The organism is Burkholderia sp. SCN-KJ (assembly GCF_024656005.1).
Lineage (GTDB): Bacteria > Pseudomonadota > Gammaproteobacteria > Burkholderiales > Burkholderiaceae > Burkholderia.
Genome location: NZ_JANKOG010000034.1, coordinates 1 through 50,669 on the forward strand (window position 1 = coordinate 1; position 50,669 = coordinate 50,669).

General features: G+C 69.2%; 52 protein-coding genes. 22 read left to right on the forward strand and 30 right to left on the reverse strand.

Annotated elements, in window-relative coordinates:
• Positions 1-527: 527 nt before the first annotated feature.
• From kynA to kynB, 3 genes are all read right to left on the reverse strand, one after another.
• Positions 528-1,454 (reverse strand): tryptophan 2,3-dioxygenase, encoded by a 927-nt coding sequence (kynA, locus tag NQV17_RS33680; protein WP_257775616.1) that lies wholly within the window; start codon positions 1,452-1,454, stop codon positions 528-530.
• 92 nt (positions 1,455-1,546) lie between these two features.
• Positions 1,547-2,803: a kynureninase gene (gene kynU, locus NQV17_RS33685; protein WP_374692790.1), complete on the reverse strand. Its 1,257-nt coding sequence runs from the start codon at positions 2,801-2,803 to the stop codon at positions 1,547-1,549.
• A gap of 55 nt (positions 2,804-2,858) precedes the next feature.
• Complete coding sequence (gene kynB / locus NQV17_RS33690) at positions 2,859-3,500, reverse strand: arylformamidase (protein WP_257775588.1); 642 nt, start codon at positions 3,498-3,500, stop codon at positions 2,859-2,861.
• 130 nt (positions 3,501-3,630) lie between these two features.
• Here kynB and NQV17_RS33695 point away from each other — a divergent pair, with 130 nt between their 5' ends.
• On the forward strand, positions 3,631-4,131 hold the full coding sequence (locus tag NQV17_RS33695; protein ID WP_044844460.1) for an Lrp/AsnC family transcriptional regulator: 501 nt from the start codon (positions 3,631-3,633) through the stop codon (positions 4,129-4,131).
• Here the strand turns inward: NQV17_RS33695 and NQV17_RS33700 are convergent.
• The 4 genes from NQV17_RS33700 to NQV17_RS33715 all read right to left on the reverse strand — a co-directional run bounded on the left by NQV17_RS33700 (position 4,118) and on the right by NQV17_RS33715 (position 7,572).
• On the reverse strand, positions 4,118-4,627 hold the full coding sequence (locus NQV17_RS33700) for a flavin reductase family protein (RefSeq protein ID WP_044844459.1): 510 nt from the start codon (positions 4,625-4,627) through the stop codon (positions 4,118-4,120). The genes NQV17_RS33695 and NQV17_RS33700 overlap by 14 nt on opposite strands.
• A 328-nt stretch (positions 4,628-4,955) precedes the next feature.
• Positions 4,956-5,621 carry a hypothetical protein gene (locus NQV17_RS33705; protein ID WP_257775589.1) on the reverse strand — a complete coding sequence of 222 codons (666 nt, stop codon included), beginning with the start codon at positions 5,619-5,621 and terminating at the stop codon, positions 4,956-4,958.
• Positions 5,618-7,024 (reverse strand): selenium-binding protein SBP56-related protein, encoded by a 1,407-nt coding sequence (locus tag NQV17_RS33710; protein WP_124486957.1) that lies wholly within the window; start codon positions 7,022-7,024, stop codon positions 5,618-5,620. Before NQV17_RS33710 ends, NQV17_RS33705 begins: the two co-directional genes overlap by 4 nt.
• A 131-nt stretch (positions 7,025-7,155) precedes the next feature.
• Positions 7,156-7,572, reverse strand: coding sequence for a hypothetical protein (locus tag NQV17_RS33715; protein WP_257775590.1), 417 nt, complete (start codon positions 7,570-7,572; stop codon positions 7,156-7,158).
• Positions 7,573-7,587: 15 nt separating this feature from the next.
• Between NQV17_RS33715 and msrA the strand changes: the two genes are divergently transcribed.
• The gene (msrA, locus tag NQV17_RS33720; protein ID WP_044844456.1) at positions 7,588-8,148 is read left to right on the forward strand and encodes a peptide-methionine (S)-S-oxide reductase MsrA; all 561 of its coding nucleotides are present in this window, start codon (positions 7,588-7,590) and stop codon (positions 8,146-8,148) included.
• Positions 8,149-8,193: 45 nt separating this feature from the next.
• Here the strand turns inward: msrA and NQV17_RS33725 are convergent, their stop codons facing one another.
• From NQV17_RS33725 to pdxH, 3 genes are all read right to left on the reverse strand, one after another.
• Positions 8,194-9,519, reverse strand: coding sequence for a DUF72 domain-containing protein (locus tag NQV17_RS33725; RefSeq protein ID WP_257775591.1), 1,326 nt, complete (start codon positions 9,517-9,519; stop codon positions 8,194-8,196).
• 23 nt (positions 9,520-9,542) lie between these two features.
• A complete protein-coding gene (locus NQV17_RS33730; protein WP_257775592.1) occupies positions 9,543-10,763 on the reverse strand; it encodes a cyclopropane-fatty-acyl-phospholipid synthase family protein in 1,221 nt (406 codons plus the stop codon).
• A 130-nt stretch (positions 10,764-10,893) separates the two neighbouring features.
• A complete protein-coding gene (gene pdxH / locus NQV17_RS33735) occupies positions 10,894-11,538 on the reverse strand; it encodes a pyridoxamine 5'-phosphate oxidase (protein ID WP_044848555.1) in 645 nt (214 codons plus the stop codon).
• Between the two features lie 128 nt (positions 11,539-11,666).
• On the opposite strand from pdxH, the gene tcdA reads away from it, so the two are divergent.
• Entirely contained in the window at positions 11,667-12,524 is an 858-nt protein-coding gene (gene tcdA, locus NQV17_RS33740; protein ID WP_257775593.1) for a tRNA cyclic N6-threonylcarbamoyladenosine(37) synthase TcdA, read from the forward strand.
• Between the two features lie 98 nt (positions 12,525-12,622).
• Here the strand turns inward: tcdA and trxA are convergent, their stop codons facing one another.
• Both trxA and NQV17_RS33750 read right to left on the reverse strand, forming a co-directional pair.
• Positions 12,623-13,471: a thioredoxin gene (trxA, locus tag NQV17_RS33745; protein ID WP_257775594.1), complete on the reverse strand. Its 849-nt coding sequence runs from the start codon at positions 13,469-13,471 to the stop codon at positions 12,623-12,625.
• 52 nt (positions 13,472-13,523) lie between these two features.
• Positions 13,524-14,405, reverse strand: a complete 882-nt coding sequence (locus tag NQV17_RS33750) for a pirin family protein (RefSeq protein ID WP_044848558.1) — start codon at positions 14,403-14,405, stop codon at positions 13,524-13,526.
• A gap of 253 nt (positions 14,406-14,658) precedes the next feature.
• Between NQV17_RS33750 and NQV17_RS33755 the strand changes: the two genes are divergently transcribed.
• Positions 14,659-15,537, forward strand: a complete 879-nt coding sequence (locus NQV17_RS33755; RefSeq protein WP_257775618.1) for an EamA family transporter — start codon at positions 14,659-14,661, stop codon at positions 15,535-15,537.
• 45 nt (positions 15,538-15,582) lie between these two features.
• On the opposite strand, the gene NQV17_RS33760 is transcribed toward NQV17_RS33755, so the two are convergent.
• The gene (locus NQV17_RS33760; protein WP_257775595.1) at positions 15,583-17,118 is read right to left on the reverse strand and encodes an N-acetylmuramoyl-L-alanine amidase; all 1,536 of its coding nucleotides are present in this window, start codon (positions 17,116-17,118) and stop codon (positions 15,583-15,585) included.
• Positions 17,100-17,651 carry a tRNA (adenosine(37)-N6)-threonylcarbamoyltransferase complex ATPase subunit type 1 TsaE gene (gene tsaE / locus NQV17_RS33765; protein ID WP_044848561.1) on the reverse strand — a complete coding sequence of 184 codons (552 nt, stop codon included), beginning with the start codon at positions 17,649-17,651 and terminating at the stop codon, positions 17,100-17,102. The genes NQV17_RS33760 and tsaE overlap by 19 nt, the downstream gene beginning before the upstream one ends.
• Before the next feature lie 17 nt (positions 17,652-17,668).
• Here tsaE and queG point away from each other — a divergent pair, with 17 nt between their 5' ends.
• The 3 genes from queG (at position 17,669) to xerD (ending at position 20,409) form a co-directional block, all read left to right on the forward strand.
• Positions 17,669-18,904 (forward strand): tRNA epoxyqueuosine(34) reductase QueG, encoded by a 1,236-nt coding sequence (queG, locus tag NQV17_RS33770; protein ID WP_257775596.1) that lies wholly within the window; start codon positions 17,669-17,671, stop codon positions 18,902-18,904.
• 63 nt (positions 18,905-18,967) lie between these two features.
• The gene (locus NQV17_RS33775; protein ID WP_124486964.1) at positions 18,968-19,435 is read left to right on the forward strand and encodes a methylated-DNA--[protein]-cysteine S-methyltransferase; all 468 of its coding nucleotides are present in this window, start codon (positions 18,968-18,970) and stop codon (positions 19,433-19,435) included.
• Complete coding sequence (xerD, locus tag NQV17_RS33780; protein ID WP_257775597.1) at positions 19,435-20,409, forward strand: site-specific tyrosine recombinase XerD; 975 nt, start codon at positions 19,435-19,437, stop codon at positions 20,407-20,409. The genes NQV17_RS33775 and xerD overlap by 1 nt, the downstream gene beginning before the upstream one ends.
• A gap of 46 nt (positions 20,410-20,455) precedes the next feature.
• Here xerD and NQV17_RS33785 read toward each other — a convergent pair whose 3' ends face one another.
• Positions 20,456-22,012 (reverse strand): class I adenylate-forming enzyme family protein, encoded by a 1,557-nt coding sequence (locus NQV17_RS33785; protein WP_257775598.1) that lies wholly within the window; start codon positions 22,010-22,012, stop codon positions 20,456-20,458.
• Positions 22,013-22,297: 285 nt separating this feature from the next.
• Here NQV17_RS33785 and ybaK point away from each other — a divergent pair, with 285 nt between their 5' ends.
• Together ybaK and plsY are read left to right on the forward strand one after the other, a co-directional pair.
• Positions 22,298-22,789, forward strand: a complete 492-nt coding sequence (gene ybaK / locus NQV17_RS33790) for a Cys-tRNA(Pro) deacylase (RefSeq protein ID WP_044848566.1) — start codon at positions 22,298-22,300, stop codon at positions 22,787-22,789.
• A 182-nt stretch (positions 22,790-22,971) separates the two neighbouring features.
• A complete protein-coding gene (gene plsY / locus NQV17_RS33795) occupies positions 22,972-23,610 on the forward strand; it encodes a glycerol-3-phosphate 1-O-acyltransferase PlsY (RefSeq protein ID WP_044848567.1) in 639 nt (212 codons plus the stop codon).
• A 117-nt stretch (positions 23,611-23,727) separates the two neighbouring features.
• Here the strand turns inward: plsY and NQV17_RS33800 are convergent, their stop codons facing one another.
• Positions 23,728-24,213, reverse strand: a complete 486-nt coding sequence (locus NQV17_RS33800) for a YajQ family cyclic di-GMP-binding protein (RefSeq protein WP_014896235.1) — start codon at positions 24,211-24,213, stop codon at positions 23,728-23,730.
• Positions 24,214-24,349: 136 nt separating this feature from the next.
• Between NQV17_RS33800 and murB the strand changes: the two genes are divergently transcribed.
• Entirely contained in the window at positions 24,350-25,399 is a 1,050-nt protein-coding gene (gene murB / locus NQV17_RS33805) for a UDP-N-acetylmuramate dehydrogenase (RefSeq protein WP_124486967.1), read from the forward strand.
• Between the two features lie 129 nt (positions 25,400-25,528).
• On the opposite strand, the gene argF is transcribed toward murB, so the two are convergent.
• Positions 25,529-26,458, reverse strand: coding sequence for an ornithine carbamoyltransferase (argF, locus tag NQV17_RS33810; protein ID WP_257775599.1), 930 nt, complete (start codon positions 26,456-26,458; stop codon positions 25,529-25,531).
• 416 nt (positions 26,459-26,874) lie between these two features.
• Here argF and NQV17_RS33815 point away from each other — a divergent pair, with 416 nt between their 5' ends.
• Entirely contained in the window at positions 26,875-27,195 is a 321-nt protein-coding gene (locus NQV17_RS33815; protein WP_044848570.1) for a DUF3579 domain-containing protein, read from the forward strand.
• A gap of 148 nt (positions 27,196-27,343) precedes the next feature.
• Here NQV17_RS33815 and rpsT read toward each other — a convergent pair whose 3' ends face one another.
• On the reverse strand, positions 27,344-27,616 hold the full coding sequence (gene rpsT / locus NQV17_RS33820; RefSeq protein WP_006482211.1) for a 30S ribosomal protein S20: 273 nt from the start codon (positions 27,614-27,616) through the stop codon (positions 27,344-27,346).
• Between the two features lie 304 nt (positions 27,617-27,920).
• Between rpsT and murJ the strand changes: the two genes are divergently transcribed.
• Together murJ and NQV17_RS33830 are read left to right on the forward strand one after the other, a co-directional pair.
• On the forward strand, positions 27,921-29,471 hold the full coding sequence (gene murJ, locus NQV17_RS33825) for a murein biosynthesis integral membrane protein MurJ (protein WP_257775600.1): 1,551 nt from the start codon (positions 27,921-27,923) through the stop codon (positions 29,469-29,471).
• A gap of 8 nt (positions 29,472-29,479) precedes the next feature.
• Positions 29,480-30,322 carry a SirB1 family protein gene (locus NQV17_RS33830; protein WP_257775601.1) on the forward strand — a complete coding sequence of 281 codons (843 nt, stop codon included), beginning with the start codon at positions 29,480-29,482 and terminating at the stop codon, positions 30,320-30,322.
• 78 nt (positions 30,323-30,400) lie between these two features.
• On the opposite strand, the gene NQV17_RS33835 is transcribed toward NQV17_RS33830, so the two are convergent.
• Together NQV17_RS33835 and NQV17_RS33840 are read right to left on the reverse strand one after the other, a co-directional pair.
• On the reverse strand, positions 30,401-31,159 hold the full coding sequence (locus NQV17_RS33835; RefSeq protein ID WP_257775602.1) for an SDR family NAD(P)-dependent oxidoreductase: 759 nt from the start codon (positions 31,157-31,159) through the stop codon (positions 30,401-30,403).
• A gap of 236 nt (positions 31,160-31,395) precedes the next feature.
• Positions 31,396-32,052, reverse strand: a complete 657-nt coding sequence (locus NQV17_RS33840; protein ID WP_257775603.1) for an FMN-dependent NADH-azoreductase — start codon at positions 32,050-32,052, stop codon at positions 31,396-31,398.
• Between the two features lie 113 nt (positions 32,053-32,165).
• Here NQV17_RS33840 and NQV17_RS33845 point away from each other — a divergent pair, with 113 nt between their 5' ends.
• Positions 32,166-33,017, forward strand: coding sequence for a LysR substrate-binding domain-containing protein (locus tag NQV17_RS33845; RefSeq protein WP_257775604.1), 852 nt, complete (start codon positions 32,166-32,168; stop codon positions 33,015-33,017).
• Positions 33,018-33,152: 135 nt separating this feature from the next.
• Here NQV17_RS33845 and adk read toward each other — a convergent pair whose 3' ends face one another.
• The 4 genes from adk to lpxK all read right to left on the reverse strand — a co-directional run bounded on the left by adk (position 33,153) and on the right by lpxK (position 36,144).
• Complete coding sequence (gene adk / locus NQV17_RS33850) at positions 33,153-33,815, reverse strand: adenylate kinase (RefSeq protein ID WP_044848575.1); 663 nt, start codon at positions 33,813-33,815, stop codon at positions 33,153-33,155.
• Positions 33,816-34,023: 208 nt separating this feature from the next.
• Entirely contained in the window at positions 34,024-34,815 is a 792-nt protein-coding gene (gene kdsB / locus NQV17_RS33855; RefSeq protein ID WP_044848576.1) for a 3-deoxy-manno-octulosonate cytidylyltransferase, read from the reverse strand.
• A gap of 116 nt (positions 34,816-34,931) precedes the next feature.
• Complete coding sequence (locus tag NQV17_RS33860; RefSeq protein ID WP_006750935.1) at positions 34,932-35,135, reverse strand: Trm112 family protein; 204 nt, start codon at positions 35,133-35,135, stop codon at positions 34,932-34,934.
• Entirely contained in the window at positions 35,116-36,144 is a 1,029-nt protein-coding gene (gene lpxK / locus NQV17_RS33865) for a tetraacyldisaccharide 4'-kinase (RefSeq protein ID WP_257775605.1), read from the reverse strand. The genes NQV17_RS33860 and lpxK overlap by 20 nt, the downstream gene beginning before the upstream one ends.
• A 450-nt stretch (positions 36,145-36,594) precedes the next feature.
• Here lpxK and xseA point away from each other — a divergent pair, with 450 nt between their 5' ends.
• A complete protein-coding gene (xseA, locus tag NQV17_RS33870; protein WP_124522998.1) occupies positions 36,595-37,977 on the forward strand; it encodes an exodeoxyribonuclease VII large subunit in 1,383 nt (460 codons plus the stop codon).
• Positions 37,978-38,219: 242 nt separating this feature from the next.
• Complete coding sequence (sodB, locus tag NQV17_RS33875; protein ID WP_257775606.1) at positions 38,220-38,798, forward strand: superoxide dismutase [Fe]; 579 nt, start codon at positions 38,220-38,222, stop codon at positions 38,796-38,798.
• Positions 38,799-38,908: 110 nt separating this feature from the next.
• Here sodB and chrA read toward each other — a convergent pair whose 3' ends face one another.
• Both chrA and NQV17_RS33885 read right to left on the reverse strand, forming a co-directional pair.
• A complete protein-coding gene (gene chrA, locus NQV17_RS33880; RefSeq protein ID WP_257775607.1) occupies positions 38,909-40,120 on the reverse strand; it encodes a chromate efflux transporter in 1,212 nt (403 codons plus the stop codon).
• A gap of 141 nt (positions 40,121-40,261) precedes the next feature.
• Complete coding sequence (locus tag NQV17_RS33885; protein WP_257775608.1) at positions 40,262-40,969, reverse strand: Crp/Fnr family transcriptional regulator; 708 nt, start codon at positions 40,967-40,969, stop codon at positions 40,262-40,264.
• An 81-nt stretch (positions 40,970-41,050) separates the two neighbouring features.
• On the opposite strand from NQV17_RS33885, the gene NQV17_RS33890 reads away from it, so the two are divergent.
• Positions 41,051-41,575, forward strand: coding sequence for a DUF962 domain-containing protein (locus NQV17_RS33890; RefSeq protein ID WP_257775609.1), 525 nt, complete (start codon positions 41,051-41,053; stop codon positions 41,573-41,575).
• 77 nt (positions 41,576-41,652) lie between these two features.
• On the forward strand, positions 41,653-42,267 hold the full coding sequence (locus tag NQV17_RS33895; protein ID WP_257775610.1) for a bifunctional 2-polyprenyl-6-hydroxyphenol methylase/3-demethylubiquinol 3-O-methyltransferase UbiG: 615 nt from the start codon (positions 41,653-41,655) through the stop codon (positions 42,265-42,267).
• A gap of 15 nt (positions 42,268-42,282) precedes the next feature.
• Here NQV17_RS33895 and NQV17_RS33900 read toward each other — a convergent pair whose 3' ends face one another.
• Both NQV17_RS33900 and mdtD read right to left on the reverse strand, forming a co-directional pair.
• A complete protein-coding gene (locus NQV17_RS33900; RefSeq protein ID WP_044845572.1) occupies positions 42,283-43,557 on the reverse strand; it encodes an EAL domain-containing protein in 1,275 nt (424 codons plus the stop codon).
• A 180-nt stretch (positions 43,558-43,737) separates the two neighbouring features.
• Positions 43,738-45,177 carry a multidrug transporter subunit MdtD gene (mdtD, locus tag NQV17_RS33905; RefSeq protein WP_257775611.1) on the reverse strand — a complete coding sequence of 480 codons (1,440 nt, stop codon included), beginning with the start codon at positions 45,175-45,177 and terminating at the stop codon, positions 43,738-43,740.
• A gap of 191 nt (positions 45,178-45,368) precedes the next feature.
• Here mdtD and NQV17_RS33910 point away from each other — a divergent pair, with 191 nt between their 5' ends.
• Positions 45,369-45,692: a DUF2917 domain-containing protein gene (locus NQV17_RS33910; RefSeq protein ID WP_257775612.1), complete on the forward strand. Its 324-nt coding sequence runs from the start codon at positions 45,369-45,371 to the stop codon at positions 45,690-45,692.
• On the opposite strand, the gene NQV17_RS33915 is transcribed toward NQV17_RS33910, so the two are convergent.
• Entirely contained in the window at positions 45,665-46,897 is a 1,233-nt protein-coding gene (locus NQV17_RS33915; protein WP_257775613.1) for a citrate/2-methylcitrate synthase, read from the reverse strand. The two genes, NQV17_RS33910 and NQV17_RS33915, sit on opposite strands and share 28 nt — an antisense overlap.
• Before the next feature lie 139 nt (positions 46,898-47,036).
• Here NQV17_RS33915 and NQV17_RS33920 point away from each other — a divergent pair, with 139 nt between their 5' ends.
• Positions 47,037-48,428, forward strand: a complete 1,392-nt coding sequence (locus NQV17_RS33920; protein ID WP_257775614.1) for a CoA transferase — start codon at positions 47,037-47,039, stop codon at positions 48,426-48,428.
• Positions 48,429-48,465: 37 nt separating this feature from the next.
• Here the strand turns inward: NQV17_RS33920 and NQV17_RS33925 are convergent, their stop codons facing one another.
• Positions 48,466-49,212 carry a GntR family transcriptional regulator gene (locus tag NQV17_RS33925; protein WP_044845577.1) on the reverse strand — a complete coding sequence of 249 codons (747 nt, stop codon included), beginning with the start codon at positions 49,210-49,212 and terminating at the stop codon, positions 48,466-48,468.
• Positions 49,213-49,380: 168 nt separating this feature from the next.
• Here NQV17_RS33925 and NQV17_RS33930 point away from each other — a divergent pair, with 168 nt between their 5' ends.
• Positions 49,381-50,226, forward strand: coding sequence for an aldo/keto reductase (locus NQV17_RS33930; protein ID WP_124523007.1), 846 nt, complete (start codon positions 49,381-49,383; stop codon positions 50,224-50,226).
• Positions 50,227-50,262: 36 nt separating this feature from the next.
• On the forward strand, positions 50,263-50,669 hold a 407-nt coding region (locus NQV17_RS33935), incomplete at its 3' end, for a hypothetical protein (RefSeq protein ID WP_257775615.1).

Here is a 50,669-nt window from a genome sequence, read left to right on the forward strand (position 1 = left end):
GGGGAGAGGGGGAGGGGGGGGCGGGCGGAGAGGCGGAAAGGCGGAAAGGCGGAAAGGCGGAAAGGCGGAAAGGCGGAAAGGCGGAAAGGCGGAAAGGCGGAAAGGCCGAAGCGTCAGCGTCCGTCGCGCATCGAAGCGACGAGTTCGTCGAGCAGCGAGCTTGCCGGCGGCCCCGGCACAGGATGCCTTGACGCCATCGGAACGCGGTGAGCATGCGCAGCGGATGGTGCGGCGCCGCAACGATATGGCGATATGCCGGCGATCATCCCGTCGGCACGTCGGCACGTCGGCACGTCGGCACGTCGGCACGTCGGCACGTCGGCACGTCGGACACGCGGCGACCGCGTCGGCGTCGGATCCGCGCACGGACGGCGCGAGACCGATCCCGCGCGTGCCCGACCCTTGCACGAGCCGGCCGCGCCAGCCGCGGCGGCACATTCTGCGGCGCGCGCACGAACGCGCGTTGCCGCGCGACGGGGAGGCGCGGGCCCGCACGTCGTCAGGACGCGCGGGCGCAAGGCGTTGCGTTACAACGTGGTGCGCACGTGCCAGAGCTCGGGGAACAGCACGACGTCGAGCATCTTGCGCAGATACGGCGCGCCGCTCGTGCCGCCGGTGCCCTGCTTGAAGCCGATGATGCGCTCGACTGTCGTCACGTGACGGAAGCGCCACTGGCGGAACGCATCCTCGAGATCGACGAGTTCCTCGGCCATCTCGTAGAGCTCCCAGTGCTGCTGCGGGTGACGATAGACCTCGAGCCATGCGGCCTCGACCGTTTCGTCGTGACGCATCGGCTGCGTCCAGTCGCGCTCGAGCCGTTCGGGCGCGATCGGGAAACCGCGCCGCGCGAGCAGGCGCACGACCTCGTCGTAGAACGACGGCGCCTCGAGCGTCGCGCGCACCTGTTCGAGGATGTCGGGCCGGTGCGCATGCGGCTGCAGCATCTGCGCGTTCTTGTTGCCGAGCAGGAATTCGAGCTGCCGGTACTGGTACGACTGGAACCCCGACGACTGGCCGAGATACGGCCGCATCGCCGAATACTCGGACGGCGTCATCGTCGACAGCACGTTCCACGCCTGCACGAGCTGCTCGAGGATCCGCGACACGCGCGCGAGCATCTTGAACGCGGGCGGCAGCGCGTCGCCGCGCACCGCGTCGAGCGCGCCGCGCAGCTCGAACAGCGCGAGCTTCATCCACAGCTCGCTCGTCTGATGCTGGATGATGAACAGCATCTCGTTGTGATCGGGCGACAGCGGATGCTGCGCGTCGAGGATCGCATTCAGCGACAGGTAGTCGCCGTAGCTCATCGACTTCGAGAAATCGAGCTGCGCATCGTGCCAGCCGGCTTGAGCGGTGGCTTCGCCAGGCACGTGCGGCGCTTCATGAGCCGGTTGGGCCGCGCGTGCGCCCGAGAACGGGCAGCCCGCCGGCGCGTCGTCGCCGGGTGGCTGAATATGACCAGAATTCACGACTTTCTCCAGATTTGAATGACGGGGCGCGGCGCGCAATCCGCACGTCGCGGCGGCGCGCGCCGGGCTGGAAGCGCTCAGGTCACCGCGCCGCGCTCGGCGAACTCGGGCGCCTTCCACGCGTCGGTGGCGAGGATGTCGCGCAGCGTCTCGACGGCATCCCACACGTCGACGAAGCGCGTATAGAGCGGCGTGAAGCCGAAGCGCAGCACGTAAGGCTCGCGGTAGTCGCCGATCACGCCGCGCGCGATCAGCGCCTGCATCACCTCGTAGCCGTGCGGATGCTCGAAGCTCGCCTGCGAGCCGCGCTGGTGATGCGCGCGCGGCGTGACGAGCTTCAGCGACAGGCCCGCGCAGCGCGTTTCGACGAGCGCGATGAACGCGTCGGTCAGCGCGAGCGACTTGCGGCGGATCGCGTGCATGTCGGTCTGCAGGAACACGTCGAGCCCGCATTCGACCATCGACATCGACACGATCGGCTGCGTGCCGCACAGGAAGCGCGCGATTCCCGGATCGGGCGCGAAGGCCGGCTGCATCGCGAACGGTGCGCGGTGGCCCCACCAGCCCGACAGCGGCTGCGAGAAGTGAGCGAGATGGCGCTGCGGCACCCACACGAAGGCCGGCGAACCGGGGCCGCCGTTCAGGTACTTGTACGTGCAGCCGACCGCGCCGTCCGCGTGCGCGCCGTTCAGGTCGACCGGCACCGCGCCGGCCGAGTGCGCGAGATCCCACAGCATCAGCGCGCCCGCATCGTGCACGAGCTGCGTGACGGCCGGCATGTCGTGCATGTAGCCGGTGCGGTAGTTCACGTGCGTGATCATCGCGACGGCCGTGTCCGCGCCGAGCGCGTCGGGCAGGTCCGCCGGATCGTCGATCAGGCGCAGCTCGTAGCCGCCGCCGAGCTGTTCGATCAGCCCTTGCGCGATGTACAGGTCGGTCGGGAAGTTCGAGCGCTCCGACACGATCACGCGGCGCTCCGGCGCGCGCTCGGCCTGGTGGCGCAGCATCGCCGACAGCAGCTTGAACAGGTTGATCGAGATGGTGTCGGTCACGACGGTTTCGCCGGGCGCGCCGCCGATCAGCGTCGCGAGCTTGTCGCCGAGGCGGCGCGGCAGCGCGAACCAGCCGGCGGTGTTCCAGCTGCGGATCAGGCCTTCGCCCCATTCGGCGCCGATCACCTGTTGCGCGCGGGCGGCCGATGCGCGCGGCTGCGCGCCGAGCGAGTTGCCGTCGAGATAGATCACGCCGTCGGGCAGCGCGAACTGGTCGCGCAGCGCGGCGAGCGGGTCGTCGCGGTCGAGGGCGAGCGCGTCTTCACGGGTCTTGATGATCATGATGTCGGGTCAGTAGTTCGCGGACGAGTGGTTCGCGGGTCGATGGTTGGATGAATCAGGAGGAGCGGCCGGGCAGCGCGCGCAGCACCGCACGCACGGGGCTCGCGTCGAGCGTCGCGAACTTCAGCGGCAGCGCGATCAGCTCGTAGTCGCCGGGCGGCACGTCGTCGAGCACGATCCCTTCGAGGATCGCCATCCGGTGCGCACGCACGCGGTGATGCGCATCCATGGTCTTCGATTCCTGCGGGTCGAGCGACGGCGTATCGATGCCGATCAGCTTGACGCCGTGCGCGGCGAGCAGGTCGACGGTCTCGGGCGCGACCGCGCAGAAGCTGCTGTCCCATTGCGCGACGCTGGCACGCGCATAGGTGCGCAGCAGCACGCGCGGCGGCACGCCGTCGAGCGCGGCCGCGACGTCGGCCGGCCGCACGACCGGCGACGCGCCGATGCAATGGATCACGCGGCACGGGCCGAGATAGGTGTCGAGCGGCACCGCGCCGATCGGCGCGCCGTCGGCGTCGTAGTGAAGCGGCGCGTCGCAGTGCGCGCCGGTATGCGGCGACAGCGTCAGGCGCGCGACGTTGACCGGCGAGCCGGCCTCCATCCGCCAGACGCGTTCGACGGAAACCGGCGTGTCGCCCGGCCACACGGGGGTGGCGGGGCTGACGGGCGGCGAGATGTCCCAGAGTGTGTCCATGGCATGACGAGTCGGTGAATCGATGCTTCGAATGATAGGTGGACGCTCGCAGAAAGTGCTTGCGAAATAAACATGGACAATCCGCCCGATTGGCAGATAATTCGACTCAGAGGGAAAACGGGGACCAAAAATGCACGCGATCACGCTCGATGCCACCGACTGCCGGATTCTGGCGGTCCTGCAGGAAGAGGGCAGAATCAGCAATCTCGATCTGGCGGAGCGCATCTCGCTTTCGCCATCCGCCTGTCTGCGCCGGATGCGCCTGCTCGAGGAGCAGGGCGTGATCGAGCACTATCGCGCGTGCCTGAGCCGCGAGAAGCTCGGCTTCGAGCTCGAGGCGTTCGTGCAGGTGTCGATGCGCAACGAAGAGAATCAATGGCACGAGCGCTTCGCGGAGGCGCTGCGTGAATGGCCGGAGGTGGTCGGCGCGTTCGTCGTGACGGGCGAGAGCCACTACCTGCTGCGCGTGCTCGCGCACAACCTCAAGCACTATTCGGATTTCGTGCTGAACCGGCTCTACAAGGCGCCGGGCGTGATGGACATCCGTTCGAACATCGTGCTGCAGACGCTGAAGGACGAAGCGGGCGCGCCGGTCGGGCTGGCGCGCATGGGGGCGATCAAAGCGGTGTGAGGCCGTGGAAGCCGCCACCGTGGAACACGAGCGGCGGAGCGGCATCCGACACGGCACGCACGCCGCAGCGTTCCACTTCGCCGACGAAGATCACATGGTCGCCTTCGTCGTAGCGGCTGCGGTTGTGGCATTCGAACCACGCGAGCGCGCCGTCGAGCACCGGCATGCCCGAGTTGCCGGCCGCGTGCGCGATCCCTTCGAAGCGGTCGCCCTTGTAGGTCGAGAAGCGCTTGCACAGGTCGAGCTGCGACGCCGCGAGCACGTTCACCACGTAATGGCTGTTGCTGCGGAACACCGGCGTCGACGCCGATTTGTGCGCGAGGCTCCACAGCACGAGCGGCGGATCGAGCGACACCGAGTTGAACGAGCTCGCGGTGATGCCGATCAGCTGCCCGGACGGCGCACGCGTCGTGATGACCGTGACGCCGGTCGCGAACTGGCCGAGCGCCTGGCGAAAGGCGGCCGAGTCGAAATCGGGCGGGGTGGCATGCTTCATCGGGCGGCCATCCGGATCGAAACGGACAGGCGCGGCGCGCGGCGGGTGCGGGAGGCGCGGCGGACGAAAGGCAGCAAGGCCAGGGCGGTCGGTCGGGAAGTGGTGCGCATGGCGCGATTTTAGCGGAATCGCGACCGCCGGGCCCGTGCGGACGGTGCATTGCGGGGCCAGCGTGAGGTAGCGAACACAGTCGCGCGGCGCCGCGATCGGGCCGGCGGCGGCGTTTCCGGCGCGTTTTATCGCGCGCGGCCGGCGGCGCGCCCATGCGGCAGGCCGTCCGCCACGCGATGCATCACGCGCGACCGCCGCGGCAGCCGCCGCGCGTGCGCTACCGCGCCGCCGCCAGCCCGAGCGACAGCGCCCCCGTCAGAATCAGGCTCGACGCCCACACCGCATCGAGGTTGAACCAGCTCCGCGCGACGAACTTCAGCCCGAGATAGCGGTACACGAGCCACGCGAGCACGCCGCCCGTGCCGATCATCGCGGCCGCGTGCACGGCCGCGACGATGAGCGCCATCCCGAGATGCGCGTCGACGAGCGTGGCCGCCGCGCGATCGCCGGTGTCCGTGTCGAGCCCGCAAAGCCCCAGATAGATCGGCACCAGCATCAGCCCGGCGCCGTGCGCGAGCGCGACCGCGAACGACCACAGCCCGAGCCGCGCGGGCGGAATCCGCGCGAGCGCACGCGGGTGGCGCCGCCGGATCAGCAGCACCGCGCCGAAGCCGATCACGAGCGCGCTCGCGCCGATCCGGATCGCCGTCTGCCACGCGAGCAGCGCGGCGAGCAGCCCGAACGGCAGCATCACCATGAATACCGCGAGCGCATGGCCGAGCGCGAGATAGCCGAGCGCCGCGACGAGCGCGCCGCCGCGGCGCGTCATCAACGCGTTCGACACCGCGAGCGGCCAGCCCATCGCCGGATTGAGCCCGTGATAGACGCCGCTCGCGAGCACGGCCGCCCACAGCGCGAGCGGCGCGGAGAGGCCGGCGCTCAACGCTTGACCGACGGATAGCAGAACGAGTCGGTCGAGCAGTCGCCGCCTTCCAGCCGGATCTGGTGCGCGCGATAGCCGTCGGGGAACTCGACCCAGTAGTCGTCGGCGAGCGTCAGCCCGCCGTCCGGCCCCGCATGCGCGAGCACCTGCGCGGCCGGCACGCCGTCCGGATAGAACTGGTCGTCCCACGTCGAGTAGAGCGAGTTGGTCCAGTACACGCGCCGGCCGTCGCGGCTGATTTCCACCATCTGCGGGCCGCCGGCGAACGCGCGGCCGTTTGAGTGCGGCGCGCGGCGCACGATCCCGCCGATGCGCACCGACCCGGCGAGCACCGGGTGACGCGGATCCGACACGTCGTACTGACGCATCTCGCCCGTGCCCCAGCACGATACGTACAGGAAACGGTCGTCGAGCGACAGGTCGATGTCGGTCACGAGCGGCGGCACCGCGCCGAATCCCTGGAGCAGCGGCGGCAGTTCGTCGGCGGCGGCCGGCTCGGGCGGGATCGTCGCGGTCTTCTCCACATGGAACTGGCCGTCCTCGCGCCACCAGGTCCAGATCGACCCTTCGAGATTGGTCGTGTCGACCACGACGCCGACGAACCCGTATTCGCGCACCGGATCGTGCGCGGGCCGCACTTCGAGCGCCATCTGGTGCTGCGCGCCGAGATCGATCGTCTGCACGTTGCGCCGCGCGCGCAGGTCCCAGAAATGCAGCCGGTGGCCGTAGCGGTTCGCGAGCAGGTCTTCCGGCACGATGCCGTTCTCGAATTGCGGCGGCAGCGCCCATTCGCTCGACACCATGTAGTCGCGCGGCAGGTTCCACCAGAAGTCGTAATGCTTGTCCTGCGGGCCGCGGTCGATTTCCCAGCGCCCGAGCACGTCGAAGGTCTCGCAGTCCATGATGAAGATGCCGGGCGCGCCGTCGGTGCCGTCCGGGCCCGCGCCGCCGAGCGTGCTCACGTAGATGCCCTCGGGGCCGCAATGAACCGTGTGCGGCCGCGAATAGCCGGTCTTCGCGAACACCTCGCCGGGCTCGATGATCTTGTGGATGCGCGCCTGCGTCGGGTGCGGCTTCGTGTCGATCACGTAGATCCGCGACGAGCGCAGGCCCGGGATGATCAGGAAGCGGCGCTCGAGAAACGCGTGACCGGTCAGCGGCGACAGCGACGACGAGCATGCATTCCAGCCGAAGTGGTGGAATTCGTCGCCGGTGTTCGGCATCGTCACCGTGTGCACGATCTTGCCGTAGGTCGCCGAGCCGGGTTTCACGTCGATCACGGCAAGCGCGTCGGGCCTGGAAAAATCGGGGCTCAGCAACAACGTATAGGCAAATTCCTCCGCCGGCGCCTGCATCGCAAGTTCCGGCGAAGCGTGAAAGGTCGGGTCAGGCCGCATGCTCATCGTGGTGCCTCTCTCGGTTGTATCGGATCACGGGCGCACGGCCGTTCACGGCGGGCGTGCGGGTCGAACAGGTTGCGTGACGGGAATGCAGAGGCGGTGGCGCGCGATTGCAGGACGCGCGGCGCGGTGCATCAGGTCGGGAAAGCGGGGAAACGCGGCGCGCCGGATCGTCGCGCAGGCGGCGCAACGGGCGCACGGTGACGCGAGGGTGCGGTGAAGGCGACGGCGCGCGTGGCACCGGCGGCCGGGCCCGTCATGCGGGCGATTTCTGCTGAGGCGTGCATATCGATGTTCCGGCAGATGTTGTTGGCATCAGGGCGGGCATGCATCGGACGCTGCGTGCGGCCGGACGGTGTGCCGTCGCGGCGAAGCGTGCCTAAGTGTAGTCGAGAAACGCGCAGCCGGTGGCGCGCGGCGCGCATGCGGTCCTGCCGGATTCGCGCGCGAGTGAGATACTTGAACGCTGCCGCTGCGCGCCGGGCAACCGGGCAGCGACGATAAGGACCGGCGGCGCCGGCGCGCGCCTGCGTGCCGGCCGCCGTCTTCAACGAGGTACTGATTTCATGGTGAACGAGATGCTTGAAACCGCGACTGTGGGCGGCGGGTGCTTCTGGTGCACGGAGGCCGTGTTTCTCGACGTCGACGGCGTGACGGCCGTCCAGTCGGGCTATGCGGGCGGCCATACGCGCAATCCCGGCTATCGGGACGTCTGCGACGGCGACACCGGTCACGCGGAGGTCGTGAACGTGACGTTCGATCCGGCGCGCATCGGTTATCGCGAGATCCTCGAGATCTTCTTCGCGACGCACGATCCGACCCAGCTGAACCGGCAGGGCAACGACGTCGGCACGCAATACCGGTCGGTCGTGTTCACGCATTCCGACGCGCAGCGCGACGTCGCGCTCGACGTGATCCGCGAACTGGAGCGCGAGCAGGTGTTCGGGCAGCCGATCGTCACGCAGGTCGTGCCGCTCGACGGCAACTACTGGCCGGCCGAGGACTATCATCAGAACTATTACGCGCGCAATCCGGGGCAGGGCTACTGCTCGGTCGTGATCGGGCCGAAGCTCGCGAAATTCCGCCAGAAGTTCTCGCATCGGCTGAAGTCGCAGCGCGGCGCGTAATCGGCACGTCAGCCGCAAGCGGCGCGGGCACCCGCGCCGCGACCCCTACGCCGCCTCGCTGCGCCAGTGCGCGCACGCGGCGGCGATCTCGCGCGCGAGCGCGAGGCACGACAGCGGCGCGGAGCCTTCCGCCTTGTTGTTGATCGTGATGATCACCGGCTGTCCGGCCAGCGCGTAGCGCGCGGCCAGCTCGGCGAGCGCCGCGCGCGTGGCCGGATCCTCGTCGACGAGCTTGTCGAACGGCTCGTACTTCGCTTTCGCCTGTTCGTACTTGAAGCCGCCGTGCAGGCTCCAGCGCACGATCAGCGGGCCCGGCGCATCGCCGTCGAGCAGCGCGAGCGCGGCCGCCTGGCGCAGCGGGTCGGGCATCCGCGCGTGCAGGCCGACGCAGTAGCGCACGCCGAGCGCCGCGAGCGCGCGGATGAAGCGCGGCGTGAGCAGGCTCGCGTCGCGGATCTCGATCGCGTAGCGCGTGCCGTCGGCGTCCGGCGGCAGCGGCGGCAATGCCGCGAAGAATGCCGACAGCCGGTCGATCAGCGCGGCCGGCTCGGCGAGCAGTTGATCGGGCATCGGCGAGAACTGGAACACCAGCACGCCGGCCTTCCGGCCGAGCCCTTCGAGGCACGGCTGCACGAATTCCCGGGTGGCGAGCTGCGCGTCGAGGAAGGTCGGGTTCGGGCCCGACGGCTCGCCGCGCCTGCCGCGCACGACCGCGTCGGTGACGGACGCCGGCGCCTTCACGACGAAGCGGAAGTCGTCCGGCACCTGTTGCGCGTAGCGCAGGTAATCGGCCACCGACAGCGGCCCGTAGAACGAGCGGTCGAGGCTCACGCTCTTCAGCAGCGGATGCGCACCGTACGCCTCGAGCCCTTCGCGCGACAGCTTCGTCTGCGCGAAATCGCCGTCGTAGACGATGCCGTCCCAGCCGGGGAAATACCACGACGACGTGCCGAGCCGCACGTTGGGCGGCAGCGCGGCCGCGGCGTCGGCGACTTCCGCGGAAACCGGGGCGGGCGGCACGCCGCGCCGGCGCCGGCCTTGCTTCGGCGGCGCGGCTGGCGGGGACGGTTCGTCCCACAGCAGGCCGGAGGCTGGGGGCGGTTCCGCCGGTTCCTGGTCGGCGGAAGGGCGGGGCGATGCACGGCCGGCGCGCGCAGGCGACTTTGCCGGCCGCGCGGTGTCGTGTTCGTCCGGCGTCACGCGTTCGCCGGCAGGGTTGTCGCCATCCGCGGGCGCGGCCGCGCGCGCGTCGTCGGGCGACGCGCCACCGCCGCCGAACAGGTCGAACTGCCCGTCGGCGTGCGATCCGTCCGGTTCGTCGCGCTGCTGTCGTTGCGTCGGCGTGTTGCGCCGCGTCCTGCCGTCACCCATGCATGCCCAGCGTGAAGTGCCGCCTAGCGCGGCAGCGTGTGTTCGTACATGTAGCGCCGCGACCACGGCAGCGTTTTCGCGCTGCGTCCGGCCTTGCGGCACACGATCTGGAAGATCGACACGTCGTCGTGCTCGAACGCATACGCGCAACCGGCGAGGTACACGCGCCAGATGCGGAATTTCTCGTCGTCGACGAGCGCGCGCGCCTGGTCCACCTTCGCCTCGAAGTTCTCGGTCCAGATGTCGAGCGTGCGCGCATAGTGCCGCCGCAGGCTTTCGACGTCAATCGCCTCGAGCCCGCCGCGCTGCGCCGCTTCGAGCGCGAGGCTGATGTGCGGCAGCTCGCCGTCCGGGAACACGTAGCGGTCGATGAATTCGCCGCCGCCGAGCGCCGTTTCGCCGCTTTCCGCGTCGGTCGACGTGATCCCGTGGTTCATCGCGATGCCGTCGTCGGTCAGCAGGTCGTGCACGCGCGAGAAATAGAGCGGCAGGTTCTTGCGGCCGACGTGCTCGAACATCCCGACGCTCGTGATGCGGTCGAACTGCCCGTCGATCTCGCGGTAATCCTGCAGGCGGATCTCGATCTTGTCCTCGAGCCCGGCGGCCTTCACGCGCGCGGTCGCGAGATCGAACTGGTTCTGCGACAGCGTCACGCCCAGGCACGTCGCGCCGAATTTCTGCGCGGCGCGCAGCACGAGCGCGCCCCAGCCGCAGCCGATGTCGAGCAGGCGCTGGCCGGGCTCGAGCTGGATCTTGGTCAGGATGTGGTCGATCTTCTTGATCTGCGCGGTCGCGAGATCCTCGTCGCCGTTCTCGAAGTACGCGCACGAGTACACCATGTTCTCGTCGAGCCACAGCCGGTAGAAATCGTTCGAGACGTCGTAGTGATACTGGATCGCCTTCCGGTCGGTGTTCTTCGTGTGGTTGAAGTAGCGCTTCACGCGCGCGAGCTTGCTCGCGCTGGTGACCGTGCTGCGCGCGAGCGAATAGCTGATGTTGATGATGTCCGACAGCCGGCCTTCGATGTCGATCTTGCCCTTCACGTACGCCTCGCCGAGATTGTCGAGGCTCGGTTCGAGCAGGAGCGGCAGCGCCGACGCGCTGTTGACCTTCAGCGTGACCTGCGGCGCGCTGAAGGTGCCGAAATCGAGTTGATCGCCGTTCCACAGCACGAGGCGCGCCGGTATGTTCGCTTTCGCCCGTACTTCGTCCGCCCACTGTGCCAGCTTCTTTTCCCAGAACATTTGGATTCTCCGTTTGTTCGTTGAATCGAATACAGCCAAGTATCTTGACCGGCGCCCGCCTCCTGCGAGGCGGGCGCCCGGATGCAACACGAGACACGACCGGCAAGCGGCACCGCGGCCGCGGTTCGGCTTACGGCGACAGGCGCGAGATCGTCCAGCCCGACGCCGCAGCGGCGTCGCGCGTATAGAGCAGGCGGTCGTGCAGCCGCGACGGGCGGCCCTGCCAGAACTCGATCGCGTCGGGCACGACGCGATAGCCGCCCCAGTGCGGCGGGCGCGGCGGGTTCTCGCCGTAGCGTTCGGCCACGTCCTTCTCGCGCGCTTCGAGCGTCGCGCGGCTGTCGATCACCGCGCTCTGCTCGGACGCCCACGCACCGATGCGCGAGCCGAGCGGGCGCGACGCGAAATAGCGGTCGCTTTCGTCGGCGCTGGTCTTTTCGATCCGGCCCTCGATGCGCACCTGGCGCTCGAGCTCGATCCAGTAGAACAGCAGTGCCGCGTACGGATGGGCGGCGAGGTCGCGCCCCTTGCGGCTTTCGTAATTGGTAAAGAAGACGAACCCGCGTTCGTCGACAGCCTTGATGAGCACGATGCGTGCCGACGGCCGGCCGTCGTCGCCGACGGTGGCAAGCGTCATCGTGTTGGGCTCGGGGAGCTTGGCGGCGAGCGCCTCCTTGAACCAGCGATCGAACTGGGCGAAGGGGTCGGGGGCGGCATCGGCTTCGTCGAGCGAAGCACGCGAATAGTTGATGCGGAGATCGGCGAGAGTCGTCATGTTATGCAAACGCTTCAATCTGGGGCCAGTATAGCGAACGCGCGAGAATCGTGCGCGCACAGTGGCGCGTGCCGGCGGGGAGTTCAGGCAAAATAGAGGGCTGCTCGACTTACGTTTTCCTTGCTGCCATGTCCGCTGCCGACACCGCCCCGCTCAGTTCCTCTGATCTTACCCCGACCCCGACAATCCAGCTTGACGTGGATCGCGAGCGCCGCTTCGGCGGCATCGCGCGGCTGTACGGCGCCCCGGCGCTCGCCGCGTTCGAGGGCGCGCACGTGGCCGTGATCGGCATCGGCGGCGTCGGGTCGTGGACGGCCGAGGCGCTCGCGCGCAGCGCGATCGGCACGCTGACGCTGATCGATCTCGACAACGTCGCCGAAAGCAATACGAACCGGCAGATCCACGCGCTCGACGGCAATTACGGCAAGCCGAAGGTCGACGCGATGGCCGAGCGGATCGCGCTGATCGATCCCACGTGCCGCGTGAACCGGATCGAGGATTTCGCGGAACCCGACAACTTCGACGCGCTGCTCGGCGGCGGCTTCGACTACGTGATCGACGCGATCGACAGCGTGCGCACGAAGGTCGCGCTGATCGCGTGGTGCGTCGCGAAAGGGCAGCCGCTCGTCACGGTCGGCGGCGCAGGCGGGCAGCTCGACCCGACGCGCATCCGCATCGATGATCTCGCGCTGACGATCCAGGATCCGCTGCTGTCGAAGGTGCGTGCGCAGTTGCGCAAGCAGCACGGCTTTCCGCGCGGGCCGAAGGCACGCTTCAAGGTCAGCGCCGTGTATTCGGACGAGCCGCTGATCTATCCGGAAGCGGCCGCGTGCGACATCGAGGATGGCGCGGAGCCGTCGACCGCCGCGCATGTCGCGGGGCTCAACTGCGCGGGGTTCGGTTCGAGCGTGTGCGTGACCGCGAGCTTCGGTTTCGCGGCCGCCGCGCATGCGTTGCGGGCGATCGCGGCGCGGGCCGCGGGTTGATCGGGGCGTCGATCGACGCGCCAAGGAATGTTGCGGCGCGGCGGACCCGCCGCGCGCGATAAGGCGATTCGGCCAGGCCGCCGCGGCCCGGCCGTTCGTCAGTTGAGCGCCATGCTCAGCTTGCGCCGCCACGCGGCGACGAGTTCCGGGCGATCGCCCGCCAGCTCGAACACCGAGATCATCGTGCGGCGGCCGAGGTCGTCGCCATACGCGCGGTCGCGCAACACGATTTCCAGCAACTGCTCGAGCGCGCCTTCGTACGCGCGGCGCGCGATCAGGCTCTGCGCGAGGTCGAAGCGTGCGTCGAGATCGGCGGGGTTCGCCGCGATGCGCGCCTCGAGCGCGTCGGTCGGCGGCAGGTCGGCCGTCGCGTCGAGCGCATCGAAACGGGTCTTGATCGCCTGGTAGCGCGGATCGCTGCCCTGCACGGTCTGCGGCGACAGGCGCTCGGCCTCGGCGCGTGCGGCGTCCACCTGGTTGTTCGCGAGCAGCAGTTCGATCAGGTCGAGCCGCGCGTCGTCGAAGCCGGGGTTCAGCGCGAGGGCCGCTTCGAGGTGGGTGATCGCATCGTCGTAGCGCGACTCGGCGATCGCGTATTGTGCGGCGCGGCGCTCGGCTTCGTCGGGCGCGGGCAGCAGCCGGTCGAGGAACGCGCGCAACTGGCCTTCCGGCAGCACGCCGATGAACTGGTCGACGGGCCGCCCGTCGGCGAACGCGATCACGTGCGGGATGCTGCGCGTCTGGAAGTGCGCGGCGAGCTCCTGGTTCTCGTCCACGTTCACCTTCACGAGCTTCCAGCGGCCTTCGTAGTCGGCTTCGAGCTTTTCGAGCAGCGGACCGAGCGTCTTGCAGGGGCCGCACCACGGCGCCCAGAAGTCGACCAGCACGGGCGTGTCCAGCGACGCCTCGATGACGTCTTTCTCGAAAGTGGCAAGCGTGGTGTCCATGTCGTTCTCTTCGGTTCGAATGTCGTCAGGATGGGGGCGGCGCGCCCCTTTTTCAACGCGGCTTCGACTCGGGCAGCGGAATCCACTCGGTTTCGCCGGGCACCTTGCCCATTTCCTGGTTCGTCCACGCCCGTTTCGCGCGCTCGATCGCGTCGCGGCTGCTGGCGACGAAGTTCCATTCGATGAAGCGCTCGCCGTCGATCTTGTCGCCGCCCAGCAGCATCGCGCGCGCGCCGTTGCCGCTCGCGAGCGTGACGGTGGCGCCCGGTGCGAGCACGGCCATCTGCTCGGCCGGCACCGGCGTGCCGTCGATCGACAGGTCGCCGTCGACCACGTAGACCGCGCGTTCCTCGTGCGACGCGTCGAGTTCGAGGCGGCCGCCGGCCGCGAATTCGGCGGCGACGTACAGCGTGCGCGAGAACGTCGTGACGGGCGAGCGCAGGCCGAACGCGTCGCCGGCGATCACCGTGAGCGACACGCCGTTCTCATCGCGCTTGGGCAGCGTGTCGGCCGCATGGTGCTCGAACGACGGCTCGGTGGTCTCGTGGGCAACCGGCAGCGCGACCCAGGTCTGGATCCCGTGCACCGTGTGGCCGCTCGCGCGCTGCGCGTCGGGCGTGCGCTCCGAGTGGACGATGCCGCGGCCGGCCGTCATCCAGTTCACGTCGCCCGGCACGATCTCCTGCAGCGAGCCGAGGCTGTCGCGGTGCAGGATCGCGCCGTCGAACAGGTAGGTGACGGTGGCGAGCCCGATATGCGGATGCGGGCGCACGTCGAGGCCGGTGCCGGCCGGCAGCGTCGCGGGCCCCATGTGATCGAAGAAGATGAACGGGCCGACGAGGCGTGCGGCGAGCGCGGGCAGCGTGCGGCGCACCTGCAGGTTGCCGATGTCGCGGATGTGCGGCTTCAGCAGGGCTTTGATCGGATCGGTCATGGCGGGCCTCGTGGGGAACGGCAGGAATGCCGGTCATTGTACTGGCGGCACGGCGGCCACGCGTGCAACGGGGAGCGCCGGATACCCGCCGCGCCATGCGGCCGCGGGCAGGCACGCGTCGTGCGGCGCGTCCATGGCGCCGTGCCTGGCGCCGATTCCATGTGCGTCGCGCGGGTATCGGGTCGCGCGGCAAAATTCGGTAGACTGAGCGGCGTTCAGGAAACCATCCGACAAAATCGAGGAGACGCCGATGATGGCCCCGAAGGACTTGCTGCTCGCGCTGGTCGTGATCCTGGCGTGGGGCGTGAACTTCGTCGTGATCAAGGTTGGCCTGCACGGCATGCCGCCGATGCTGCTCGGCGCGCTGCGCTTCACGCTCGCCGCGGTGCCCGCGGTGTTCTTCGTGCGCCGGCCGCAGATTCCGTGGCGCATGCTGATTCTGTACGGCGCGACGATCCAGCTCGGCCAGTTCGTGCTCCTGTTTACCGGCATGTACGTCGGCATGCCGGCCGGCCTCGCGTCGCTCGTGCTGCAGTCGCAGGCATTCTTCACGCTGGTGTTCGCGATGCTGTTCCTCGGCGAGCGGCTGCGCGTGCAGAGCCTGGTCGGGCTCGCGGTCGCCGCGGCCGGACTCGTCGTGATCGCTGCGCAGGGCGGCCGCGCGATGACGCTCGCGGGCTTCCTGCTGACCCTCTGCTCGGCCGCGATGTGGGCGTTCGGCAATATCGTCACGAAGAAGCTGGGCAAGGCCGACCTGGTGTCGCTCGTCGTGTGGGCGAGCCTCGTGCCGCCGGTGCCGTTCTTCCTGCTGTCGCTGTGGTTCGAGGGGCCGCAGCGGATCGAGGCCGCGTTGCTCGGGCTGAACGGCGCGTCGATCTTCGCGGTCGTCTATCTCGCGTTCGTCGCGACGCTGCTCGGCTACAGCTTGTGGAGCCGCCTGATGTCGCGTTATCCGGCCGCCCAGGTCGCGCAGTTCTCGCTGCTGGTGCCGATCGTCGGGCTCGCGTCGTCGGCGCTGCTGCTCGACGAGCATCCAACGGACGCGCAGCTGATCGGCGCCGCGCTCGTGATGGGCGGGCTCGCGGTGAACGTATTCGGCGGGAAGCTCGCGCGCCGCTTCGCGGCGTCGTGACGCGCCGGCACGCAGCGCGTGCCGGCGGCGGGGAAGGGTGGCCGGTCAGGCCATCCGGCTCTTCGCGAGCGGCGGATTCGCGGCGAAGTAACGCTTGATACCGCGGAAGATCGCGTCGGCCATCTGGTCGCGATAGCTGTCGTCGTTCAGCCGGCTTTCCTCTTCCGGATTGCTGATGAACGCCGTCTCGACGAGGATCGACGGAATGTCGGGCGCCTTCAGCACCGCGAACCCGGCCTGCTCGACCGAGCCCTTGTGCAGCTTGTTGATGCCGCCGACTTCCTTCAGCACGTAGTTGCCGTAGCGCAGCGAATCGCGGATCTGCGCGGTCGTCGACATGTCGAACAGCGCGCGGCTGACTGCCGCGTCCTGCGTCTTGATGTTGATGCCGCCGATCAGGTCGGACGAGTTCTCCTTGTTCGCGAGCCAGCGCGCCGCGGCGCTCGACGCACCGTGGTCGGACAGCGCGAACACCGACGAGCCGCGCGCGGACGGCGTCGTGAACGCATCGGCGTGGATCGACACGAACAGGTCCGCGCCGACGCGGCGCGCCTTCTGCACGCGCACGTTCAGCGGCACGAAGAAGTCGGCGTCGCGCGTCATCATCGCGCGCATGTTCGGCGCGCCGTCGATCTTCGCGCGCAGCTTCTTCGCGATGTCGAGCGCGACGTGCTTCTCGTACGTGCCGCCGCCGCCGATCGCGCCCGGATCCTCGCCGCCGTGGCCCGGGTCGATCGCGACCGTCAGCAGGCGCACGGTGCCGCCCTTGCCGGATTTCGGCGCGGTGAACTTGTAGGTGTCGCCGTCGTCCTCGCTGTCGTCGCGGCGCGCGATGACGGGCGGCGGCTTGACGGCCGGCTTCGCGGGCGTGGCAGGCGAAGACGGCGTCGTGGCGGCCGGCAGCGTGCGCGGCGCGGCCGGCGTGTTCTGCGCGAAGCGCTGGAAGAACGCGTCGCTGTTGTCGTTGCCCGCGACGGGCGGCGTCGCCGGCCCGTTCAGCGCGCTCGGCGGCTGCACCTGCTGCGCGCGCGCGGTGTCGTTGAGCGCCTGTTCCTTGCGTTCCGTCTGCGCGATCAGGTCGGTCAGCGGATCGGGCGCGACGGCCGGATACAGATCGAACACGAGCCGGTACTTGTAGGTGCCGACCGGCGGCAGCGTAAACACCTGAGGCTTCACCGAGCCTTTCAGGTCGAACACCATCCGCACCACGTGCGGTTGATACTGGCCGACGCGCACCGACTGGATCTGCGGATCGTTCGGCGCGATCTTCGACACGAGGTCGCGCAGCGCCTGGTCGAGATCGAGCCCGTTCAGGTCGACGACGAGCCGGTCGGGACCCTGCAGCAGCTGTTGGCTATTCTGCAGCGGCTGGTCGGATTCGATCGTGACGCGCGTGTAATCGCGCGCGGGCCACACACGCACGCCGAGCACCGACGACGCGTGCGCGAGCCGCGGCGCGACGAGGCCGAGCACCAGCGTCGACGCGCCCGCGCACAGGATCTGGCGGCGCCGCCAGTTGTGCGTGGCGGTGGCCGCCGATTCGATCGAGCGGAACGGTTTGATCAACATCTTTCGAGACATGCCTTTCCTGAAGCGCTGTACGCACGGACGGTGAGGGCGCGGCCGTCGCCATCCACGTCGAGCGAGAAAACCAGATCGGGCACGCCGAGCAGGGGGCCCGCCTGCTGCGGCCATTCGACGAGGCAGATCGCGCTGGAATTGAAATACTCGCGAAAGCCTGCATCGGACCATTCGGCCGGATCGTTGAATCGATACAGATCGAAGTGATAGACCTCAAGTTCCCCGTCGTCGCGCGCGAACGCGTACGGTTCGACGAGCGTGTAGGTCGGGCTGCGCACGCGCCCCGGGTGGCCGAGGCCGCGCAGGATCGCGCGCACGAGGGTCGTCTTGCCCGCGCCGAGGTCGCCGATCAGCTGGATCTGCAGCCCGTTGAACGCGTGTGCATGGGCGAGTTCGCTGCGCGCCGCGTCGAGCGCGTGCGCGAAGCGGGTGCCGAAGGCCTCGGTCGCCGCTTCGTCGGCGAGTGCGATCACGCGCTCCGCGAGCGGGGCGGGCAGCGTGTCGGCATGAGGCGTATGGGACGTGGCTGGCATTCTCGTAAAATAGTGCGATGAACCGATTACCGGAACTCGCCGCATCCGACAGGCCTTCGACTCGTGCCGAAGGCGCGGCGCCGTGCGCGCTCGATGATGCGACGTTGACTGCGCTCGCCGCGCGCATCAGGGCGTGGGGGCGCGAATTGGGTTTCGGGGCGATAGGCATCAGCGATACCGATCTCTCGGATGCCGAAGCAGGCCTCGCCGCCTGGCTGGAAGCCGGGTACCACGGCGAAATGGATTATATGGCGAAACACGGGATGAAACGCGCGCGGCCGGCCGAACTTGTGGCCGGTACGCGACGCGTGATTTCCGCGCGACTCGCCTATCTGCCGGCCGAAACGCTCGCCGCCGACGCGCCCGATGCGTCATCCGGCGCGCTCGCGCCGCACGACTGGCGCGCCCGCGAGCGCGCGCGTCTCGACGATCCGCAGGCGGCCGTCGTGTCGATCTACGCACGCGGCCGCGACTATCACAAGGTGCTGCGCAACCGGCTGCGGACGCTCGCGGAGCGCATCGAGCGCGAGATCGGCGCATTCGGCTACCGGGTGTTCACCGATTCGGCGCCGGTGCTCGAGGTCGAGCTCGCGCAGAAGGCCGGGGTCGGCTGGCGTGGCAAGCACACGCTGTTGCTGCAGCGCGACGCGGGTTCGCTGTTCTTCCTCGGCGAAATCTACGTCGACGTGCCGTTGCCGACCGACGCGCAAACGGCGCCCGAGCGCGCGCCCGAGACGCCCGGCGCGCACTGCGGCAGCTGCACGCGCTGCATCGGCGCGTGCCCGACGGGCGCGATCGTCGAACCGTATCGCGTCGACGCGCGCCGCTGCATCTCGTACCTGACGATCGAACTGAAAGGCAGCATTCCGGAGCCGCTGCGGCCGCTGATCGGCAACCGCGTGTACGGTTGCGACGACTGCCAGCTCGTGTGTCCGTGGAACAAGTTCGCGCAGGCCGCGCCCGTCGCCGATTTCGACGTGCGGCACGGGCTCGACCGCGCGACGCTCGTCGAGCTGTTCGCGTGGGACGCCGACGCGTTCGACACGCGGATGCAGGGCAGCGCGATCCGGCGCATCGGTTACGAAAGCTGGCTGCGCAATCTCGCGGTCGGGCTCGGCAATGCGTTGCGCGCGCCGGCCGATCGGCTCGCACCCGAAGCGCGCACCGCGATCGTCGCCGCGTTGCGCGCACGGGCCGACGATCCGTCGCCGGTCGTGCGCGAGCATGTCGAATGGGCGCTGCGTGCCGCATGAAGGCGGCGTAAAGTGTCGTCGGCGCGCGGCGGCGCCGCGTGTTTCACCGGTCAGGAGAAGCTCATGTTCAACGCAGTCATCGACGCGCCGTTCGGCAAGGTCGGCATCCGCACCGATGCCGCGGTGGTGCGCGAGATCGTCTATCTGCCCGAGTCGGTCAAGTCGGTCGATCCGGATTCGCCGCTCGCGAAGCGCGCGGTCGAGCAGATCGAACGTTATTTCGAGCGCGCGTCGGCGCGCTTCGACCTGCCGCTCGCCGACGTCGGCAGCGCATTCCAGCACCGCGTATGGAACGTGATCAGCGACATTCCGCCGGGCACGGTGCTGACCTACGGGCAGGTCGCGAAGCGGATCGGCAGCGCGCCGCGCGCGGTCGGCCAGGCGTGCGGCGCGAACTATTTCCCGCTCGTGATTCCATGCCATCGCGTCGTCGCGGCCGGCGGCCTCGGCGGCTTCGCGAATCACGACGACAATGGCTATTACCAGAAAGTGAAGCGCTGGCTGCTGGCGCATGAAGGCGTGCCGTACTGATGAGCGAACCGTTGCTTTCCCCCGACTCCGATTCCGATTCCGCGTCCGACGCCGGCGATGCCGCGGCCGCCGCATCGCCCGCGCTGCTTGCAAGCCGCGCGTCGATCGACGTGTTCTGCGATGCGCTGTGGCTCGAGCACGGGCTCGCGCGCAACACGCTCGATGCGTACCGGCGCGACCTGGCGCTGTTTTCGCAATGGCTGGCCGCGACGCACGACACGTCGCTCGACTCGGCCGACGAAGCGATGGTGACGGGCTACATCGCCGCGCGCAGCGACGGCAAGGCAACATCGTCGAACCGGCGGCTGTCGGTGTTCCGGCGCTATTACGGCTGGGCCGTGCGCGAGCGTCACGCGAGCGCGGACCCGACGCTGCGGATCACGTCGGCGAAGCAGGCCGCGCGGTTTCCGTCGACGCTGTCCGAGGCGCAGGTCGAAGCGCTGCTCGGCGCGCCCGACATCGGCACGCCGCTCGGCCTGCGCGATCGCACGATGCTCGAGTTGATGTATGCGAGCGGGCTGCGCGTGAGCGAGCTCGTCACGCTGAAGACCGTCGAGGTCGGGCTCAACGAAGGCGTCGTGCGTGTGATGGGCAAGGGTTCGAAGGAACGGCTCGTGCCGTTCGGCGAAGTCGCGCACGGCTGGATCGAGCGTTACCTGCGCGATGCGCGGCCCGCGTTGCTCGGCGCGCGCGCGGCCGACGCGCTGTTCGTGACCGCGCGCGGCGACGGGATGACCCGCCAGCAGTTCTGGAACATCATCAAGCGCCACGCGCAGCAGGCCGACGTGCGCGCGCACCTGTCGCCGCATACGCTGCGCCACGCGTTCGCGACGCACCTGCTGAACCACGGCGCCGACCTGCGGGTCGTGCAGCTGCTGCTCGGCCACAGCGACATCTCGACCACGCAGATCTACACGCACGTCGCGCGCGAGCGGCTGAAGACGCTGCACGCGCAACACCACCCGCGCGGCTAGCGCGGCGCGCGCAGGCCCACGCGCGGGATGCGGCCGGCGCCGCGCGTCACGCGAGTTCGCGCAGCTTGTGCTTCAGCACCTTGCCCGTCGATGCGGCGGGCAGCGCATCGAGCACGCGGATGCGCGCGGGGCGCTTGTACGGCGCGAGCCGTTGTGCGCACCACGCCTGCAGCGCGGCCTCGGTCGCGGCCGCGCCCGGCACCAGCTCGACGAACGCGAGCACTTCCTCGTTGCCCTCGACCGCGCGGCCGACGACGGCCGCCTGCACGACGTCCGGGTGCGCGTTCAGCACCTGTTCGACCTCGACCGGATACACGTTGAAGCCCGAGCGGATGATCAGCTCCTTGCTGCGGCCCGCGATCGTCACCGAGCCGTCCGCTGCCTGGCGCGCGAGATCGCCGGTGCTGAGCCAGCCATCCGGCGACACGGCCGCGCGCGTCGCGTCCGCGTTGCGGTAGTAGCCGAGCATCACGTTCGGCCCGCGCACGCGGATTTCGCCCACTTCGCCCGGCGGCGCGTCGGTGCCGTCCGGTGCAACGATCCGCATCTCGACGCCCGGGATCGGCACGCCGACCGAGCAGTCGGTACGCGGCGCGTCGAGCGGCGTCTGCGTGATCGTCGGGCTGCTCTCGGTCATGCCGTAGCCGTTGTGCAGCGGCACGCCGTACACGCGCTCGACGCGCGCCTTCAGGTCGGCGTCGAGCGGCGAGCCGCCCGAATACGCGAAGCGCAGCCGCGGCGCATGCCATGCGTGCGTGTGCAGGTGCTCGAGCAGTTTCGCGTGCATCGCGGGCACGCCCTGGAAGATCGTCACGCCTTCGTCGGCGAGCGCGACGCGCACGGCCTCCGGCGCGAAGCGCGGCGCGAGCCGCAGCGTCGCCCCCGCGTACAGGCTGCCGAGGCAGACCGACGCGAGCCCGTACACGTGCGACACGGGCAGCACCGTATAGACGACGTCGTCGGGCGACACGCCGCGCAGCGCGCTCGACGTCGCCGCGATGAACAGCAGGTTGCGGTGCGACAGCATCACGCCTTTCGGCGTACCCGTCGTGCCGGTCGTGTAGATCAGCGCCGCACACTGCGCGGCGCCGTCGGGTGCCACCGGCTCGTCGGGCGCGCTCGCGTCGACGCGGTACGACCACGCGCCGATGTCGACCGGCAGCGCGTCGGCGGGCGTCGCGTCGTGGCGCGCCGCGTGCGTGCGCGCATCGGGCGATGCTTCCGTCGCGAACGCGATCAGCTTCGGCCGCGCGTGCGCGGCGATCGCATCGAGCTCGCCGGCCGACAGCCGCGCGTTCGACACGAGCGCCCAAGCGTCGACGCGCGCGGCCGCGAACAGCAGCACGATCTGCGCGACGCTGTTTTCCGCGACGATCATCACGCGATCGCCGCCGCGCACGCCGAGGCGCGCGAGCTGCTCGGCGGCCGCATCGACGGCCCGCGCCAGCTCGCCATACGACAGGCGGCGCGCGTCCTCGATCAGCGCCGGATGCGCGGGCGCTTGCGCGGCCCAGCGGGCGGGCACGTCGGCGATGCGGCCGGGCAGCGCGGCGAGCAGTGCCGCGATGTCGAGCGGCGCGGATGAGCGGACAGGCGAGGACATGGCGTCTCCAGAAGAAGGGCCGGGCGGCACGCGCGGCGAATTTTGCGAACGATCGTGCCATGGCGGCGCGCGCGCCACAATCGGTCAATCGGGCAATAGCACCTCGCGATGTCCGCAATGATGACGACGCGGCGCGGCGACGGGTGCGCTCGCCCGGGACCCGGGGTCCCGGGCAGGGAAGGGCCGCGAGTATACCGCCGGTGCGCGGCACACCGCCGCGAGCACCGAACGGTGCGATCGCGCGATGACGACCGCCCGCTGGTCGTTCGCCATTAAAATGCCGCCATGAGCAAATCCAGACACGTGTCCGAGACACCCGCGACCCAGCTGCTGCGCCGCCACGGCGTCGCGTTCGGCGAGCATCCGTACGATTACGTCGAGCACGGCGGCACCGGCGAGTCGGCGCGCCAGCTCGGCGTCGACGAGCACAGCGTCGTGAAGACGCTCGTGATGGAGGACGAGCACGCAAAGCCGCTGATCGTGCTGATGCACGGCGACCGCACGGTGTCGACCAAGAACCTCGCGCGGCAGATCGGCGCGAAGCGCGTCGAGCCGTGCAAGCCCGACGTCGCGAACCGTCATTCCGGCTATCTGGTCGGCGGCACGTCGCCGTTCGGCACGCGCAAGACGATGCCCGTGTACGTCGAGTCGACCATCCTCGAATTGCCGACGATCTACCTGAACGGCGGCCGCCGCGGCTATCTCGTCAGCCTCGCGCCGGCGGTGCTCACGACGCTGCTCGGCGCGACTCCGGTGCAGTGCGCGAGCGTCGACTGAGGGTTTCACCTTCGTGGCAGGCCGCGCTCGTTCGGTAGAATGGGCGCCGTTTCGGCCGGTCGGCCCGCACGGCCGGCTGCCACGGCCTGCCGGCGGTTCGCCGCGGCGGCGCCTGCCCCGACGGGCCGGCCCGCCGCGCCCGGCCGTCCCTTTACCGATACGTTGAAAGAAGAGTTTTCCGCATGCAGATCCTGCTCGCCGCACTTGTTGCCTACCTGATCGGTTCGGTGTCGTTCGCCGTCGTCGTCAGCGCCGCGATGGGCCTGGCCGATCCCCGTTCGTACGGGTCGAAGAATCCCGGCGCGACCAACGTGCTGCGCAGCGGCAACAAGAAGGCCGCGATCCTGACGCTCGTCGGCGACGCGTTCAAGGGCTGGTTCGCCGTCTGGCTCGCGCGGCACTTCGGGCTGTCCGACGTCGCCGTCGCGTGGGTCGCGATCGCCGTGTTCCTCGGCCACCTCTATCCGGTGTTCTTCCGCTTCCAGGGCGGCAAGGGCGTCGCGACCGCGGCCGGCGTGCTGCTCGCCGTGCACCCGGTGCTCGGCCTCGCGACCGCGCTGACCTGGCTGATCGTCGCGTTCTTCTTCCGCTATTCGTCGCTCGCGGCGCTGGTGGCGGCCGTGTTCGCACCGGTGTTCGACGTGTTCCTGTTCGGCACCGGCCACAACCCGGTCGCGTGGGCCGTGCTCGCGATGAGCGTGCTGCTCGTGTGGCGTCACCGAGGCAATATCTCGAAGCTGCTGGCGGGGCAGGAAAGCCGGATCGGCGACAAGAAGAAGGCGGCATCCGACGGCGGCGCGCAGGACGGCGGGAAGGCCTGAGGAAGGGGATTGCCGCCGCCGCCCGCCGGGGCGCCCCGCATGCGGGGCCCGGCGGCGCGGCGTGATCGGTGACGGCGCGGTCGACGGCGCGCTTGACGGCGCGGCCGACCGCGTCGATCAGTCGCGGAAGTTGTTGAAGTCGAGCGGGGTGTCGGTCACGTCCTTGCGCAGCATCGCGATCACGCTCTGCAGGTCGTCGCGCTTCGTGCCGGCCACGCGCACCGCGTCGCCCTGGATGCTCGCCTGCACCTTGATCTTGCTGTCTTTCACGAGCCTGACGATCTTCTTCGCGAGGTCGCCCGTCACGCCCTTCTTCACGGTGACGACCTGCTTGACCTTGTCGCCGCCGATCTTCTCGACCTTGCCGTAGTCGAGGAAGCGCACGTCGACGTTGCGCTTCGCGAGCTTGTTGATCAGCACGTCCTTGACCTGGCCGAGCTTGAAATCGTCGTCGGCGAACAGCGTCAGCTCGCGCTCCTTCTGCTCGACGCGCGCGTCAGAGCCCTTGAAGTCGAAGCGCGTCGAGATTTCCTTGTTCGACTGCTCGATGGCGTTCTTCACTTCGATCATGTTCGCTTCGGAAACGACGTCGAACGATGGCATGGCATTCTCCCTTGAGATGCGGGCGCCCGGCTCGCGCGCGGGCACTCGCTATAATTGCGGACTGTTTGCCATTTTACCGATGCCCCTCCGTTTGCCCAAGGCCGGCCGTGTGCCCGCCCGGCGGACGTGACCGCGAATGCCGATGCCTCCTGACGATTCCGCCCTGTCGCTGCTCCCCGACCATCCGCTCGCCGCGCACAACACGTTCGGCATTGCCGCGAAGGCGCGCTTTGCCGCGCGCGTCACGCATGCGGCGCAGTTCGAGGCGCTGCACCGCGACCCGCGCGTCGCATCGCTGCCGCAGCTCGTGCTCGGCGGCGGCAGCAACGTCGTGTTCACGCGCGATTTCGACGGCGTCGTGCTGCTCGACGAGATCGCCGGCCGTCGCGTCGTGCGCGAGGACGACGACGCATGGTACGTCGAGGCCGGCGGCGGCGAGACCTGGCACGCGTTCGTCGCGTGGACGCTCGAGCACGGGATGCCGGGCCTCGAGAACCTTGCACTGATTCCGGGCACCGTCGGCGCCGCGCCGATCCAGAACATCGGCGCGTACGGCCTCGAGATGAAGACCTATTTCGACTCGCTGGTCGCCGTCGAGCTCGCGACGGGACGCAGCGAGCGCTTCGACGCCGCGCGCTGCGGGTTCGGCTATCGCGACAGCTTCTTCAAGCGGGAAGGGCGCGGCCGTTTCGCGATCGTCGCCGTGACGTTCCGGCTGCCCAAGCGCTGGACGCCGCGGCTCGGCTACGCGGACGTCACGCGCGAGCTCGACGCACGCGGCATCGCGCCCGACGCCGCGACCCCGCGCGACGTGTTCGACGCCGTTGTCGCGATTCGCCGCGCGAAGCTGCCCGATCCGCTCGTGCTCGGCAACGCGGGCAGTTTCTTCAAGAATCCGGTGATCGACGTCGCGCAGTTCGACGCGCTGCGCGCGCGCGCACCCGAAGTCGTGTCGTATCCGCAGCCGGACGGGCAGGTGAAGCTCGCGGCCGGCTGGCTGATCGACCGCTGCGGCTGGAAAGGGCGCGCGCTCGGCGCGGCGGCCGTGCACGACCGGCAGGCGCTCGTGCTGGTCAATCGCGGCGGCGCGACGGGCGCCGACGTGCTCGCGCTGGCGCGCGCGATCCAGGACGACGTGCGCGAGCGGTTCGGCGTCGAGCTCGAACCCGAGCCCGTGTGCCTGTAACGCGGTGTTGCGCTGCGCGGTTCATTCGCGTTCGTCCGACCCAACAAAAAAGCGCCGATCGACGACGATCGGCGCCTTTTTTCGCATGCCGCGCGGATGGCGGCGATGCGCGCATAATGCGCGCGGCGGTCAGTGCTTGAGGCGGCCGAGCAGCAGGAACTCCATCAGCGCCTTCTGCACGTGCAGGCGGTTTTCCGCCTCGTCCCACACGACGCTCTGCGGGCCGTCGATCACGCCGGCCGTCACTTCCTCGCCGCGGTGCGCGGGCAGGCAGTGCATGAAGAGCGCGTCCGCGTTCGCGTGCCCCATCATTTCCTCGTCGACGCACCAGTCGGCAAACGCCTGCTTGCGCGCTTCGTTCTCGGCTTCGAAGCCCATGCTCGTCCACACGTCGGTCGTCACGAGATCGGCGCCCTTGCACGCTTCGTTCGGATCGTCGAACACCTCGTAGAACGGCGCGCTGTCCGGCGCCACCAGCTTCATGTCGAGCGCATAGCCCGGCGGCGTCGACAGGCGCAGCTTGAAGCCGAGGATCTGCGCGGCTTCGATCCACGTGTACAGCATGTTGTTCGCATCGCCGACCCACGCGACCGTCTTGCCGGCGATCGGGCCGCGGTGCTCGTAGTACGTGAAGATGTCGGCGAGCACCTGGCACGGGTGGTATTCGTTGGTCAGGCCGTTGATCACCGGCACGCGGGAGTTTTGCGCGAAGCGCGTGATCACGTCCTGCTCGAACGTGCGGATCATGATGATGTCGACCATCCGCGAGATGACCTGCGCGGAATCCTCGACCGGCTCGCCGCGGCCGAGCTGCGTGTCGCGCGTGCTCATGAACACCGCGTGGCCGCCGAGCTGGAAGATGCCGGCTTCGAACGACAGGCGCGTGCGCGTCGAGCTCTTCTCGAAGATCATCGCGAGCGTGCGGTCGTGCAGCGGGTGATAGGTCTCGTAGTTCTTGAACTTGCGCTTCAGGATACCCGTGCGTTCGAGCACGTACTCGTAGTCTTCCAGCGAGAAATCCTTGAACTGCAGGTAGTGACGAATGGTTTTGGCGGTCATGAAACGAAATACGGCGGGTCTGAACCGGCCGCGGGGCCGGACGGCGCCGCCGTCGGGTGTGGATAACTCAAAGCAGCATAAAGGATTTTCCGTGCTTTGACGAGCCGCGACGAAAACCGGGTTGGGATCGTGGCGCACGCTGGAAGGCGCCGGAAGAGGGGCGGCGAGACGACGCGCGATGCCGCGCTGCGGTATAATCCAAAAGTTTTCTCCAGCCCGGCAGGCAAGCCGCTTCGCGCTCTGCCGGACACAAGCCATGCGCTGCACAAATCCGGTGCGGCGCGTCGGCGGCACGCCTCGACAGCCTGTTTTTTTCGGGATATCGGAGCGCGAGTGCCGCTGTCCGCTCGAGCTTTGTGTTCGCGTATCCGGGCGCTGTCGCCTGGACATCGCCGGGCCGTCACTTGGGTAACCACATGGCTGAAACCCCTCCGACCGAATTCTTCATCCAGGGCATTACGAAAGACGGGAAAAAGTTTCGCCCGAGCGACTGGTCGGAGCGTCTGGCCGGCGTGATGGCCTGCTTCGGGCCCGGTGCGAGCGGGCCGAACGCGCGCCTGAAATATTCGCTGTACGTGCGCCCGACGATGCTCGGCGACCTCAAATGCGTGATCCTCGATTCCCGGCTGCGCGACGTCGAGCCGATGGCATTCGATTTCGTGCTGAATTTCGCGAAGGACAACAACCTCGTCGTCACCGAGGCGTGCGAGCTGCCGGACTACCACGAGAAGAAGTGAATCTCCGCCGCGGGCGAGGGCGCATGCCGCGCCCGGCCTGAGGCCGCCCGGCACGATGCGCGGACGACGCACGACAAAAAGCCCGCCTAGGCGGGCTTTTTTGCGATCGCAGGAAACAGGAGCGCCCGCCGAAGCGGGCACACCGGATTTACGCTGCTGCCTGCAGACCCTTGACGGCTGCGGCGAGGCGGCTCTTGCTGCGAGCGGCCTTGTTCTTGTGAACGATCTTCTTGTCGGCGATCGTGTCGATCGTCTTCACGGCAGCCTTGAACAGCTCGGCAGCCTTTGCCTGGTCGCCGGCTTCAACAGCCTTGCGAACCGACTTGATCGCGGTACGGAATTTCGAGCGCAGCGCCGAGTTGTGCGAATTTGCCTTCGCGGCTTGGCGGGCGCGCTTGCGTGCTTGTGCGGAGTTAGCCATGACGGTTCCTTATCCTGTCCTGTTTCCAGAGCTTGGAGCCTGACGGCCAAGCGCTGCTTTTCGATCCGTCCCCTGAGAGCGATTGCCCAGGGGCGCATAAAAAACGGTGATTTTAACCGAGGCCGAGACATGAAAACGACAGGCGCTGTGCATGTAACAGGCTCAGAAACCGGCGATTATAGCAACAAAATCAAGCGCGTGGCAAGGTCAACGTGACGTCGGCCGGACGGGGGCGCCGGCGACGCGCGCCCTTTTCGCCATCCGTCCGTGCCGGGCCACGCAACGTCCGTATAATAAGCGCCCCATGAATCTATTCCGAGCCCTGCTGACGGTCAGCGGCTTCACGCTGCTGTCGCGCGTGACCGGACTGGCCCGCGAGACGCTGATCGCCCGTGCGTTCGGCGCCAGTCAATACACCGACGCGTTCTACGTCGCTTTCCGCATTCCGAACCTGCTGCGCCGCCTGTCTGCCGAAGGCGCGTTCTCGCAGGCGTTCGTGCCGATCCTGGCCGAGTTCAAGAACCAGCAGGGGCACGATGCGACCAAGGCGCTCGTCGACGCGATGTCGACCGTGCTTGCGTGGGCGCTCGCCGTGCTGTCGGTCGTCGGGATCGCCGGCGCGTCGTGGGTCGTGTTCGCGGTCGCGTCCGGCCTGCATACCGACGGGCAGGCGTTCCCGCTCGCGGTCACGATGACGCGGATCATGTTCCCGTACATCGTGTTCATCTCGCTGACGACGCTCGCGTCAGGCGTGCTCAATACCTACAAGAGCTTCTCGCTGCCGGCGTTCGCGCCGGTGCTGCTCAACGTCGCGTTCATCGCCGCGGCCGTGTTCGTCGCGCCGCACCTGAAGGTGCCGGTCTACGCGCTCGCGTGGGCCGTCATCGTGGGCGGCGTGCTGCAGTTCATCGTGCAGCTGCCGGGGCTGAAGAAAATCGACATGGTGCCGCTGATCGGCCTCAACCCGGTGCGCGCGCTGCGTCATCCCGGCGTGAAGCGGGTGCTCGCCAAGATGGTGCCTGCGACGTTCGCGGTGTCGGTCGCGCAGCTGTCGCTGATCATCAATACCAACATCGCGTCGCGGCTCGGGCAGGGCGCGGTCTCGTGGATCAACTACGCCGACCGCCTGATGGAGTTCCCGACCGCGCTGCTCGGCGTCGCGCTCGGCACGATCCTGCTGCCGAGCCTGTCGAAGGCGCACGTCGACGCCGATTCGCAGGAATATTCGGCGCTGCTCGACTGGGGGCTGCGCGTCACGTTCCTGCTCGCGGCGCCGAGCGCGCTCGCGCTGTTCTTCTTCGCGACGCCGCTCACCGCGACGCTGTTCAACTACGGCAAGTTCGACGCGCATACGGTCACGATGGTCGCGCGCGCGCTCGCGACCTACGGGATCGGTCTCGTCGGCATCATCCTGATCAAGATCCTCGCGCCGGGCTTCTACGCGAAGCAGGACATCAAGACGCCGGTGAAGATCGCGATCGGCGTGCTGATCGTCACGCAGATCTCGAACTACGTGTTCGTGCCGCTGATCGGCCATGCGGGCCTCACGCTGAGCATCGGCGTCGGTGCCTGCCTGAACTCGCTGCTGCTGTTCCTCGGGCTGCGCAAGCGCGGCATCTACCAGCCGTCGCCCGGCTGGCTGCGCTTCTTCGTGCAGTTGATCGGCGCGGCGCTCGTGCTCGCGGGCCTGATGCACTGGTGCGCGATCAACTTCGACTGGACCGGCATGCGTGCGCAGCCGCTCGATCGCATTGCACTGATGGCCGCGTGCCTCGTGCTGTTCGCTGCACTATATTTCGGTATGTTGTGGGTGATGGGCTTCAAATACGCTTACTTCAGAAGGCGCGCCAAGTGACGACCGCAATGACCCGCGTCCTCGACTACTTCAGCACGCTCGTGGCGGACGACGACAGTCTGCCCGTCACGGAAACCGCGCTGTCGCTCGCGCAGGACGCGTATCCCGACCTCGACCTGCAGGGTACGCTGGCCGAAATCGACATCCTGGCCGCGCGGCTGAGCCGCCGGCTCGGCGGCGATGCGGACCTGAAGGACCGCGTCGCCGCGCTCAACGAGTTCTTCTTCCGCGAACTCGGCTTCGCGTGCAATCACAACGATTACTACGACCCCGATAACAGCCACCTGAACGCGGTGCTGAAGCGGCGGCGCGGGATTCCGATCTCGCTGTCGGTGCTGTACCTGGAGCTCGCCGAGCAGATCGGCGTGCCGGCTCGCGGCGTGTCGTTCCCCGGCCACTTCCTGCTGCGCGTGACGCTGCCGGACGGCGACCTGATCATCGACCCGACCAACGGCCATTCGCTGTCCGAGGCCGAGATGGTCGAGATGCTCGAGCCGTACGTCGCGCGTGCGGCGGGCGCGGTCGACAGCGCGTTGCGCGCGCTGCTGCAGCCGGCCACGAGCCGCGAGATCATCGCGCGGATGTTGCGCAACCTGAAGACGATCTATCTGCAGACGGAACGCTGGCAGCGGCTGCTCGCGGTCCAGCAGCGGCTCGTGATCCTGCTGCCGGAACAGCTCGACGAAGTGCGCGACCGCGGCTTCGCGTATGCGCGGCTCGACTACCTGCGCCCCGCGCTCGAGGATCTCGAGCAGTATCTCGGCGAGCGGCCCGATGCGGACGACGCGACCGTCGTCGAATCGCAGGTGACCGAGTTGCGGCAGCGGATGCAGCGCGACGGCGAGGACTGAGCCGTCGCAGTCTCACCGGCGCCCCGAACGTCGACACGCCCGCATCGCGGGCGTTTTTTTGCAGCTGCTTGCTTGCACTTACTTCGGCTGCATCCGGATCGCGCCGTCGAGGCGGATCACTTCGCCGTTGAGCATCGGATTCTCGACGATCTGGCGCACCAGCATCGCATATTCGTCCGGTTTGCCGAGCCGCGGCGGGAACGGCACCATCGCGCCGAGCGCGTCCTGCACGTCCTTCGGCATGCCGAGCAGCATCGGCGTCTCGAACAGCCCGGGCGCGATCGTCATCACGCGGATGCCGTGGCGCGACAGGTCGCGCGCGATCGGCAGCGTCATGCCCGCGACACCGGCCTTCGACGCCGCATACGCGGCCTGGCCGATCTGGCCGTCGTACGCGGCGACCGACGCGGTGCTGACGATCACGCCGCGCTCGCCGCCGGCGTTCGGCGCGGCCGCGGCCATCGCGGCGGCCGCGAGCCGGATCATGTTGAAGGTGCCGACCAGGTTCACGTTGATCGTCTTCGCGAACACGTCGAGCGGATGCGCGCCGTCCTTGCCGACGGTTTTCGCGGCGGGCGCAATGCCCGCGCAATTCACGAGGCCGCGCAGCGTGCCTGCGCGCGTCGCGGCGTCGACGGCCGCTTGCGCATCGGCCTCGCTCGATACGTCGCAGCGCACGAATACGCCGCCGAGTTCGCCCGCGAGCGCCGCGCCGGCTGCTTCGTTGAGGTCGGCGAGCACGACCTTGCCGCCGGCCTGCGCGAGCATGCGGGCCGTTCCGGCACCGAGGCCCGATGCGCCGCCCGTGATCAGAAAGACGTTGCCGCGAATCTCCATCGCTGTCTCCTTGGTTGGGTCCGATGCCGGTCGATCGGAGGAACGGCCGCCGCGCCGGTTCGTGCGGCGCACGTATTCGATCGATTGTACGGGGCGCCGCAGGGTGCCGGCGAGGCCGGTGCGGTCGTGCGAGGTCGTGCGAAACGGATGGCGCAGGCGAAAAGAGGTTCATCGAAGATTACCGGCGAACACGTGGAAGACCGTCGGCGCTCGGCGGTCTCCAGCCGTTGGCCCGTTCAGCCGTCAACCGAAGCTGATGCTGAAGCCGCGTGTACCAGCGTCACTGCCTGTTCGCGCGCAGCCTCTCTGCCCGCGTGATCGATTTCGGGTCCAAACAGCGTTTTCTCGACGACGATCGATTCGATGTCGGTGATACCGATGAAACGCAGCCACGCTTCAAGAAACGGCCGCTGGAAGTCGAACGACTCGGCGGGAGTGCTCGATTGCCTGGAATAGTCGAGGCCTCTCGCATAGATCACGACGGCTTTCTTGCCGTTCAGCAATCCCGCCAACCCACGCTCGTCGAATGAGAAGAGGAGGCCGCGGTGGGACACGGCGTCGATGAAATGCTTGAGCTTGTACGGGATGGAAAAATTCCACAGCGGCACGGAGAACAGCAGCGTATCCGCGTCGTGCATCCGCTGCGCCAGCTGCCGGAAATCCGCCCACGCTTGCTGCTGGCCTTCGCTGAGCGGCGTGCCGCTCAAGTCCGCGTATTTGGCATCGAGCGCATCGCCGTCGAGTTCCGGCAATTGCGTCGCCCACAGATCGAGCACGTCGACTCGATGCACCGGATGCGCGTCGCGCCAGGCTTCCAGATACGCGTGCGCAACGTCGAGTGATGCGGACCGCGACTTGCGCGGGGACGATTCGATATGAAGCAAGGTCGACATGGAACGACTCCTGACGGGTTGACGGCCCTCATCAGAACATAGTTCGATTCGAAATATAAACGAAGTATCATCACGCTACTCAGTAGCATTCGCACTGTATTGCGGGGCATCTCATGTTCGATACCGTTTTGCTGCGCTCCTTCGTGGCCGTCGTCCAGGAAGGCGGGTTCACGCATGCCGCGGCCCGTCTGAATCTGACGCAGTCCGCGGTCAGCGCGCATCTGCGCCGCCTGGAAAAACAGGTCGGCCGTGACCTGCTCGTGCGCACCACGCGCTCGGTCGCGCTCACGGGGGACGGTGAGCTGCTGCTGGGTTACGCGCGTGCCATCCTCGCGCTCAATCAGGACGCGCGGGCGCAACTGCTGCGCGAACCGAGCGCGGGCACGATCCGCGTGGGTCTGTCGGAAGACCTCGCCAATGTCAGGCTGATGCATGTGATGAAGGCGTTTGCCGGGCGGTACCCGCGCATCGCATTCAGCATCAGAGTGGGTATCCCGGGCGAGCTGCTCCAGGCGCTGGATCACGGTGAACTGGATGTGGTGATGGGCGGACGCTGCCACGGCGGGCCCGCCGGACGCGTGCTCTGGCGCGAGCCGCTCGTGTGGGCCGGCGCGGAGTGGGCGTCGCTTACGCCTGGCGTACCGGTGCCGATTGCGCTGCTGCCGGAACCCTGCCCGTATCGCGAGGCCTCGCTGGCAGCACTGGCCCGAGCGGGCGTGGATTATCGGATCGTGCTCGTGTGCCCGAGCGGCGCCGGCCTGTGCGCCGCCGCGCACGCGGGCCTTGCGGTGACACCGATCGTGCACACACAACTTGCGCACGGCTTGCGTGCGATTCCGCCGGATGCCGGCCTGCCGGCCCTGCCCGATGTCGAGTTCACGATGTTCGCGGCGCCGGGCGCGTCGGCCAGGGTTGTCGATGAACTGGGCAACGCGATCGTGCTGGCATTCGCGCACAACGGGTGACCACGTTCATCGCGGCGAACAGCGTTGGGATTTGCGCGGCCAGAGGCACATGCATCGTCGCCGGTTCACGAAATTCCACGATGAACCAAAAAAAAGCCGCCCCGAAAGGGCGGCTTGCGGTGCACGACGCGGTGCTTACTTCAGTGCGTCAAACGCACGCTCGCGGATTTCGTCCACGCTGCCGAGGCCCGAGATCTTGCGATACTGCGGGGCCTTCAGGCCGTTTTCCTCGCCGCGCTGCGCCCAGTCGCCGTAGTACGTGATCAGCGGCTTGGTCTGCGCTTCGTACACTTCGAGACGCTTCAGGACGGTTTCTTCCTTGTCGTCGTCGCGCTGGATCAGCGGTTCGCCCGTCACGTCGTCCTTGCCCTCGACCTTCGGCGGGTTGAACTTCACGTGGTACGTGCGGCCCGATGCCGGGTGCGTGCGGCGGCCGCTCATGCGCTCGACGATCTCCGAGAACGGGACGTCGATTTCGAGCACGTAGTCGATCGCGACGCCGGCTTCCTTCATCGCGTCAGCCTGCGCGATCGTGCGCGGGAAGCCGTCGAACAGGTAGCCGTTCGCGCAGTCGGCTTCCTTCAGGCGCTCCTTCACGAGGCCGATGATCAGCGCGTCCGGCACGAGCTTGCCGGCGTCCATGTAGCCCTTCGCCTCGACGCCGAGCGGCGAGCCGGCCTTGACGGCCGCGCGCAGCATGTCGCCCGTCGAGATTTGCGGGATGCCGAACTTTTCCTTGATGAAGTTTGCCTGGGTACCCTTGCCCGCGCCGGGCGCACCCAACAGGATCAAACGCATGGTGATATCTCCGGTATGTAGATTCGTGTGGCGAGACGCAAAAGCGTCGGCGACAGCGTGCGCGGGGCTTGCCTTGCGCGCGGCGGACCGGTCTGATGCGGCGCGTCGGCGAAAGGCGACGCGCGGCTGCCGGGACAGGCCGTGGCAGGGTCAAGCTAGGACGCGCGGGTCGCGGACGGCTCGCACAATCGCCTGATTATGCCACGGGTTATTTTGAACCCGGCCGAAAAAGGGCCTGCACGCGTGCGAGATCGGCCGGCGTATCGATGCCGGCTTCGGGTGCATGCTCGGTGATCAACACCGCGATGCGCTCGCCGTGCCACATCGCGCGCAACTGTTCGAGCTGCTCGGCCTGCTCGATCGGCGCCTGCGCGAGCGACGGATAGGTGCGCAGGAAACGCGCGCGATAGGCGTAGAGTCCGATGTGGCGGTAGACCGGAAAGGCCGGTGCAGGCATGGCCGCGACGTCGGGCCAGTGCGGCTGGTACGCATCGCGGCTCCACGGAATCGGCGCGCGCGAGAAGTACATCGCGACGTTGCGCGCGTCGAGCGCGACCTTCACGATGTTCGGGTTGAACACATCGGCCGCGTCGTGGATCGGGTGCGCGGCGGTCGCGATCGCGCAGTCCGGGTGCGCGGCGAGGTGCGACGCTACGTCGCGGACGAGCGCCGGGTCGATCAGCGGCTCGTCGCCCTGCACGTTGACGACGACGGTGTCGTCGCTCCACCCGAACGTCGCGGCGACTTCCGCGAGCCGGTCGGTGCCGGACGGATGGTCGGCGCGCGTCAGCACCGCTTCGAAACCGTGCTCGCGGGCCGCGTCGAGCACGCTCTGCGCGTCGGACGCGACGAGCACCTGCTGCGCGCCCGCTTCGCGCGCGCGCTCGGCGACGCGCACGACCATCGGCTTGCCGCCGAGATCGGCGAGCGGCTTGTTCGGCAGGCGCGTCGACGCGAGCCGGGCAGGAATGACGGCGATGAAGGGCTGCGGATGAGTCATCGGGGCTGAGCGGTGAGAAGAGCGGGGCGGGCGGCGCGGCGAAGGCAGGCCGCCCGGCAGGGCCGGCACACGGCCGCGAAGAAGCGCGGCCGGGCGCCGGTGCAGCAGCGCGGCGTTTAGCTGCCGGCCGGGCCGGCGGGATCGACCGGCGTGCCTTCGACGGTCTGGCGCGCTTCGTCGACGAGCATCACGGGGATGCCGTCGCGGATCGGGTAGGCGAGCTTGTCCGCGTTGCAGATCAGCTCCTGCGCGGCGCGGTCATAGTGGAGCGGGCCTTTGCAGATAGGGCACACAAGGATTTCAAGCAGGCGAGCGTCCACGGAGTTTCTCCACAACGAGGGCAATGAGGCGAGGATCGAGCGCGGCTTCGACGGGGACGACCCACAGCCGAGCGTCGCGCCAGGAAGCGCCCAATTTTACTGCATCCTTCTCGGTGATCAGGATCGCATCGACCGCGTCGTCGACGAACGGATTGTCGGCGAACGCGTAATGGTCGGGCAGCGCGCGCGTCGCCGGCGCGAGGCCGGCCGCACGCAGCGTCGCGAAGAAGCGTTCCGGCGCGCCGATGCCGGCCGCGGCGAGCACGCGCTCGTGCGCGAACTGCGACAGCGGGCGGCGCAGCGCCGGCTGGTCGAGGTGCCACGCGGCGCCCGGCGTGAGCGCGAGCGCATAGGTGTCGGGCCACGGCGGCAGCGCGCCGCTGTACGGATCGTTGACGAGCGTTGCGTCGCGGTGGCGCGACAGCGGCTCGCGCAGCGGGCCGGCCGGCAGCAGGAAGCCGTTGCCGCCGAGCCGGTGGTCGAACACGACGAGCTCGACCGTGCGCGCGAGGCGGTAGTGCTGGAGGCCGTCGTCGCTGACGATCACGTCGACGTCCGGGTGCGCGGCGCGCAGCGCCTGCGCGGCCGCGACGCGGTCGGGGCACACCCACACAGGCGCGCCGGTGCGGCGCGCGATCAGCAGCGGTTCGTCGCCGGCCGCGCGCGCGCGCGACGCGGGCGTGACCGCGGTGGGCGCCTTCACGTTCGCGCCGTAGCCGCGCGACACGACGCCCGGCGTGAAGCCGGCCGCGCGCAGCGCGTCGACGAGCGCGATCACGGTCGGCGTCTTGCCGGTGCCGCCGACGGTCACGTTGCCGACCACGACGACGGGCACGCCGACGTCGACCGGTTGCTTCCAGCCCTGCGCGTAGGCCGTGCGGCGCAGTGCCGCGCACAGGCCGAACACGCACGCGAACGGCGTGAGCGCCCACGCGAGGGCGCCGCGTCGCTGCCATTCGCGCGTGAGGCGCGCTTCGAGCCGCGCGAGCGGGCCGCCGGGCGCGCTCATCGGGCCGGGCGCGGCGCGTCGTGCGCCGCGGCGTGGGACGGATTCGTCAAGACGGATTCTCCGTGGGGCGGCGCATGCCGCTAGGGGTTCGGAAGGCGGCACTCTAGCGCGCCGCACGCGGGCGCGGCAAGCGCGGCCGGGCGACGCACCCGATGGGGCCGGAACGGAACGGGCTGTGGATAACTCTGTGAAAAACTCCCGGCCTGTCCGCGTGAAACGCCCGCCGGGCGGACATCGAATCGGCGGCAAATCAAACTGCAAGGTTTAAAAAACTATAAAAATCAACGCGTTGTGAGGAATCGTCTGGGTTTTTCCGCGGTTTTGAAGCGTTTTTGATGGACGATTGCCAGAGTGTGGACACCTTCCGAATGGTGCAGCGCGGGCGACCGGCGCTGGACGCCGCGCGCGTGTCGGACTATCGTGTCGCCGCCAGCATTCATCCGACCGCCCATGCTTTCCGACTCTCCTTTTTCCGCTCCCGGCGCGACCCGCGGCGGCGACGAAGTGATTCCCGTTTCGGCGCTCAATCGCGCGATTTCGACGATGCTCGAGCGCTCGTTTCCGCTGCTGTGGATTTCGGGCGAAGTGTCGAATTTCACGCGCGCCGCGAGCGGCCACTGGTATTTCTCGATCAAGGACCAGCAGGCGCAGATGCGCTGCGTGATGTTCCGCGGTCGCGCGCAGTACGCGGAATTCACGCCACGCGAAGGCGACCGGATCGAGGTGCGCGCGGTCGTCACGATGTACGAGCCGCGCGGCGAAGTGCAGCTCAACGTCGAGGCCGTGCGGCGGACCGGCCAGGGGCGCCTGTACGAGGCGTTCCTGCGGCTGAAGGCGCAGCTCGAGGCCGAAGGCCTGTTCGCGCCCGAGCGCAAGCGGCCGCTGCCGGCGCACCCGCGCGCGATCGGCATCGTCACGTCGCTGCAGGCCGCCGCGCTGCGCGACGTGCTGACCACGCTCGCGCGCCGCGCACCGCACATCCCGGTGATCGTCTATCCGGCGCCCGTGCAGGGTGCGGGCTCCGCCGAGAAGCTCGTCGCGGCCGTGCAGGCGGCGAACGCGCGGCGCGAGGTCGACGTGCTGCTGGTCTGTCGCGGCGGCGGGTCGATCGAGGATCTGTGGTCGTTCAACGACGAAGCGCTCGCGCGTGCGATCGCGGCGAGCGAACTGCCGGTCGTCAGCGGCGTCGGCCACGAAACCGATTTCACGATCGCGGACTTCGCGGCCGACCTGCGCGCGCCGACGCCGACCGGCGCGGCCGAGCTCGCCAGTCCGCAGCGCGCGTTGCTGTTGCGCGAGGTGGCCGACCGGCAGCGCGCGCTTGCGCGCTGCCTGGAACGCGGGCTCGAGCAGCGCGCGCAGCAGCTCGACTGGCTCGCGCGCCGGCTCGTCAGCCCGGCCGAGCGGCTGCAGCGGCAGCGCACCCACGTCGAGCAACTGGCGGTGCGGCTCGCCTCGGCCGCGTCGCGGCCGGTGCGCGACGCGCGTGCGCGTTTCGCGCTCGCGCAATTGCGCTGGCAGCGCGCGCGGCCCGACCCGGCGCAGGCGCGTCAGGCACTCGCCGGGCTGTCGCAACGTCTCGCGGTGGCGCTGCAGCGCCGTCACGAGCGCGATACCGCGCGCGTGTCGGCCTGCGCGGCGCGGCTCGAGGTGCTGAGCCCGCAGCGCACGCTCGAGCGCGGCTACGCGGCGCTGATCGACACGCAGACCGGCCGCGCGGTGCGCGCGCCGAATGCGCTGAAACCGCAGCGCCGCCTGACCGTGCATCTCGCCGAAGGCTCGGCCGACGTATCGCTCGCCGACGTGCAGCCGCGGCTGACCGATACGATCTGACGACGGCGGCGTAAGCGGAACGAAGGTCGCACGCCCGGCGGTCCGGATGCACGGGGCGCGCCGGGCGCGGGAACGGAGCCTGCGCATCGTCTTCTCGTCCTGCCGGATGAAGCGCCAACGCCGATTTTCTGCATACCGCGGATAAATGCCCGTGAGTTTGCGGGGATATTCGGACTCGCCTACAATCGGACGCTCGGCAGCATTCAACACAGCCTCCCTACATACTCAACGAAGGAATCGCCATGGCTCATACGCTCCCGCCGCTCCCGTACGCTGAAGACGCACTTGCGCCGACCATCTCGCAAGAAACGATCCAGTACCACTACGGCAAGCATCATCAGGCTTATGTGACGAACCTGAACAATCTGATCCCGGGCACGGAATTCGAAAACCTGTCGCTGGAAGAGATCGTGAAGAAGTCGTCGGGCGGCATCTTCAACAACGCCGCGCAAATCTGGAACCACACGTTCTTCTGGAACAGCCTGTCGCCGAACGGCGGCGGCGCACCGTCGGGCGCGCTGGGCGACGCGATCAACGCGAAGTGGGGTTCGTACGACGCGTTCAAGGAAGCGTTCACGAAGGCCGCAGTCGGCACGTTCGGTTCGGGCTGGGCATGGCTCGTGAAGAAGGCCGACGGTTCGCTCGACATCGTGTCGACGAGCAACGCCGCCACGCCGCTGACGACGGCCGACAAGCCGCTGCTGACGATCGACGTGTGGGAACACGCGTACTACATCGACTACCGCAACGCACGTCCGAAGTTCGTCGAAGCGTTCTGGAACATCGTGAACTGGGACTTCGCAGCGAAGAACTTCGCGTAAGTCCATGCGTACTGCGCGCCGTTGCGGCGCGCGGCACCCGAAGAAAAGCCCTCGTCGCGAGGGCTTTTTTGTTTTTGTCGGACGGGAATCCATGCGTGGCACTTGCCGGATCACGCGAGCGTCGTCGCCAACCAGCCGAGCGCCGCGCTCGCGATCACGACGGCCCACGGCGGCACCCGCCAGAACACGAGCGCGACGAACGCGACGAGCGCCTCCGCGAAGTCGCGCGGCGACACGATCGTCTCGCTCCATACCGGGTGATACAGCGCGGCGAGCAGCAGCCCGACCACAGCCGCGTTTACGCCCGCGAGCGCGGCCTGCATGCGTGTGCTGCGGCGCAGGCGTTCCCAGAACGGCGCGGTGCCCGCGACGAGCAGGAACGACGGCGCGAAGATCGACACGAGCGCGATCGTCCCGCCGAGCCAGCCGTTCGGCGCGTCGCGCAGCGACGCACCGAGGAACGCCGAGAACGTGAAGAGCGGCCCCGGCACGGCCTGCGCGACACCGTAGCCGGCGAGGAACGCCGAATCGCCGACCCAGCCCGGCGCGACGACGGCTGCCTGCAGCAGCGGCAGCACGACGTGCCCGCCGCCGAACACCAGCGCGCCGGTGCGAAAGAATGCGTCGGCCACCGCGAGGGTATGCGAATGCAGCGCGCCCGCCGCGAACGGCAACGCGACGAGCAATGCGGCGAACAGCACGAGCCACAGCGCACCCGCGCGATGCGACACGTGCAGCGGCAGCGGATCGTGCGCGCCGCGCTCGGGCTGCGGCAACAGTACGAGCCCGGCCGCGCCGGCCGCGACGATCACGGCCACCTGCAGCCATGCGGCCGGCACGAGCAGCGCGAGGCAGGCCGCGACCGCCATCAGTGTGGCGCGGCGCGCATCCGGGCACAGCGTGCGCGCCATGCCCCACACCGCCTGCGCGATCACCGCGACCGACACGATCCGCAGCCCGTGCAGCGCGCCGGCCGCGACCGGCATGCTCGCTGCATGCATGCCGAGCGCGAACAGCATCATCAGCAACGCCGACGGCAGCGTGAAGCCGAGCCATGCGGCGAACATTCCCGCATAACCCGCGCGCGACAGGCCGATCGCCATCCCGACCTGGCTGCTCGCCGGCCCCGGCAGGAACTGGCACAGGCCGACGAGATCGGCATACGCGCGTTCGGTCAGCCAGCCGCGCCGCGTGACGAACGCGTCGCGGAAGTAGCCGAGATGCGCGACGGGCCCGCCGAACGACGTGAGGCCGAGCCGCAGGAACGCGACGAAGACAGGCCACGCGTGGCGGGAAGGGGCGGTAAGGGTGGACGTGTTCAAGCGCGTATGCGGGGAGAAGGACGAACGAGCCGCCACGATAGCGCGAAGCGATGACGGCGGGAATGCGGCGTTGCGGCGATCGCTCGATGGCGTCACGACGGGCGCGTCAGGACGGAGGCGGCGCGTCGTCAGTGCGTGCCGTCAGTGAGTGCCGTCAGGCAGCCCGCTCGCCCGGCGCAGCGCATCGACGTCGACGAGTTCGATCTCGCCGACATGCAGCCGCACGACGCCGTCGGCCTGCAGCGCCTTCAGCAGCTGGTTGGTGGTCTGCCGCGTGAGCGACAGCATCGCCGCGAGCTTTTCCTGCGACAGCCGGATGCGCGTGCGGCCGGCGCTGATCCCGCCGTAGCCGTCGGCGATCATCAGCAGCCGTGCGGCAAGCCGCTGCGCGGCCGGCATCACGCTCATCGATTCGACGGTCAGGAAGCTCAGCCGGAGCTTTTGCGCCATCAGCAGCGCGAACTGCCGCCAGTATTGCGGCGTCGTGTCGAGAATCGCGAGCAGCGCGCGCTGCGGGACGTGCAGCAGCAGCGTGTCGTCGAGCGCGATCGCGTCGTGCGTGCGCGGCTGGCCGTCGAACAGCGCGATCTCGCCGAACCACGTGACGGGTTCGGCGACCGTCAGCAGTGCTTCCTTGCCCTGCGGATCGACCGCGCCTATGGTGAGGGAGCCGGCCAGCACCGCATACAGCCCGCATGGCGGGTCGCCGCGGCGGAACAGCGCGTGGCCGGCAGGCAGGTGCCGCAACGCGGCGCGGGCGAGCAGGTCGTCGCGCAACGCCCGCGGCAGCGCGGCGAACCACGGGTGCGCTTCGATCTGCGGCAGGTACGGGGCGAGCGGCGAGGGCATGGGCACGCGATGTCGGGTAGCTGACAGAGGTTCCTGGGCGTGACGCGCATCATAGCGCCCAATGATCGTTCAGGAGACACCATGAAGACGCTCGAAGACCACCTTTCCCAGTATGCGGCCTACCATCGCGACGCGCGCAACATCGCGACGCATCTGGTCGGCATTCCGATGATCGTGTTCGCGGTCGAGGTGCTGCTGTCGCGGCCGGCGCTCGGCACGCTGGCCGGTGTCGCGCTGTCGCCGGCGCTGCTGCTCGCGGTGGCGTTCGCGGTGTTCTACCTGCGCCTCGACCTGCGCTTCGGGGCGGTCATGACCGCGCTGTTCGCCCTCGGCCTGTGGGCCGCGCAGACGCTCGCGCTGCTGCCGACCGCGCAATGGCTCGCGATCGGCATCGGCGCGTTCGTGGTCGGCTGGATCGTGCAGTTCGTCGGGCACTGGTTCGAGGGGCGCAAGCCCGCGTTCGTCGACGACCTGGTCGGGCTGATGGTCGGGCCGCTGTTCGTCGTCGCCGAAGTCGCGTTTTTCGCGGGCCTGCGCGGCGACGTGCGCCGCGAGGTCGAGCGGCGCGCGGGGCCCGTGCACGGCGGCGCGCATTCGCATGTCTGACACGCCCCACGCCCCACGCGCAACGGCTAAGATGCGGGGTGCGTCGCACGACAGGACGCGTACGCGGAGCAATCGCCATGGTGGATCGCCCGACTCTCGATGCCTACGAAGCCCATGCCGCGCAATACGCGCAGGACTGGCTCGACCAGGCCGCCCCCGACGACATGTATGCACTGCTCGAGCAGTATTTCTCGCCCGGGCCGACGGCCGACGTCGGCTGCGGTGCGGGACGCGACACCGCGTGGCTCGCTTCGCGCGGATTCGACGTGCGCGGCTACGATGCGAGCGCCGCGCTGCTCGCCGAGGCGCGCTTGCGCCACCCGTCGCTGAGCTTCGAGCTGGCTGCGCTGCCGGCGCTCGCCGGCGTGCCGGCCGGCGCGTTTCGAAACGTGTTGTGCGAGACGGTCGTCATGCATCTCGAACAGGCCGATGCCGCAGCGGCGGCCGCGCGGCTGGCCGCGCTGCTGATGCCCGGCGGCACGCTGTACCTGAGCTGGCGGGTGGCCGGCAACGGCGCGCTGCGCGACGAGCGCGGCCGCTTGTATACGCCGCTCGATTCGGCGCGCATGCATGCGGCGCTCGGCGCCGGCATGCACGTGATCGACGAGCACGAGGTGGTCAGCGCGTCGTCCGGCAAGCGCGTGCACCGGCTGATCGCGCGCCGGGCTGACGACCTCGACGGCGCCGCCTGAGCGCGGCGCGCGAACTCACTCGCGGCTGAGTGCCGCTTCCCAGTTGATGTCGACGCACAGCACCTGCATGCCGGTCGCGGCCGGCGCGGCGATCGATGCGGTCACGCACAGGTGCGCTTCGTTGATCGACAGGTACGGCGGCGTCAGATGCACGCGGCCGGGCGCGCGCATCGCGTGGATGAAGTAGGGGCGGCGCTCCCAGCTCGCGCCTTCCGAATGCAGCAGCGGCCGGAAGCGCTTCGCCCGCTGCGAGACGCTGCCGCGCGCGAGCACGTTGTCGCCGATCTGGCGGCCCGATGCATCGAGCAGGAAGCAGCGCGCGGTTTCCGGCAACCCGAGCACGGCGCCGGCCGCGTCGATCAGCGATTCGCCCGCGACGAGCTTCCGGCTGGCTTCCTCCAGCGCGGCGACATACGGCGCGAGGCGTTCGGCCTGCGTGCGCTCGCGTTGCGCGACGCGCAGCCGCAACGCGGCCGACAGCGTATCCATGCAGCCTGCGGCGGCCTGCGGTTGCACGGGGTCGACGCTCGGCCCCGCGAAGTACTGCCCCTGCACGAAATCGACGTCGCATTCGAGCGCGATCATCGCGTCGCGCTCGGTCGAGAGCCCGCCCATCAGCACGAGCTGGCCGGATTCGTGCAGCAGCGACACGAGCCCGGGCAGTACGCGCTCGAGATGCGAGTGTTCGCTCGCCTGCGCGAGGATCCCGCGGTCGAGCGTGACGATGTCGGGGTGCAGGTGCCACACGCGGTCGATGTTCGAATGTTTCGCGCCGAAGCCGCCGAGCGCGATCAGGAAGCCGGCCTTGCGCAGCCCGTCGACGATCGCCGCATAGCGCGGCGTCTCGCCGCCCGCCTGCTCGGGCACCTCGAGCACCACGCGATGCGGCGGCAGGCCGAGCGCCTTCAGGTTCGCGAGCAGCGCGTCGCCGTAGACGGTGTCCATCAGCGCCGCCGGGTGCAGGCTCAGGAAGAGCCATTCGTCGTGACTGTCGAACGCGTGGAAGTTGCCGAGATGCAGCGATTCGGCGAGCCGGCCGAGTTCGAGCAGGTCGCCGCGCCGCGCCGCCTGCGTGAACACCTCGTGCGACGCGACCTGGCGGCTGTCCTCGTCGTGCGCGCGCAGCGACGCGTGATAGCCGATCGCGCGGCGGTGCGACACCGAGAAAACGGGCTGGAACACGCTGAACACGGTGTATGCGCCGTACAGCACGGTGCGCCGCTTCCCGTCGTCGCCGGCGACGGGGCGGGGCGGCTGGAAGCCGGGTGGATCGATGTCGATCATGCTCATGATGTCGGCCGAAGGAAGACTGCCAGTTTACCTACAGAATAGGCGAGCAAGAAGCATGCACGGCATCGTGCCCCGTGCGGCGGGCCGTCGCGGCCGGCAGGGCGCGCGCGGTGCAGCCGTGCTGCACCGACATGGTGCGCGGCGCGCCGCCGTGGCGATTGCGGCGGCGCGCGCCGTGCGTCACGCGCGTTCGGACGGATCGGTCTTGTGCTGCGTGCCGCCGCGGATGTCGGGCGCGAGTTGCGCGAAGATCCACGCGGACGCGGCCGTGATGATCCCGACACAGATGAAGGTCGCATGGAACGCGGGCAGCGTGTTGCTCGGCGTCGCCGTGCGCAGCATCCCGGTGAAGGTGGCCAGCAGCGCGCCCGCGACCGTGACGCCGAGGCTCATCGACAGCATCTGCACGAGCGAGAACAGGCTGTTGCCGCTGCTCGCGCCGCCGGTGCCGAGATCCTTCAGCGTCAGCGTGTTCATCGCGGTGAACTGCATCGAGTTGAAGCCGCCGAACAGCGCGAGATGGACGACCTTCACCCACACCGGCACCGTGTCGCGCATCAGCGCGAAGCTCGCCATCATCACCCCGACCATGATCGTGTTCGCGAGCAGCACCTTGCGGTAGCCGTGCTGCGTGATCAGGCGCGTGATGATCCGTTTCGAGAACATCCCGGCCGCCGCGACCGGCAGCATCATCAGCCCGGCCTCGAATGCCGAATAGCCCAGGCTCACCTGCAGCAGCAGCGGGATCAGGTACGGCATCGCGCCGCTGCCGATCCGCGCGAACAGGTTGCCGAGCAGGCCGACGCTGAACGTATGGATCTTGAACAGCTCGAGCGAGAAGATCGGCTGCGGCGCGCGCACCGCGTACAGCCCGTACGCGACGAAGCACGCGAGGCTCAGGATCAGCAGCACGAGCACGGCCGCGTGCTGCATCCCGAGATCGGCGAGCCCGTCGAGCGACAGCGAGATCGCGACCATCCCGATCGTCAGCAGCAGATAGCCCTTCAGGTCGAAGCGGCCGACGGCCGGGTTGCGCGCGTCGGGCATCGAGTAGAAGGTCGCGACGCAGCCGGCGACGCCCACCGGCACGTTGATCAGGAAGATCCAGTGCCACGACGCGATCTTCACGAGCCAGCCACCGAGCGTCGGCCCGATCAGCGGGCCGATCAGCCCGGGAACCGCGACGAACGACAGCGCGGGCAGGTAGCGTTCGGCCGGGAAGGTGCGCAGCACGGCCAGCCGCCCGACCGGCAGCAGCATCGCGCCGCCCACCCCCTGCACGACGCGGAACACGACGAGCTGCGACAGCGTATGCGCATTCGCGCACAGCAGTGAACCGAGCGAGAACACCAGGATCGCGCTGAAGAACACGCGCCGCGTGCCGAACGTGTCCGCGAGCCAGCCCGAGACGGGAATCATCACGGCCATCGTCAGCGAGTAGGCGATCACGACCGACTGCATCCGCAGCGGCGATTCGCCGAGACTCACTGCCATCGACGGCAGCGCCGTGTTGACGATCGTCGCATCGAGCGTCTGCATGAAGAAGCCCGTCGCAACGAGCCAGAGCATTATGGTGAGGTTCTTTTCGCCGGGAGCGGCGGCGGGCGGGCGTTGGAACATGGGGACGGACCGGTGGCGCGAGACAGCCGCCATTGTAGGCAAAGCCGCCGTGCCACGCAGGATCGGTCCGCACGCCTGTCCGGCGGCGGACCGGTTCAGTTCAGTCGAAAGTGTCTGCAGGCGTATCTGTCCGCGTGTTGCCACTGTCCGAAATACTGGCGTCATCGAACCCACGCGACCCGGAGGCGGCCATGCGCGAACTGCGACTCTACGAGATGGACGGCAGCGAACCGGCCGGGCGGTGGCGGATTGTCGATCGCACCGCGTTGCAGGTCGCGGACGGCGGTCTGTGGGTGACGATCGAGGGCCGGCCCGACGATCACTGGTTGCATGCCGGTGAGACGCTCGCGCTGCTGCCCGGCATGCGCGTTTGGATCAGCGCGGCGGCGGGCGGCGCGGTGTTCGCGTTCGGCCCGCAGGCGGCGCCGGCCGTGCAGGCTGCGCCGAGCGCATGGCGGCGGCTCGCCGCATCGCGCGGCGGCCGCGCTCAGGCGGCCGCGTCGCTGCCGACGTAGCGCGCGCGGGGCCGGATGAGCTTGCCGCTAGCGTACTGCTCGAGTGCGTGCGCGATCCAGCCCGCGGTGCGGCCGGCCGCGAACAGCGTGAACGCGGCGCCGTCGGGCAGCGCAAGCGTGCGCTCCAGCACCGCGAGCGCGAAATCGATCGACGGCCGCAGGCCGGTCGCCGCCTCGACGCGCGCGGCGAGCGCGCGGGCCATGCGCAGCGGCGCCCGGGCGGGCAGCGTCGCGTGCAGTGCGTCGAGCAATGCGCGTGCGCGCGGATCGCCGTCGGGATAGAGCGGATGCGCGAAACCGGACAGCGCCGTGCGTGCGCCGTCCGCGCGTTCGTCGTGTGCGACGCGCAGCGCGAGGTAGCGGTCGAGGTCGGCGGCCCGCGCGGCTTCGTCGAGCAGGGCGCCCGCGCGGAACGTCTCGCCGCCGTGGCGCGGGCCCGACAGCGCCGCGAGCCCGCCCGCGATCGCACCGAACAGGTGGGTGCCGGTCGACGCGATGCAGCGCACCGCAAAGGTCGACGGGTTCAGTTCATGATCGGCGCACAGCACGAGTGTGCGGCGCAGCAGGTCGGCTTCGTCGCGCCGCCGGATCCGCCACGCGGCGGCGAGCTGTCGATGCACGGGCGCGTCGCCCGGCGCGATGCCGGCGAGCGCGGCCGTCGTCACGCGCAGCAGCAGCGCGGCCGCGTCGAACTGCGCGTCGCGCCCCTGCGCCCACAGGCGCGGCAGCGAGGCGGCCGCTGCGGGGAGCAGCACCAGCGTGCGCTCGAGCGGCGCGAGATGGGCCCAGCGGCGGGCCCAGTCTTCCCACTGCGCGGTGTCGAAACCGGTCGACGCAAGCGTTGCCGCAGCGAGCCGCGCGGGCGGACAATCCCACAGGCGGGCCGCCGTTTCCTCTAGCGTCGCGTCGTTCGCGAGCGCGATCGCATCGGCGCCGCGATAGTGCAGGCGCCCGTCGGCGATCTGCGTGATCCGCGATTCGAGCACGGGCACGCCCCAGTCGAGCGAGCGTTCGGCGACGCCGCCCGCGCGTTTTGCGTCGGCGCGGCGGCGTGCGAGCAGGCGCACCTCGTCCGCGTCGTAGCGGCGGCGCTTGCTCGCGCCGTCGGGCAGCGAGCGCAGCAGGCCGCGGCTCACATACGCGTAAAGGGTGCTCACGCTGACACCGAGGATGCCGGCGGCTTCCGGCGCGCTGAGGGACGTCATGCCGATCGCTCCTGTCGGGGCGCATGAAGCGCGGCCCGGCTACAACTATTCGTTATGCATTGATTCGCGCAATCAAGATTGATCGCGCCTGTCGCGAATTCTAGACTCGAATGCGTCTCCTCCACGGCGCGCTTCCACCATGACCCCCGAACTCGCATTGACCCACTTGTGGCAACTGGCGCACGGCGAACCGCGCGCACTGGCCCGCGCGGCCGTGGCGGGGCAGGACCCGACGCTGCCGTCGGCATTCCACGTCGGCACGCTCGCCGCGGCGACGATCGCGGCAGCCGGGCTCGCGGCGGCCGAATGCCACCGGCTGCGCACGGGCGTCGCGCAGCGCGTCGACGTGTCGATGCGCGACGCGCTCGTCGCGTTTCGCAGCGAACGCTACCTGCACGTGGACGACGGCCTGCCGCCCGAGCCGCGCCATCCGGTGACGGGCTTCTACGATACGCGCGACGGGCGCTGGATCCAGCTGCATGCGAACTTTCCGCATCACCTGCACGGGATTCTCGACGTGCTCGGCAGCGGCCCGCAGCGCGATGACGTGGCCGCGGCGATCCGCACGTGGGACGGCGCGGCACTCGATACCGCGCTCGCCGAGGCCGGCCTGTGCGCGGCATTGATCAGAACCCCTGACGAATGGGCGGCGCACGACCAGGCACGGGCGCTCGCGTCGCTGCCGCTGTTCGAGATCGAGCGGATCGGTGACGCGCCCGTCGAGGCGATCGGCCGCGGCGCGCCCGACCAGCCGCTCGCGGGCGTGCGCGTGCTCGATCTCACGCGCATCATCGCGGGGCCGGTCGCGGGCCGCACGCTGGCATCGCACGGCGCACAGACGCTGCTCGTCAACGGCCCGCACCTGCCGAACATCGCGTCGCTCGTGATCGACAACGGGCGCGGCAAGCGCTCGACGTGGATCGACCTGCGCGAGGCGCGCGGCGTCGCCACGTTGCGCGCGCTCGCACGCGACGCCGACGTATTCCTGCAGGCCTATCGCCCCGGCGCGCTCGCGGCGCGCGGGTTTTCGCCGCAGGCGCTGGCGGAGCTGCGACCCGGCATCGTCTGCGTGTCGGTGTCCGCATACGGGCACGCGGGGCCGTGGTCGATGCGGCGTGGCTTCGACAGTCTCGTGCAGTCGGCGAGCGGTATCGCGTGGCACGAGCAGCACGCCGCGCACGCGGACGGCCCGCGCCATCTGCCATGCCAGGCGCTCGATCATGCGACGGGTTATCTCGCGGCGTTCGGCGCGATGATCGCGCTCGCGCGCCGTGCGACCCAAGGGGGGAGCTGGCACGTGCGGCTGTCGCTCGCGCAGACGGGGCGCTGGCTGCAATCGTTCGGCACGGTGCCGGACGGCCTGCGGGCGCCGGATTTCACGTTCGACGACGTGCGCGACCGGATCGACCGGAGCGCGTCGCCGTTCGGCACGATCGATGCCGTGCGTCCGGCCGAACGCCTGCCGGCGACACCGCCGCGCTTCACGCGGCCGCCCGTGCCGCTCGGCACGGACGAAGCATGCTGGCTGTGAGCGCCGGCGGCGCCGTACGCCGTGAGTATTGCCGGCGTTACTTGCGCAGTTCGACGACGAAGTCGTAGTAGTCGTTGCGGCAGTAGGTATCGGTGAGTTCGATCGCGCGCTGGTCGGCCGTATAACCGATCCGCGTGATCAGCAGCAGCGCGTCGTGCGGCGCGATGCCCATCTGTTGCGCGATCTCGTCGGTCGCGTTGACCGCGCGGAAATGCTGCAGTGCGCGCACGATCGGCGTGCCGCGCGCTTCGAGATAGCTGTACAGCGAACCGCCGATTGCCTGCGGATCGGGAATCAGCGTGGCGGGGAACGTCGAATTCTCGACGGCCATCACGATGCCGTCGGCGAGGCGCAGGCGTTTCAGCCGTGTAACGGAGGCGGCCGGCGACAGGCCGAGCTGGATCACTTCGTCGCGATTCGCCGGCTGGATTTCGCGCTCGAGCCATTGCGAACTCGGCTTGAAGCCGCGGCGCTCGAGCATCTCGCTGAAGCTCGACAGCCGCGACAGCGGATCCTCGTAGCGCGGCCGGATGAAGTTGCCGGCGCCTTGCGTGCGGCGGATCAGGCCCTGCTCGACGAGCAGCGCGATCGCCTTGCGCGCGGTAATGCGCGACACGCCGAGCGCTTCGGACAGCACGCGTTCGGACGGCAGCGCCTCGCCGGCCGCCCAGCGATTGTCGTGGATCGCGTCGCCGAGCTTGCGGGCGAGCTGCAGGTAGAGCGGCGTGTCGTTGTCGGGGTCGGGGCGCAGGTCCTGCCAGCGGTCGTCCGTGGGTGCCTTCATGGAATGGGTATCGATCAGGGTGCCGGCCATTCTAAGTCATCATGCGGTGCCGTTATAGCCGGTTTTTGCCGTGTAACAGGTGGACGCCGCACCGATTGACTACACTGATGCGTCGTATTTGATGCTTCGGCCGCGGGCGCGCGGCCACGAATCCGCAGCGAGGAGCACATGACAGACACGATCGCCACGGTCGTCCTGCCGGACGGCGAGACGATTCCGAAACTCGGCCTGGGCACCTGGGAAATGGGCGAGCGGCCAGCGCGCCGGGCGGACGAGATCGCCGCATTGCGCGAGGGGATCGATCTCGGAATGACGCTGGTCGATACCGCCGAGATGTACGGTGACGGCGCGACCGAGGCACTCGTCGGCGAGGCGCTCGCCGGCCTGCGCGACGACGTGTTCCTGGTCAGCAAGGTGTATCCGCATCATGCGAGCCGGCGCGGCGTCGTCGCCGCGTGCGACGCGAGCCTCAAGCGTCTGCGTACTGATCGTCTCGACCTGTACCTGCTGCACTGGCGTGGTTCGGTGCCGCTCGAGGAGACGGTCGAGGGGTTCGAGGCGCTGCGACGCGCGGGCAAGATCCGCCACTGGGGCGTCAGCAACTTCGATACGGCCGACATGGCCGAGCTCGTCGACGAGGCGGGCGGCGGCGCGTGCGCGACCAACCAGATTCTCTACAACATCGCGCGACGCGGCCCGGAATTCGACCTGCTGCCGTGGCTCGCCGATCATCGGATGCCGGCGATGGCCTACAGCCCGGTCGATCACGGACGGCTGCCGAAGCGTTCTCCGCTCGATGAAATCGCGCGACAGCGCGGTGTGTCGGTCACGCGCGTCGCACTCGCCTGGGTGCTTGCGCAGCCGGGCGTGTTCGCGATTCCGAAGACGTCGCGGATCGAGCACGTGCGCGACAATCGCGCCGCGCTCGATCTCGTGTTGAGCGATGACGAGCGCGCGCAACTCGACGGGTACTTCCGTCCGCCGCGCAGCAAGCGCGCGCTCGAAATGCTCTGACCGCGTCGGGGGCAGGCGACGCGTCGGTCAGTGGCCATGGCCACTGGACGATCCGCCGTTGCCGCCGGCACTGCCGCTTCCATTGCCATTGCCAACGCCATTGGCGCCACCGTTGCCAGCGCCGCCGCTACCGTTGCCATTACCGTTGCCACCGCCGTTGCCGTGACCACCGGTACCATGGCTGCCACCGCCGGAGCCACCGCCGGAGCCACCGCCGGAGCCGCCGCCGGAGCCGCCGCCGGAGCCACCGCCGGAGCCACCGCCACCGTTGCCTCCGCCGCCACCGGAGCCGCCGCCGGAACCACCGCCGGAACCACCGCCGGAACCACCGCCCGAGCCGCCGCCGGACCCGCCGCCACCGGGGCCTCCGCCAACACCGGCGCCGCCGCCAGAACCGCCCCCACCGCGGCCGCCACCGCCACCGCCACCGCCGCCGCCGCCCC

Bases quoted from the DNA above. Each gene is read 5' to 3' on its own strand.
- lpxK (WP_257775605.1), bottom strand. From the start codon at position 36,144: ATGAGCGCGCCCGGCGGCCCGCTCGCGCGGCTCGAAGCGCGCCTCACG.
- trxA (WP_257775594.1), bottom strand. From the start codon at position 13,471: ATGGACACCACGCTTGCCACTTTCGAGAAAGACGTCATCGAGGCGTCG.
- argF (WP_257775599.1), bottom strand. From the start codon at position 26,458: ATGACCGCCAAAACCATTCGTCACTACCTGCAGTTCAAGGATTTCTCG.
- kynU (WP_374692790.1), bottom strand. From the start codon at position 2,803: ATGATCATCAAGACCCGTGAAGACGCGCTCGCCCTCGACCGCGACGAC.
- NQV17_RS33900 (WP_044845572.1), bottom strand. From the start codon at position 43,557: ATGAGCATGATCGACATCGATCCACCCGGCTTCCAGCCGCCCCGCCCC.
- adk (WP_044848575.1), bottom strand. From the start codon at position 33,815: ATGCGTTTGATCCTGTTGGGTGCGCCCGGCGCGGGCAAGGGTACCCAG.
- NQV17_RS33925 (WP_044845577.1), bottom strand. From the start codon at position 49,212: ATGAAGGCACCCACGGACGACCGCTGGCAGGACCTGCGCCCCGACCCC.
- NQV17_RS33725 (WP_257775591.1), bottom strand. From the start codon at position 9,519: ATGGGTGACGGCAGGACGCGGCGCAACACGCCGACGCAACGACAGCAG.
- kdsB (WP_044848576.1), bottom strand. From the start codon at position 34,815: ATGACTCATCCGCAGCCCTTCATCGCCGTCATTCCTGCCCGGCTCGCG.
- NQV17_RS33785 (WP_257775598.1), bottom strand. From the start codon at position 22,012: ATGTCCTCGCCTGTCCGCTCATCCGCGCCGCTCGACATCGCGGCACTG.
- tcdA (WP_257775593.1), top strand. From the start codon at position 11,667: ATGTCCGCTGCCGACACCGCCCCGCTCAGTTCCTCTGATCTTACCCCG.
- NQV17_RS33800 (WP_014896235.1), bottom strand. From the start codon at position 24,213: ATGCCATCGTTCGACGTCGTTTCCGAAGCGAACATGATCGAAGTGAAG.
- NQV17_RS33755 (WP_257775618.1), top strand. From the start codon at position 14,659: ATGGCCCCGAAGGACTTGCTGCTCGCGCTGGTCGTGATCCTGGCGTGG.
- NQV17_RS33710 (WP_124486957.1), bottom strand. From the start codon at position 7,024: ATGAGCATGCGGCCTGACCCGACCTTTCACGCTTCGCCGGAACTTGCG.
- sodB (WP_257775606.1), top strand. From the start codon at position 38,220: ATGGCTCATACGCTCCCGCCGCTCCCGTACGCTGAAGACGCACTTGCG.
- NQV17_RS33695 (WP_044844460.1), top strand. From the start codon at position 3,631: ATGCACGCGATCACGCTCGATGCCACCGACTGCCGGATTCTGGCGGTC.
- tsaE (WP_044848561.1), bottom strand. From the start codon at position 17,651: ATGCCAGCCACGTCCCATACGCCTCATGCCGACACGCTGCCCGCCCCG.
- murB (WP_124486967.1), top strand. From the start codon at position 24,350: ATGCCGATGCCTCCTGACGATTCCGCCCTGTCGCTGCTCCCCGACCAT.
- NQV17_RS33895 (WP_257775610.1), top strand. From the start codon at position 41,653: ATGGTGGATCGCCCGACTCTCGATGCCTACGAAGCCCATGCCGCGCAA.
- NQV17_RS33915 (WP_257775613.1), bottom strand. From the start codon at position 46,897: ATGACGTCCCTCAGCGCGCCGGAAGCCGCCGGCATCCTCGGTGTCAGC.
- NQV17_RS33830 (WP_257775601.1), top strand. From the start codon at position 29,480: ATGACCCGCGTCCTCGACTACTTCAGCACGCTCGTGGCGGACGACGAC.
- msrA (WP_044844456.1), top strand. From the start codon at position 7,588: ATGGTGAACGAGATGCTTGAAACCGCGACTGTGGGCGGCGGGTGCTTC.
- NQV17_RS33730 (WP_257775592.1), bottom strand. From the start codon at position 10,763: ATGTTCTGGGAAAAGAAGCTGGCACAGTGGGCGGACGAAGTACGGGCG.
- xerD (WP_257775597.1), top strand. From the start codon at position 19,435: ATGAGCGAACCGTTGCTTTCCCCCGACTCCGATTCCGATTCCGCGTCC.
- xseA (WP_124522998.1), top strand. From the start codon at position 36,595: ATGCTTTCCGACTCTCCTTTTTCCGCTCCCGGCGCGACCCGCGGCGGC.
- NQV17_RS33760 (WP_257775595.1), bottom strand. From the start codon at position 17,118: ATGTCTCGAAAGATGTTGATCAAACCGTTCCGCTCGATCGAATCGGCG.
- queG (WP_257775596.1), top strand. From the start codon at position 17,669: ATGAACCGATTACCGGAACTCGCCGCATCCGACAGGCCTTCGACTCGT.
- NQV17_RS33885 (WP_257775608.1), bottom strand. From the start codon at position 40,969: ATGCCCTCGCCGCTCGCCCCGTACCTGCCGCAGATCGAAGCGCACCCG.
- NQV17_RS33775 (WP_124486964.1), top strand. From the start codon at position 18,968: ATGTTCAACGCAGTCATCGACGCGCCGTTCGGCAAGGTCGGCATCCGC.
- rpsT (WP_006482211.1), bottom strand. From the start codon at position 27,616: ATGGCTAACTCCGCACAAGCACGCAAGCGCGCCCGCCAAGCCGCGAAG.
- NQV17_RS33890 (WP_257775609.1), top strand. From the start codon at position 41,051: ATGAAGACGCTCGAAGACCACCTTTCCCAGTATGCGGCCTACCATCGC.
- NQV17_RS33750 (WP_044848558.1), bottom strand. From the start codon at position 14,405: ATGACCGATCCGATCAAAGCCCTGCTGAAGCCGCACATCCGCGACATC.
- NQV17_RS33700 (WP_044844459.1), bottom strand. From the start codon at position 4,627: ATGAAGCATGCCACCCCGCCCGATTTCGACTCGGCCGCCTTTCGCCAG.
- NQV17_RS33910 (WP_257775612.1), top strand. From the start codon at position 45,369: ATGCGCGAACTGCGACTCTACGAGATGGACGGCAGCGAACCGGCCGGG.
- plsY (WP_044848567.1), top strand. From the start codon at position 22,972: ATGCAGATCCTGCTCGCCGCACTTGTTGCCTACCTGATCGGTTCGGTG.
- NQV17_RS33815 (WP_044848570.1), top strand. From the start codon at position 26,875: ATGGCTGAAACCCCTCCGACCGAATTCTTCATCCAGGGCATTACGAAA.
- NQV17_RS33840 (WP_257775603.1), bottom strand. From the start codon at position 32,052: ATGTCGACCTTGCTTCATATCGAATCGTCCCCGCGCAAGTCGCGGTCC.
- NQV17_RS33920 (WP_257775614.1), top strand. From the start codon at position 47,037: ATGACCCCCGAACTCGCATTGACCCACTTGTGGCAACTGGCGCACGGC.
- murJ (WP_257775600.1), top strand. From the start codon at position 27,921: ATGAATCTATTCCGAGCCCTGCTGACGGTCAGCGGCTTCACGCTGCTG.
- ybaK (WP_044848566.1), top strand. From the start codon at position 22,298: ATGAGCAAATCCAGACACGTGTCCGAGACACCCGCGACCCAGCTGCTG.
- kynB (WP_257775588.1), bottom strand. From the start codon at position 3,500: ATGGACACACTCTGGGACATCTCGCCGCCCGTCAGCCCCGCCACCCCC.
- NQV17_RS33845 (WP_257775604.1), top strand. From the start codon at position 32,166: ATGTTCGATACCGTTTTGCTGCGCTCCTTCGTGGCCGTCGTCCAGGAA.
- NQV17_RS33835 (WP_257775602.1), bottom strand. From the start codon at position 31,159: ATGGAGATTCGCGGCAACGTCTTTCTGATCACGGGCGGCGCATCGGGC.
- NQV17_RS33930 (WP_124523007.1), top strand. From the start codon at position 49,381: ATGACAGACACGATCGCCACGGTCGTCCTGCCGGACGGCGAGACGATT.
- pdxH (WP_044848555.1), bottom strand. From the start codon at position 11,538: ATGACGACTCTCGCCGATCTCCGCATCAACTATTCGCGTGCTTCGCTC.
- mdtD (WP_257775611.1), bottom strand. From the start codon at position 45,177: ATGTTCCAACGCCCGCCCGCCGCCGCTCCCGGCGAAAAGAACCTCACC.